Here is a 46,326-nt window from a genome sequence, read left to right as displayed (position 1 = left end):
CCAATACATCTTCGAAACCATTGAGGAGGCAAAAGAGCAAGCAACTGAATGGCTCTGGACTTACAACAACGAACGACCCACATGGGCATCGGCGGCATGACACCCGCCATGAAACTGAAAACAGCCGCATGAATTCTACGGCTGAGCCCCATTAAAAATGGGGGGATTACCACGGCAACCAACTGACCTTGTCTTACAGGCTTTGCTGATGGCCGTCTGGCGACGCAAGCCAAAGCAGACCGTGCTGATCCACACCGATCAAGGTTCGCAATACACCAGTCGAGATTGGGCTGCATTTCTACAGGCCCACAACCTTGAACATTCAATGAGCAGGCGCGGTAATTGTCATGACAATGCGGTCGCCGAAAGCTTTTTCAACCTGCTGAAACGTGAGCGCATACGGAGGCGCTCCTACAAAACTCGTGAGCAAGCCCGACAAGACATCTTCGACTACATCGAAATGTTCTATAACCCGAAACGCAAACATGTCAGAAACGCGATGCTGTCGCCCGTCGACTTCGAAAACAGACAGTCAAACGTCAAACAAGAAGGTGTCTAGGAAACTAGGGGCTATTCAGACGCCGTGCTTGCGGCACAGCTCCTTTGCACCAAGCCCCGCCTGATGCTTCTTCAATATCCCGATTATCTGCTCTTCGATAAAACGGATTCTCTTCATCACCTGCCCCCTTGTTGGAGAACTGGCTTACTATAAGCACCAGACCTTTCAGGGGATCAGGTCAACCGGGACAAACGAGTTGTCCCAATGGCCATCTTTGGCCCTCCATTTTCCTAACTATAAAGGAGGGTCAGCTTGTGAACGTCATGAAACTGGTCTCAGGCAGACGCTTGCAAAGAGCGGTTATTATATATGGCATGTCTTCTGCACGCATATCCTTGCAAATTTTTCACACCTATCGGGACATTGCTGCGCAATGCCCTCTGTGCCAGCGGATGATCGGTTTGCCTTAAAAGGCTACACGTGCTTCAACACTAACCGCGCAAGCGTTTGGACCAAATGCAATATGAACCTTCAAGCCTGAGCCGCTGTTATCCGAGCTTGTGCAAGTTAGCCCGCCCAGTTTGGCAAGAACAGCACAATCGAGGGAAATGCGATCAGCATTGCGACGATCAGCAAGTCGACGACAACGAACCAGAAAACACCGCGAAAGACTGTGGTGAGAGATGCGGTATTTCCGACCACGCCCTTGATAACGAAAACATTCATCCCCATCGGCGGTGTGATCATGCCGATCTCGAGCAACTTCACCAGCACGACACCAAACCACAACAGGCTATAGCCCGTCTCTTCGACCAACGGCATAACGATGGGCAGTGTCAGAAGCATCGCTCCTACGGGCTCCAGCATCATGCCAAGCACAAGATAGACCACGACGACCCCCAGCATAATCAGCACCGGCGACACGCCAAATGCTAGGATCGAAGAGGACAATGCATCCCCGATTCCGGACAGGGCCAGAAAGCGGGTGAGCAAGCTGGCACCAACTGCGATAATTAGCAACGCTGCGGTTGTTGTAATGGTTTCGACCAGCGCCATGCGGATCGCCTTTAGGGTTAGTGTCCGGTACAAAGCTGCGACCAACATGGACAACAGCGCACCGATTGCGCCGGCCTCTGTGGGGGTGAAGGCCCCGCCGAACAAACCTGCAAACACTCCGATAACGATCAACAGGACAGGCCAGGTTTGGCCCAAGGCTTTGATCTTTTCCGCCCGCGTTGCCTTGTTGCCGTTGATTGGCGGGGCAAGCGTCGGATTAAGCTTCACGCGGACGATGATGAGCAAAACATAGGCTGTCAGAGTGATAATCCCCACCACAAGACCGCCCAGGAACAGCTGGCTAACAGATTGGCGCGCAATGATGCCATAGAGGATCATCAGGATTGAGGGAGGTATCAGCGCGCCAATCGTGCCCGCAGCCGCAACCGTACCTGTCGCCAGTTCCGCGCTATAGCGGTTGCGCATCATTTCAGGCACCGCGATTTTGCCCATCGCCGCAGAGCAGGCAACGGATGATCCTGTCACCGCCGCAAACCCTGCGCAGCCAAAGACCGACGCAATCGCCAAGCCTCCGGGCAGGCCCGACAGCCAGACTTGCGCGGCGCTGAACAACCCTTGGGTCAGACGCGTGTGATAACAGATAAAACCCATCAACAAAAACGCGGGGATCGAGCTTAGAACCCAGCTGTTGGCAAAGTTATAGGGCACAATTCCGAGAGACCCCCATGCAATGTTCCAGTTGAACATCGACCACAGGCCTCCAAAAGACACCGCAATAAGTGAAACGCCAATCGGGATGCGCATCAAGATCAGAAAGAAGAGAGCGCCGACAAACAGGCCAGCAATTTGAAGTTCAGACATTTGGCTCTTCCTCTGACAGGTAGGGGTCCTCAACGACAAGGCCACTCAGGCCACTCTCCTTGCCGGTGATCATGGCGATTGCCTTCCAGATCGCGACAAGGGACATCATGCCAAAGCCAACGGGGAGGAAGAAATAGGTTGGCCATGTAATGACCTTGCCACCGGATTCGATTGAATAAGCCCCTGCCGCATATTTCCCGAGCGCCTCTTGGCCCGTGCGCACAGCCACTGCCGCAGTTACGATGGCGGTTATGACAGTCGCGACCAGCAACAAGGCAGTCTGGAGTTTGGACGGGAATGTCTCGACCAATAGCTCGACTGCGATGTGGCTGTCTTTTTGCTCAACCAAGCCCAGCGGCAGGAATGCGATTGCGACCATATAAAACGCCGAGACATACAGAATGGTCGAATCCAATGGCTTCTCGAAGACAAAGCGCATCGTCACGTCCGCCGAGACATGAGCCACCATGCACAAGACAAGGATGCCCGCGAGACCGGATGCAGCCGTATTGAGCCAAGATATTATCTTGCCGATGGTTTTCATGAAAAAGCCCTCATTCAACGCAAAAACAGGATTGGGGCACCCGCCTGTCGGGGTGCCCCAAGGCGTTACTTACTGGCCGTAAGTTGTAGCATCGACCTTCGAGATCACTTGATCCCAGTACAATTGCTGCAGCTGATCCTTGGTTTCGATGTCTGCAACCAGACCGTACCATTTTTCCAGCAGCGCAGGGAAAGCAGCGGCAATTTCATCTGCACGGTCTACGCCGTATGTTTCCTTGAAAAGAGCAGAAACTGTTTTGAGGTCCTGATTAACAAAGTCTTTGACCGCAGTCTTCAACCCGTCTTCGGGCTGGAAGATGTTGATGCCTTTGTCTTTGGCATTCTGGATCGCAGTTGCGTCATCTGAATAAAAGCCCCACGTCACGCCAGCGGTCATGTGGCTGCCAGCCCACAGAAGTGATTTGCGATCTTCGTCGCTCATCGCTTTCCAGCGATCTGCGTTGATGTTGGCTGATGCAACACCCGCAAATGCACCACCAGGCACGCCAAGCGTGATGTCCGTGACAACTTCGTGCAGGTTATAGTTCGTCAGTTCCGGCGCGCTGAGCATTGCGCAGTCAAGGATACCCTGATCCAACGCCTCATATACTTCGTTCACAGGCAGGCGCACACCCTGAGCACCGAAATGTTCGGCAAAACGTACAAAGCCTGCCCCGCCAGCCCGCAAACGCTTGCCTTTAAGGTCTTCGACAGAGGTAACTTTCACGTCTTTGCACAGCAGGTTATAAAGCGGAGTAACGCCGCCGCCTGTGTAAACCTGATTTTGTGCTTTGAATTCTTCCATGCACTCAGGACAGTCGTTGAATGTGTATTCCAACATCGCGCCAGTGAAGGCCAGCGGCTCTTTGCCATTGGGATTTTCTGCCAGATTGATCAGCAGGTTCATCTCGTGCAGGAACAGGTTTGTACTATACTCAGCAGCAAAATACGGTGTCAAAACAAAGCCGACGTCCGCCAGACCATCACGCACACCCGCGTTGGTTTCAGGCAGGCTTAGCAGTGTCATCGGAAATCCGGTAACGTCGATATCGCCTCCCGAACGCTCTGCGAGCGCCGCGACGTAGCCGTCAACGGCTTGGCCGATAGCCGAAGTGTTCGGATAGCCATAGGCAAAGTTCAATCTCTCTTTGGCGGCCAGCGGTCCGGCTGCTGCAACGGCCATCCCCATTGTTGCTACGGCCAGTAAATTGGATTTCTTCATGCGCGTCATATCTGCTCCTCCCGAGCGTTGATCGTTCTGAATGTCTGCCGGATCATGTCGGTGCTTTCGATGGACAGCGAAGCGTGCAGGTGTTCCCACATACGCCTGCCACGTCCCTCCCAAAGACATTCCGGCAAAAAACATTCCCATCAGTATGTTTATAAACCTACGAGACGAAGGAAGTGTCAAGGCACCTGACCAAAACCTGTCTTGATTTTTGAAGTCGGACGCTTGCACAGTGCGGCAGGAAACTGCCTGCTCGGGGCTGTTGTCACTTGAAACTATGTAGATCGAGCCTGCGAAACGGATGCCAAATGAATGTAAGCGACCCCGAACTTACCGCGCGTCAGAAAAACAATCGACAGCAGATCATTCAGGCTGCGGCCGTTTGCTTTATGAAATACGGGCTGGAAAAAGCCACGGTAGATCACATGGCAAGCGAGCTGGGCTCGACCAAGGGGCGGGTATATCACCACTTTGCATCCAAGGACGAGATTTTCTTCGCAGTCTACCGGCAGGCGATGCAGTATTGTTTTGATGCTGTGTTGCCGATTGTCAGCCGCCCCCTGCCCGCGCATACGAAATTGTTGGCGATGGCGCAGGCCCATAGCAGGGTCATGATGGACACGCTGCCGTTCCAGCGCAGTATTCGTCAGGGGGTGAACAGCTACCTGCACGGTCCCGAACTGGGCGCAGATCGCGAGGTCCTGAACCAGCTGATTGCCCGCCGCAATGAATACGAAGGCCTGTACCGCGCGGTCCTGCAAATGGGTCTGGAGGACGGCACACTGTCGGTTCCGGACGTCGCCATTGCAGGGCGGGCGATCATGGGCGCGCTCAATTCGCTGGTGGATTGGTACCGCGTCCGTCCCGAGCAAAGTCAAGCAGACAGGACGCAGATTGCCGATACACTTGCGAAAACAATCATCAACGGCATATTGCCCTAGATCATGTCGCGCAAAGCTTTCTTGATGATCTTGCCATTCGCGTTGCGCGGCAGCGGCTCGGCTTTGAAAGTTACAAAATCGGGCGTTTTGTAATCTGCAAGATGCGCTGCGCAATGCGCCTTGACCATTTCAGCGTCAAACAGCGGATCGGTGCTGTGAACGAAAACATGCAGCTTTTCACCCAGCACGGGATCGGGCTGCCCGATGGCTGCACATTCGATCACAGCGTCATGGGCCATCAGCGTGTTCTCGATCTCGGCGCTGTAGATGTTATAACCGCCGCGGATAATCATATCCTTGCTACGGTCGTGAAGACGCACGAAACCCTGCGCATCCCGCGAGCCGACATCGCCGCTTTTCCAGAAACCATCCTGAAATTCCTCTGCGGTCTTCTTGGCATTTTTCCAGTACCCAGGCACGACCATCGGGCCTTTGATCCAGATTTCGCCATGCTCATCAGGTTTGGCATCCTGTCCTTGCGCGTTGACAATGCGTATTTCGCCACAAGGCACCGTAATGCCGACACTGTCTGACCTTTCAGCGCCCAACCCCAGCGGCAAAATGGTCGCTGGTGAGGTAAGCTCGGTCGCGCCATAGGCGTTCACAAGGATCAGATCAGGTAGATTTTCGGCAAGCTGCTGTATGGTGGATTCAGCCATCGGAGCACCGCCATAGCCCCCGATCCGCCAATGGGACAGATCGTAGTCAGCAGTGTTGCACCGCAGCAAAAACAGGTTGTACATCGCTGGAACCATCAGCGTTTGCGTAACCTTTTCACGCGCAGCGAGCGCAAGGAAATCATCCGCTTTGAAGGCCCGCATGATGACACTGCACCCCCCTGTGCGCAGCATGGTAAACAGCGTTGCGACCAAACCCGTCACATGTGACGCGGGCACCGCCAGCAGCGACCTCTCATCGGATCCCAGCTCCATGCAAAGTTCGAAATGCATGGCTGAATGAATGATGTTGAGGTGGGTTAGCATCGCCCCCTTGGGCTGCCCCGTCGTGCCGGAAGTGTACAGGATGACAGCCGTGTCTTCTTCATCCAGCTCGACAGGCGCGACAGATGCGCCATTTACCGCCAGCGTCTCGTAGGTCTGCGACCCTGCTGCGGCACCGCCCACGCTGAACCGGTGCTTCAAAGCGGGAACGTCCGCAGCGGTGGGAAGCTTTTGCGCAATATCAGCATCATGAACAACAACAGCAGCGCCACAATCGTTCAGAATGTGTTTCAGCTCGGGCGTTTGTTCACGCACATTGATCGGGACAGCGATCGCACCAATGCGAATAGCAGCAAGCAATACAATCAGGAATTCCGGTCCATTCGCCAACAGCAATGCGACGCGGTCACCTTTGGCAAGACCAAGCCGCTCCAGACCACCTGCAACTGCGGCAATCTGGCTATCAAGCTGGCCGTAAGTGAAGCGTAGATCATCGCAGACCAATGCTTCGCTCTCGCGGTTGCCGGCCACTGTCTGGTGAACCATAAAATTGATGTCTGATGGTCGGTTGGAGAAGCATTTGATGCCAGCCCGACCAAAATGTGTCTCACCTGAAATCAGGTCCGTTATCGCCTTGGGCCAACTTTGCATGAACGATCCTCCGAGCTCATTTTGGACACACAGTTGCAATCTCGGAACCCGAGATTCAACCGATAATATGGACGGCCAGAATCTTATGTGGTCACACGTCGTTGAATTTACGTACAAAACTAGCGTTGCAACACCAGCGTTTGCGCAGTGCTAACGTTGGTGCGCGCCGCAGCAGATAACGTCCTTGCGCCCTGCCCGCCGCCGTAGCGATGGCAGGCGACCATAGCACACCGCCGCCTTTATCGCCCCTTCCCACCAGATTTCTTTCCATTCCTCATCTGGGCCATGGACGGCATCAAACCACATAATCCCAAATCTTTTTCGAAAACGGCTTCCTGCACAGGATCAAAGAAGCAATTAAGCGTGTGTTGGTTTTAATCAAACACCGCGACATGCGGTTTCGCCTTGGTGAAATCGTCTGTCACCCGTTTGGTCTTGAGGAAATCGACGTGATCAATGGCGATACCCCGATCCCGCGCCGGCAAGACATCGCGAACCGATTTCAGCACCATCTGAAGACAGATGGCGGTTTCGATATGTTGATCCCCGGCCCCAAGTACAGCAGGCACAGGGGTGCCCCTGACAGCCCCACCCCATGTCATCCACCTGTCCCGCTGGTGGAATCCTGCGGTCGAATAGCAGTGCAACGACCGCGTTCACCGCATTGGTCAATCGCGGCCCGTGTCCTTTTATATCCCCTTGGCAGTGCAATCGGAGCTGGGTGTTCAAAGCTTTGACAGCCCACTTCAAAGGCTGATGCAGCGCAAACAGCGGCTGGCAGAACAGGCGCTTTGGCCGATGGAGGACTCCCAAGCCGATGTGAGCAATCTCACGCAGGCAGTGGCACAGCCGAACCGCGCCAACATACGGCCATCGCAGGCAATATGGTCGAACCGATTAATCGGGACGGCTTGCCCCCTACCAACCCTAAATAAGAAGGAGCCTACGAACTGTAACCCACATCGGTATGAACACAGATATTGCGCGTCAATGTTCGTGCCGACGCTTGGGTTTGAGGTACGGTCAGCGCCCCTCAGCAACGACATCTTGTTGAGCGATAGCGCGACCTGCACCAAGGTGATGCCAAGCCAGAAGAAGAACAGTCGCGCCCGTGGCAAGAACGACAACAAGCGGGCTTTTCCACAAGATCAAGACAGCCAACAGAAGCCTCAGCGCGATTTCGGGCCGATTGATATGCGCTTTGTCGAAGCGCGCCAATGCCGAGGCCAGCAGGTAGAGCGACAGCGCCAGACGGAGCAGCAACAGAGCTAAATGCCCCCAATCCGTGTGGCGGGAATATCCTTCTAAAAGAACCCTTTGACCGGCATCGTTGGTGATGGTTACCGCCTCTTCGATCAACAGGATTTCGGGATACCAGGCAAAGACAAAGGGAATGGCGAACATGACAATCCCGACCCGCACAGCGGCAATGCCCGTGCGCATAGGCTCGCCGCCCGTGATGGACGCAGCGGCAAAGGCCGCCACGGCCACGGGGGGCGTAATGGCCGATGCAACGGCGAAGTAGAACACGAACATATGTGCGGTGAAGAAACTGACGCCAAGGTTTGCCAGCAACGGCCCCAAGAGAAGGGCAACGTTCACATAGGCAGGGACGGTCGGCATTCCCATGCCCAGCAAGATCGCGCAGAACATCGCACAGGTCAGCGCCAGCATCAGATAGACCCCGCCGACAATCGGAATTTCCAACCCGAACAGGCGCAGCATGTCTGCGTTTTCCAGCCAAGTGGTCACAGCGCGGGTCAATTCGCCCGTCAGGCCGCTTTCATTCAGAAACGCGGCGATGATGGAAACGGCAAATAGCAACAAGAACAGGCGCGAGATAAGGATGCCGCCTTCGCCAAGCGAAACAAGCACCTTGGACGGCTGCGCCCGCGTGTGTGGATCAAGGAACAGCAGCGGGATCAACACGGCAACTGCCCACCACCCCGCCGAGGTCGCATCACCTGTGGCATTCACAATCGTTTGCAACACGCCGCTGCGCTCTGTCACGACGCGCACACCGCCCCGCAGCTCGGTCTCTGCGCCCAGAATCCAGCCCATCGGCCCCGCGCCAACCGCGTCTTTGTTGCCCAGCAGCAAAAGCAGGATGGTCAGGATCGGCACGAAAATGATGATTAGGTTGATCCAGTCCTGACGGTGCATGACCAGATCGTCAGGCACCTTGCGCATGGCGTCTACCTTTTCGCGGCGGGCTTGAAACATCACGGCCAAGAAGATCGAGAAGAAGAAGCACATCGCAGGCAGGAAGGCCGCCGTGATGACTTTTGTGTAGGGAACGGCGGTCAGTGCCACAAGCACGAAGGCCGCAACCCCCATGACAGGCGGCATGATCTGCCCCCCGGACGAGGCCGCGGCCTCGACCCCACCTGCGAAGTATTTGTTGAACCCGTTGCGGCGCATCATCGGGATGGTCAACCGCCCTGTGGACAGCACGTTCGTCACCGGACCGCCTGTAATCGTGCCGAACATCGCAGATGATACGATTGCGGCGTGGGCTGGACCGCCGCGCAGGTTACGGGTCAACCGCACCGCCAGTTTGATAAGCGAGGTGCCCCCTGCGGAGGTTCCAAACAAGGCGCCCAAAATCACATAGGGGAAGACTTGGTTCACGACGATATCCATAAATCGCCCCATAAACCCGTCGGGCGAAATAAAGATATTCGTCGCCTTCTGCGTCGCGGCAGCAACCACATCCCCGCCGTCCGCGCCCAACTTTGTCAAAAGGAAGTTATTGTCCGACAGATCGAACACCCAGATCAGCGTGGTGGCGACCGTGTAGAGCACAACGATGCTGGCCACGACCACCAGCGGCAGCCCCCAGACCCGCACGTTATACAGGAAAAACAGCGTGATGATCGTGAACAGCAGCGGGATCGTCCAACTGCCAAACCGCGACTGGCAGGATGGGACCTCGGCATCGAAAGAGATGCCCGGGATCACATTGGACCGCTCTGCGGCTTCGGCAATAAGCCGTGCGCGTTCGCCTGTGATCTGGTCGATCAGACACACGCTGTCGATTTCAACAAGATAGCCAAACGCCCCAAGGGCCGCCCCAAGCAGCAGGCCCGCATCCAGCAACAGACCCAGCCAGGCTTTTTGCGGTTTCTCGATCTTCCACGCGCGGTAGATGCTGGCATCAAACACAACGATGGTCATCATCAGCATGAACATCGGCGGAAAGAAATACTCGGTCGGGAAGCCCGAAACACGAAAGAACGGCTGGCCTGTCAGCTCGCGCGCCCAATTTTGCAGGTCCGCGATCTCGGGCATGGTGTTCAGCATCCCGAAAAAGACCAGAACCAGCGCGAGTGCGATGGCTATGCGCTCGGAAGTCGTGCGTCGGGAAATCGTGGCATCGGTCACGGTAAGTCCTGTTCGGTATGTTCGGGGCGGGTGTGGGATGGTCCGGCGCGAAACGCCGGACCTGATCGTTTACGGGCGCAGGCAGTCGGCAACCGTATGGCCAGCGGCCTCATAGGCGCGAATGGCGCCGGGGTGCATTTTGATCTGCACCGCGCCACATGCGCCTTGGCTCACGCCGTCAATATCACCGAAGGTCAGCGCGAGGTTCGGCCCGACGGGGGATCCTTGCTCGAAACGGTCCTGCGCGCCAAGAAACGCGGTCACGATGTCAAACGCCAACTGTTCGTCCATGCCACCTGATGTGATCTCGGCGAATGCGGTGACATAGCTGTCAAAAGTATCGTCATCGGTAACGATTGTGATGTCATTGCCCGCATAGGCGGCGCGGTATTCGTCGACCGGCATCGAAAACGGCGCATGGCCCGGGGCCGCAACAATCTGCTGGCCAAGTTCGCTTGCAAGCAAATCGGAGGGCACGTCATAAAGCGTCGTACCTCCCGCTGCCGCGAGCTGAATTTGGCGACCGGACGGGATGCCATCGGGCGAGGTCCATGCATCGGCACCACCGCCTGTGATGGTTGCAACTGTATCGGGCCAAGGCGTCTGAATGCCTTCATAGCCCTTGCCGTCTTGCAAACCAGACAACAGCTGCGCCATCGCACGGCCGGATGTCAGGGCCGCACCGCGTGGCGGGCCGTTCCAAATGCGCAGCCCGTCAAGCTTGCGGATGTCTTCGATCGGCGCAGAGTTGTAATGGCCGAAAATCTGGTGTGATCCGGCGTGGAAAAACAGAGCCCGAATACCATCGGCCAGCTTGGCCCCCTCTTCGGCACCGACACCGCTGTAGGGGCCAATGCCACGCGACAGAAGGAACGGCAAAATCATCGGCGCAGAGGCCATATCAAGGCGACCTTCCGCGACAGCCTGAACCGAATTGGTCAGCGTCGCACCTTCGGTCACCTGCACTGTGGCCACGCCCGCGCTATCAAGGGCGGCGGCCAAAGTTGTGTCTACGTAATGCGGCGAAGACCCCACGCTGGAGGTCTCCGATGTCAGTGTGACCTGTGCGGCCACGGCAAGCGGCGCCAATGCGACAACCGCACCTGCGAGTGCAGATTTCATCATTATTTTCTCTCCCTATTATGCGCCCCTCCCGAGACGCAGCACCCTGTGTCCGAGGGTGCTGCGAAAAAACGTTGCAGAATGTATATGACTTGTCACCTATTATTTTTCTGTGTTTAAGTCCGAGCGGGAGATTTTGACGATGAACACACCAACCGAGCCTCAGGCAGAGCGGATCATGCAGCGCCGTGCGCGCGAGAAAAACAACGTGTTTTCGCGCCTTCCCGCGACCTATGCCGCGTCGCGGTTGCAGGGCCAGCGTCTTTTGCAACAGGCGAATGGTCTGTCGATTGTCGAATGGCGGGTGCTTTGGGATTTGTCCGAAGCGGGGCCGATGACGATCCGCGATTTGGCCGAAATCCAGCGCATCGACCACTCACAGCTCAGCCGTGCGCTGCCCGCGATGCGCGACAAGGGCTACGTGACGATGGCCCGCAACGGAAAGGACGGGCGCAAGGTTCTGGTGTCTTTGGCCCCCGCGGGCATCGCCGCTTATGAGCAGAGCGCCCCCGTGATGAAACAGCGGCGCGACGCGCTCAGGGCGACCTTCACCGATGAAGAGCTGACGACCTTTATCGGCCTTCTTGACCGTCTCGAAGACTTCTTTCGCCAACCGATTGACGCAATCCTTGAAAGTGACCCAACCCAGTGACCGATACACCGAATGTTTTGTGGATTATGGCCGACCAATTGCGGTTCGATTACCTAAGCTGTTACGGGCACCCGCATCTGCACACCCCGCACATTGATGCGCTGGCCAAGCGCGGCGTGCAGTTCAACAAGGCTTACGTTCAGTCGCCCGTCTGCGGCCCGTCGCGCATGTCGGCCTATACCGGTCGCTATGTACGCAGCCATGGATCAACGTGGAACGGAATGCCCCTGCGCGTAGGCGAGCCGACGCTTGGCGATCACCTGCGCCAGGCGGGCGCGCGCGCTGTTTTGGTGGGCAAAACCCACATGACCGCTGATCAGGAAGGCATGGCGTGGCTGGGAATTGACCCCGCCTCCGAGATCGGTGTGCGGGTGTCCGAATGCGGGTTCGAAGCATTCGAGCGCGACGATGGATTGCACCCCGACAGTGCGCGGCAGAGATGGTCGGCCTACGACGATTACTTGGTCAACTTGGGCTACACATCTGAAAACCCGTGGGAAGACTTTGCCAACTCTGGCGTGGATGCGGACGGAGAGATTTTGTCGGCGTGGCTTTTGAAGAACTCTCGTCTTGCAGCGAATGTGCCCGAAGAGCACTCTGAGACTGCCTATATGACCGATCGCGCGATGGATTTCATGACGCAGGCGCAGGAAGACGGCCAGCCGTGGATGTGCCACCTGAGCTATATCAAACCGCATTGGCCCTACATTGTGCCCGCACCCTACCATGATATGTACGGCCCCGAGCATATCGTCGACCCGATCCGCTCGGACGCGGAGCGTGATGTCGACCATCCGCTGTTGCGCGCCTATCAAAACGCGCGCGTCTGCAAAAGCTTCAGCCGCGATCATGTGCGCGAACATGTTATTCCCGCCTACATGGGGTTGATCAAACAACTGGACGACAACCTTGGCCGTTTGTTCGCATGGATGGATGAAGCAGGGATCAGCGAGAACACGATCATCGCCTTCACCTCCGATCACGGTGACTACATGGGCGACCACTGGATGGGGGACAAAGACTTCTATCACGAGGTTGCGGCCAAGGTGCCGTTGATTATCTGTGATCCACGCCCGGCGGCGGACGCGACCCGCGGCACAGCGACGGATGAGCTGGTCGAAATGATCGACCTTGCGCCGACATTCCTGAACGCCCTTGGCGGCGCGCCAAAACCACACATCCTTGAGGGGCGCGACCTGACGCCGCTGTTGCACGGCACGACAGGTTTCTCACGGCGCTATGCAATCAGCGAACACGACTATTCCAGCTTTGAAATGGCCCAAGAGCTTAACGTGCCGCAAGAGGACGCCCGCACTGTCATGATCCATGATGGACGTTGGAAATACATCCGCTGCGAAGGTTTCGCGCCAGTGATGTTCGACCTGGAGGCGGACCCGCAGGAGCTGACCGACATCGGCAGTTCGGATGCAGTAGACCATATCAAAGCCCGCGCCGAAATGGAGCAGGCGCTGACCGCATGGGCGTTGCAACATCACACGCGCATCACTGCGACGCAAAAGGTACTGGCCGGCCAGCGCAAGGCGTCAGAGAACGGTATTCTGATCGGTTTCTGGGACGAAGCGGAATTTGAAGCCGCTACAGGCAAACCGTTTGACGCCCTGACCCCCATCGGCAAGCCAGTCGAAACATAAGCCGCGACAGCGGTGAAGAGCGATAGAGGGGAGCAGCCGAGCCATTCGCATTTGCGTTTCTGCACAGGCCTGCAACGTACCGCTGCTGCTCCCCTGCTTATCAAAATGGCAACGGGACTGCGCGCTGACCAAAGGCCGAGAGACAGCCAGCCTTTGGCGAAACATTTACCCCTCGCCCCCCTGCCAAATCGGGTTCCGATGCTGCGGCTTATGAGCTGAGCGATACCGTATCTGCCACGCTTCCGTGCATCACGCTTCGCATCCACAGCATCACCGCCATCACCCCACAGATACAGGCCGCAAAAACGCCAAGCATGACAGGCAAAAGAAGATCCCAACCGGCGGTTTTCAAAACGCTGCTTGACCCCAGTGCTAGCGCCAGCATCCAGCATGACAGCGACACTCCCGCGCATAGGTTCATCGCGACGAGCCGACCCAGAGGGATGGATACGATGCGCGATCCCTTGATGCGCTCTAGCGTCGGGATGACGAAAATGCTCAGCACGGTCGCGTTGACAGTCAGGGTCGACACGACGGCCACCTTGCACCAAAGCTTGGGCGAAAACTCGGATAGATCGAATTGGGTCCGCACCCAGATCAACGCGGCTCCAGACAGCCACATCCCAACACACGCAACACTTACGATGTTATGAATGCGGCGCAGCTCGTCCAGATCGGTTTGCGATACAGGCTGGCGAATACGGTGCAACGATCTAAGGTCGTAATACAGCGCAGGACCCATTCCAAGCACCAGAGACAGAAGATGTGTATAGCGGATCAGATCAATAAAGATGGGGTCGTCCATATGGTCAGCTCGCCGTACAAATTTGGATGCATCGCCAGATGCGCATTTGAAGTAAGTTACGGCGCCATTGTCGGTGGTTAGCGCCCTGCCCGCCCCGTTCTGAAGAAGGCTGCTGTTAACATTTCGTCAAATGTGTTTGCATGACAGCCCCGCACGGCGCAAAGCCTGCTTGCGCTCTATATCCGAAAAGACACATCGCGCTTAGATATAGTTTCTCTTCACAGCGATACCGACTGCCTGCGCCCGTGTTTTCGCCCCAAGCTTGGTACAGGCGCTGATGGCGCGTTGTTTTACTGTCGATTCGGCGATGGACAGCCGCTGTGCAATATCGCGTTGCCCCAAACCGTCACGCAGGGCCAAAAGCACGTCCAGCTCACCTGCGGACAAGGCCACCCGCGGGCCCATCGTCGCGGTCCATTTTATCAGATTGGCATTCATCTGATCCATCTCTTCGTCGGTCAACTCACGGTCATTGCGCGAGATGCTCAAGAACGAGCGGTGGCCCTCAATCTCTTGCGCAAAGATCGCGCCATAAACCATGCCAAAGGGCTTGGCTTCGGTCAGGATCCCTTTCACATCGGGCAACGTAATCTCGGACCAGCGGATGCATCCGGTTCTAGAGATGGCCCACATGAACACCGGATCCACAGCGAAATAGCTCGATTGCTGATACCGCGTGGTCCAGCGTTCGTCGAATTCCGAATGGACCATCTCTGTCCCGCTCATGGAAAAGCCGAAAACCAGATAGAACCCTGCCGTCGAGACTTTGCGAATTTCCGCCAGTTCGGTTTCAAAATCTGGAATGGTCGATGTCATCTTCAGTCACAGTCTTTTACAGTTCATGCCGAAAACGGCGGGTACGCATACTCAGGACGCCGCGGGCGGCGTTGCAGCCTTTTATACTGTGACAGCTCAACTTGGTAGCCTCCAAGACAGGCGTTTGGAACACTGCGATTTCAGCAGTTGCGGGGACGATCTCCCTTTCGATGGGATCGCGATGGCATTGCGGCCACTGGATTCGAACTCGGAACTGCTTGTGATGACCACCGTACGCGATGGCGTAAACAAGGGGCTGGTTCTTCGGTGTCGATCCGAGTGTCGCGATTTTGGCGAAATCCGACCGTATGTTGGCAATATTGCCAGTATCGCCGTTTTTTCATTAGTGGCACGTATAGCTCATCAACTTGAAACAAAGGAAATGACCATGACACTCGAAACTGATCTGCTGGCCGCTGTTGAAACATATTTCGATGCGATCCACGAATGTGACGTGGCCAAGCTGAACGCGGTGTTCCACCCGCAGTCCAGCCTGTTTGACGCCGATAACGGCACCGTGTTCGTCGAACCGATCGACAGCTTCAGCAACGATGTGGCAGGTCGTGTATCACCTGCCAGCACCGGACAGCCGCGCGAGGCCCAAGTACTGATGATTGACCATCTGTCCCCGATCAGCGCGACCGTGAAAATCCGTATCCGTGCGCATCAAAGCGTTTTTGTCGACCACCTTGGCTTTGTCAAAGGCGCGGACGGCTGGCAGATCGTTTCCAAAATCTGGCATCTCGAAAGCACTGTCGAAGCGGCCGCCTGAAAAGGCGCTTCACGACGGGCGGACAAGGCGTTTGTCGCAAATGCTGTCAGGCGGAGCCTAGCAACACAGGCTGCCTGCGATACCGCCGCGCTTCGTCGCCCTACAGCCCTATGCCCGCTGTGCGTGGGCCGCCGCGGGTACGGGGTTGTCCGTTAGGTTCAAACCATGTGCCGCCTCGCCGCTCTGCCTCGTTGCGGCACGCGGAAGCGTGACCAGCAAAATGCTACATCCCGTGATGCCGTGCTGCGCGATGTCGCGGCCAAGGGTTTCAAGGCGCGTGTCCAACATCCTTTGCGACGGCTTCGAGATGTCCGCCGCGATTGTAACGGGGGTCGATGCAGGCAGCCCCTGCGCAATCAGTTGGGTTGCGATGGTATCCGAGGTGCCGACCGCCATGTAAAAGGCCAATGTCGTGCCAGCGGTGGCATGGAGGTGCCAGTCAGGCAGCTTTGCGCCCTGACGCATTTGCCCTGTGGTAAATACCACCGTGTCGGTTTGTCCGCGACTGGTCAGCGGGCGCTTCAGCGCCGAGGCTGCCGCGCTTGCCGCCGTGATGCCCGGCACAACCTCGATCGGGATGCCAGCCTCGCGGGCGGCGTTCAATTCTTCAGCGGCACGGCCAAACAGCATTGGGTCGCCTGATTTCAGGCGCACCACCCGCTTGCCTTGTTTGGCAGCGGCCACAACCACCGCGCAAATACGCTCTTGCGGCCACGCACTGGCGCCGACGACTTTGCCGACAAAGACGCGCTGGGCGTCGCGGCGGGCCAGTTCCAGCACCTCGGGGTCGACAAGGCGGTCGTAAAAGATGATGTCGGCCTCTTGCAGCCGCTCGACCGCCCGCAGGGTCAGCAGATCCCGCGCCCCCGGCCCTGCCCCCACAAGTGAGATCGCGCCCGTTGTCTTTGTCTTTGGCGCGCAGCCCTTCTGGATGGCTTCTTTTAACTGCGTTGCGGCCTCACGCTCTGCGCCGCGTTTGTGGGTCTGCCACGGCGCGCCGCGAAAGGCCCAGCCCCAGAAGGCCCGCCGCTGCGCACGCGGCACACGCATCGCAACCGCCCCCCGCATCCGCCCCGCGAGGGCGGCAAAGCTGCCCAATGACGGATCGAGCAATTGCTCCACCTGCGTCTTGATCCCTCGCGCCAGCACGGGCGCGGTCCCTTCGGTGCCGATGGCCACCACCACCGGATCGCGGTCCACCAAAGAGGGCGTTGTGATGTCACACAGATGGGGTTGGTCCACGACATTCACGGGCACCGATGCGGCCTTTGCAATCGCGTGCAGGCTGGCATCAACGCCGGGGCATCCGGTGCCGATAAACACCATCGCGGCCCCTGCGAAGCTGTGCGCACCAATGGGCCCCCTCACCTGTGTCGCACGGCACTGCGTGACAAGTTCACGCAGCTCGTCATCCAGGTTGTCCGCCAGCAGCACAATCTGCGCATCGGTTTTCAACATCAGCCGTGCTTTTTGCGCGGCCTGTTCGCCCCCGCCCGCGATAACCACGCGGCGGTTGGTTGTTTTGATGAACATCGGAAAGCTTTTCACGGGCAGTCTCCTATCAGGCGGTATTTGCGACGTTGCGGTTGGCCCATAGATCACGCGCACAGTGGTCTGGCCGGGCCAAGCCCAACGTGTCGAGGGCAAGCGCGGCGGTCCCCTCGACCACCGCTTGGGCAAACGGATCATCACGCCTGCCTGACCAAAGTGCCGCAAGATCGGATAGTTCAGGCGCAACGGCAGCCAAGCGACGGGTTTCGGTGCGCTGTGCGGCGGCGGTGCCTTGCCATGGCGTGCCTGCGCGCAGGCCAAAGGCTGCGATGTCCTTGCTCGGGTGGCGCTCGAACTCTCCCCCGCCGCCTTTGATCACACTCAGGTTTTGCTGGCCCAAAAGCTGGCAGGCGTCGGCCTGTATTTCGCGGTAGACGGGGTGGAACACCCCCTGCACCGACGCCTGTGCGTCGAACGGGTTCAGCAGCCGCACAACCGTATTGATACAAGACCGCAACCCGAAGGTGTCACGCAGTTGCAAAAGGGCGAACAGTGGCGCGGATAGTGTTTCAAGCGGCAGATAGACAATCCCTTTTGCGGACAAGACCGCGCCTGCCGCCAGCGGATCAGACGCCACATGGATGCCCAAAGCCGCGCACCCGCGCCGCACATCGGCCTGCGTGGCCTGATGCGAATTCCACCCGTGCAACACCACGGGGTATCCCGCCCGCGCCACCAGTTTTGCGCTTAGCAAAAACCAAGGCAGGCCCCGCGTGCGCCCCGCAGCATAGCTGGGCCAATCAAGCGCGGGGGAAAGCGGTGGCACGGTGATGTGGGCGCGTGCGGCTTGCACAAATCCAGCCAATTCCGCCGCTGTCTCCCCCTTCATCCGCAAGAGCATTAGCAACGCGCCTGTGGCCTCACGCTCTGCCTTGCCCGATAGGATGATTGCCATGGCCGCACGCGCTTCGTCTTGATCAAGGGCGCGGGCGCGGCCCGGACCACGCCCCAGAATGCGAACATAGGGCGCAAGGCTCATTCTGCGGCCTCGCGGACCACGGTTGTGTGCAGCAGCGCCTTCAGCTCGGGGCGGCACGAGCCACAGTTGGTCCCCGCCTGAAGGGCGTCGCCGATCTGTTCCACGCTGGTCAGCCCCTGCGCCTCGACCGCTTGCAGTATGGTGTTCACCCCGACTTTGAAGCACGCGCACAAGACCGGACCAGGATCAGGGCGGCCCACGGGGGCGCGGCCCGACAGCATATCGTCGGGCAAAAGGGCAAGGTAGTCACGCATCAGAGGTAGCGGACGGCGCGACACAAAGATCGCCGCCTCGACCCCGTCATCGCCGTGGAATACAGCGCGGAAACTACCGCCGGTCAGGTCCTCGATGGTTTGCGCAGACATGTCCCCGACGCCCAGCATGTCGCGGGCGAAGCTGTCCCAATCCTGCGGGGCCTCCGCGCCTGCCAACTCACACCGCCAGCCCGCATCTGTGCGCACCCGCGCCCAGTAGGTACCTTGCGGCATGATCGGCTTGCGCGACACCGCAAAGGCGTACCAGCCCGCATTGTACGGTGCCAATGCCACCGCCGCGCCTTTGCTTTCGGGCTGGCCCGATACGGGATCAACAGCGGCGGGGACCACAACATCAATGCGCCCGCTTGGGGCCGTTTCCCCCGTCCAGTGGATCGGCGCGAATGTCTCACCCCGCCGCACGCGGTCGGTGATCAAAGCGCGCAGGATCGCGGTACCTGTCGTGCTTGTGACCTGCACAAGGCTCGCATCGGTGATGCCGTGATGCGCGGCGTCTGAGGGGTGGACCTCGATAAACGGTTCGGCCAGATGTGCAGACAGGCGGGCGGATTTTGCGGTGCGTGTCATCGTATGCCACTGGTCGCGGGTCCGTCCCGTATTCAAGCGGAAGGGATAAGCCGCACTCGTTGACTGTGCCATCGGCGCAGGGGTCAGCGGCAGCATATTGGCGCGACCTGATTGGGTGAAAAACCCGCCATCTGCAAAGAACCGTCCGCCTTGTCGCGCGGCATAGGGCCAGCGGAACGGCGCGAGCGTTTCGTACTGCCTATCTGTCATCTTCGCATGGCCCGAGATGTCGAAATCACGCCCCAGCCCTCCTGCGATGCCCGACAGCGCGGCATGTTCGCGGAAAACCTCGGCTACACTTTCGAAATCGAAGGCGGCGTGCCAGCCCATGCGGCGGCCCACCTCTGCCAGCTGCGCCCAGTCGGGACGCGCCGCGCCAAAGGCGGGCAATACGGCCCGTTGGCGGCTGATAGTGCGGTCGGAATTGGTAACGGTGCCGTCTTTCTCGGCCCACGCCGCTGCGGGCAGCAGCACATCGGCAAGGCGCGCGGTATCGGTCTGGCCCGTCACATCGCTGACCACGGTGAAATCACAGCCTTTGATTGCCGCAGCCACGGCCTCCGCATCGGGCATGGAAACGGCGGGGTTGGTGTGGATAATCCAAAGCGCCTTGATCTGGCCCGAGCCGACAGCGCGGAACATATCGACAGCCTTCAGTCCAGCCACTTCGGACATCTGTGGCGCGTCCCAGAACTGGCGCACGGCATGGCGGTGGGCGGGGTTCTCCAGATCAAGATGGCAGGCCAGCATATTGGCCAAGCCGCCCACTTCGCGTCCGCCCATGGCGTTGGGCTGGCCCGTGACGGAAAACGGCCCGCTGCCCGGTTTGCCGATACGGCCCGTGGCAAGGTGGCAATTGAGGATCGCGTTGACCTTATTTGCGCCGCTGGTCGACTGGTTCACTCCTTGGCTAAAGACGGTGACTGTCTTTTCCGAGCGTAGCCAGATGTCGGTAAAGGCGCGCAACTGGTCCGTAGCAAGCTCGGTTTGTGCAGCGTCACTGGCGCGGGCCGCGGCCAGCGCCTGCGGGTAGCCATCGACATGCGCCGCGACATACTCCGCATCAAGCGCGCCTTTGGCGTCGATTTCGGTCAACAGGTGATTAAACAGCGCCACATCCGACCCCGGTGCCAAGGGCAGATGCAGATCGGCACCATCACAAGTGGCGGTGCGGCGCGGATCAATCACGATCAGCTTCATATGCGGCCGTTCCGCTTTGGCTGCCAGAATGCGCTGGTGCAGCACGGGGTGGCACCACGCAAGGTTCGACCCCACCAGCACGATGGTATCGGCAAGCTCCAGATCCTCATAGATGCCGGGCACCGTATCCGTGCCGAAGGCGCGTTTATGCCCCGCCACGGTTGAGGCCATACACAACCGCGAATTGGTGTCGATGTTGGCCGTCCCCATAAAGCCTTTGGCAAGCTTGTTGGCGACGTAGTAATCCTCGGTCAGCATCTGGCCTGACAGATAAAACGCGACACTGTCGGGACCGTGTTGCGCGATGGTATGCGCGAATTTATCCGCTACCAGTTGCAGCGCATCGTCCCACGCGGCCTCTTTGCCATATACCACCGGAGAGCCGAGCCGCCCCTCACCGCCCACAGTTTCCCCAAGCGCCAGCCCTTTGGAGCATAAGCGGCCAAAGTTTGCAGGGTGATCGGGGTCGCCTTTGACCTCCAGCCCCGTGTCTGTCGCCGTTAGCAACACACCGCAGCCAACACCGCAGTAAGGACAGGTTGACCGCGTCGTCACGCCGCAGACCGCGCGGCAAGTGCCGTACCGTCCAGCAAAACACGGCACCCTTCCAGCTTTACCTGATAGGTCGGGATTTGCCCTTCGTCCGCGCCTTGGGCCTCGCCTGTCTCAAGCGAGAAGACCCAGTTGTGCAACGGGCATGTGACTGCACGGCCATGCACGATCCCTTCGGACAATGGCCCGCCCTTGTGGGGACAGGTGTCGGAGGCGGCAAAGACCTCTGCCTCGCTGGTGCGAAACAGCGCGACACAGCCTACAGGCGTTTTAACCAGACGCGCCCCGCGCAGGGGAATGTCGTTGATATGTCCTACGTCAATCCAGCTCATTCTGCGGCCTCCAGTGAAAGATCGGCCAGCGGTTGGTACGTCTGCGCCTTTTCGACATGCTCGGCCCAAGGGTCGGTGCGGTAGATGGATTGCGACAGCTCGAACCGTGCGACCAAAGCGGCGCGGTTTTCAAGGTCGTCCACGACCTGTTCCTTGACCCAGTCCAACCCTACTTTGGCGACCCATTTATAGCCGCGATCAAGGTATTTGGCGTTCTCGCGGTAGATCTGGATATAGGCCGTGGTGACGGCAATCGCTTCCTCTTCGGTTGCGACTTTGGCCAGCAACTCTGTCTCGCGCACATCCATGCCCGCGGCCCCTGCGACAGAGACTTCATAGCCTGAATCGACGCAGATGATGCCCACGTCCTTGCAAGTTGCCTCCGCGCAGTTGCGCGGACAGCCCGACACGCCCAGCTTGACCTTATGTGGCGTCCAGGACCCCCACAGCAGCTTTTCCAGCTTGATCCCAAGGCCCGTTGAATCCTGCGTGCCAAAGCGGCAGTGATCCGTCCCGACACAGGTTTTCACCGTCCGCAGCCCTTTGGAGTAGGCATGTCCCGAAACCATGCCCGCTTGGTTCAGGTCGTACCACATGGAGGGCAAGTCTTCTTTCCTGACGCCCAACAGGTCGATGCGCTGCCCGCCCGTCACCTTGACCGTTGGCACGTTGTATTTGTCGGCTGCATCGGCAATGGCGCGCAGCTCGTCCGGAGTGGTGATGCCGCCCCACATGCGCGGCACGACGCTATAGGTGCCGTCTTTCTGGATGTTGGCGTGGTTACGCTCGTTCACGAAACGCGATTGCGGGTCGTCGCGGTATTCCAGCGGCCAATCGGCGATCAGGTAATAGTTGATCGCGGGGCGGCAGACATGGCAGCCGTTGGGCGTGGTCCATGCCAGCTGTTGCCAGACGGCGTCTTGGGATTTCAGCTCCTGACTTTTTATAAGGCGGCGCACGTCCTCATGGGTGAGGTCGGTACAGCCGCAGACAGATGCCGCCGCAGGGATCACAAAATCATCGCCCAAAGTAACGGCCAAGACCTGCTCGACCAGCCCTGTGCATGTCCCGCAAGAACCGCTTGCCTTGGTGCCTGCCCTGATGTCGGCCAGCGTGGTGGCGCCGCCCTCGATTGCCTCTACGATCTGACCTTTGCAAATGCCGTTGCAGCCGCAGATTTCTGCGTCAGCCGGTAAGGCTGCAACGGCCTGCAACGGGTCCACGGCACCGCCTTGCATGTTGGGGCCAAAGATCAGGGTTTCGCGCATGTCGGTGATGTCGGTCTTTTCGCGGATCAGGCCGAAGAACCAATTGCTGTCGGTAGTGTCGCCATAAAACACAGCTCCGACAACGACATTGTTTTCCAACACAAGCCGTTTGTAGACGCCGCGTGCAGGGTCGCGGAAAACGATATCCTCGCGGGTCTCGCCTTCGGCAAAATCGCCCGCGCTGAACAGATCACAGCCCGTGACCTTGAGCTTGGTCGACAGCTCCTTTTGCACAAATGCCGCGTCCTGGCCCATCAAGGTCTGCGCGGCGACCTTTGCCTGATCGTACAGCGGGGCAACAAGGCCAAAGATCGCGCCGCGATGCTCGACGCATTCGCCAACGGCGAGGATATCGGCGTCCGAGGTCAACATCTGGTCGTCTACATGGATGCCCTTGCCTACGGCGAGCCCCGCCTCGGCCGCCAGTTTAATGTTCGGGCGGATGCCCACGGCCATCACCAACAGATCACAAGGCAGCTCGGACCCGTCGTCCAGCAACAGCGCCTTGACCTTGCCCCCTTCCCCGAGAATTTCCTTGGAGTTGGCTGCACATTTCACGGTGATGCCCTTGTCGATCAGCGCACGGCGCAGCAGATAGCCTGCCGCCTCGTCCAATTGCCGCTCCATCAGGTGCCCCATGATATGCACCACGGTCACGTCCACGCCGCGCGCGGCCATGCCTGCGGCCGCCTCCAGACCCAGCAAGCCACCGCCGATCACGACGACTTTGTGGCCCCTGCCAAGGTCCATCATCCGCTGGGTGTCTTCCAGATCGCGGTAGGCAATGACGCCCTCCAGATCGTGCCCCGGCAGAGGGATCATGAAGGGGGTCGACCCTGTCCCAAAGACCAGCTTGTCATAGGCCAGTACATCGCCATTCTCGGCTGTGACGGTTTTGGCGGCGGTGTTGATCTGGGCCACCTTTTCGCCAAAGCGGCAGGTGATGCCCGACTGTGCGTACCAGTCATCGTCATGGGTGACGATCTCGGCATAGGTTTTCTCGCCCGACAGAACGGGCGACAACATAATGCGGTTATAATTGCCACGCGGCTCTGCGTTGAACAGCGTGATGTCGTAGCCTGCGTTTTGCTCCACCAGCGTCTCGAGCATTCGCCCTGTGGCCATACCGGCCCCGATAACGATCAGTTTTTGTGTCATGATCTACTCCGCAGCAATGGCTGTTTTGGTTTTAGGCGTCCCACCCGAAAGGGGCGGTTTTGGAGACGCGCCGTGTTCATACTCTTCAAGGAAATCAAGCACCTCTTGGCGATAAGTGTAGTAATCGGGATGCTCCAGAAGCGCCTTGCGGGTGCGCGGGCGGGGCAATTTCACATCCGTGATCTTGCCGATGGTCGCTTGCGGCCCGTTGGTCATCATCACCACGCGGTCGGCCAGCAAGATCGCCTCGTCCACATCATGGGTCACGCAAATGGCGGTGACTTTGGTCCGTGACCACACCTCCATCAGCACTTCCTGCAATTCCCAACGGGTGAGACTGTCGAGCATGCCAAACGGCTCATCGAGCAGCAGTAGCTTGGGCGACAGCGCAAAGGCGCGGGCAATGCCCACACGTTGCTTCATGCCGTTCGACAGATCAGCGGCGTTCTTGTCCATGCTGTCGGCAAGGCCGACGCGCTCAAGATAGTATTCCACCACATCCTGACGTTCGGCCCGCGAAGCCTTTGGATAGACCTTGTCCACCCCGATCGAGACATTCTCCTTGGCGGTCAGCCAAGGGAACAGGTTGGGCGACTGGAAAACAACGGCGCGTTCGGGGTCTGCCCCCTCGACGTGCCAACCATCCAGACGAATGGCCCCGCTTGAGATGGGGTTCAGCCCCGCGGCCATGGTCAGAACCGTGGATTTGCCACAGCCCGAATGCCCGATAAGCGAGATGAATTCGCCCTTGTTCACCTTCAGATCAAAGTCCTCAACCACCGTGAGCGGCCCCTTTGGCGTGGGGTAGACTTTGTTGAGTTGCGAAAACGTAAGATAGCGCTCATCCAGCGGGCTGGTCTGGGCGGCTTTCACAGCGGCAGGCACCGAATGCATCGGGGTCACGCTGGGCAAGGTGCGGGTTTCTTCGACCTTGGCCTCGATCCCCACATCCATGAGGTATTTCGTGATCTCGGCGCGCAGTTTCTTGAACCCCTCGTCGGTGTTCATAGCACCGCGGTCGCGCGGGCGCGGCAGTGTGATGGGAAAGGGATCGGCCAGCGTCCCGTCTGGGTTCAGCACAATCACGCGGTCGGCCATCAAGATCGCCTCGTCGACGTCATTGGTGATCAGCACACAGGTCTTTTTGTCCTGTTCCCAAATCTCCAGAATCTCGTCCGCCAGATTGGCACGGGTCAGCGCGTCCAGCGCCGACAGCGGCTCGTCCAGCAGCAGCAACTCGGGATCCATCGCAAGCGCCCGCGCCACCGAGACACGCTGCCGCATACCGCCCGACAGCTCGGCGGGACGGCGCGAGGATGCGTGCCCGAGGCCCACCATGTTGATGTAGTGGTCGGCCTTGTCGGACTTTTCACCCTTGGACATCTTGGGAAAGACCGCCTCGACGGCCAGCATGATATTGCCCTTCACCGTCAGCCACGGCATCAGCGAATAGGACTGAAACACAAGGCCGCGCTCGGGCCCGGGGCCAATGATCGGCTGGCCTTTAAAGGTCACGGTGCCGCTGTCGGGCGTATCAAGCCCCGCCACCATGTTGATCAGTGTGGTTTTGCCCGTGCCCGAGAAGCCGAGGACGGCGATAAACTCGCCCTCCTCCACGTCCATCGAGATATTGCGCAAAATCTCTGTTCGGTCGGTGCCATAGCCAAAGCCGCGGCAGAGGTTATCGAAGGAAAGAATTGCCATATCGCTCACCGGTTATTCGAGAATGTGAACAGGGATTGCAGCGCGTACATCACACGGTCGAGCAAGAACCCGATGATGCCGATGGTCAGCACCGCGACGATGATCTTGGCCAGTGATTGGGACGAGCCGTTCTGGAATTCATCCCAGACGAATTTGCCCAAGCCGGGGTTCTGCGCCAGCATTTCCGCCGCGATCAAAACCATCCAGCCCACGCCAAGGCTTAGCCGAAGGCCTGTAAAGATCAGGGGCAGCGCCGAAGGCAGCACCAGTTTGGTGATCTTGGTATAGGTGTTCATTTTCAGAACGCGGCTGACGCTGACAAGATCCTTGTCGATGCTTGCCACGCCAAGGGCCGTGTTGATCAACGTCGGCCACAGCGAACACAGCGTGACTGTGATGGCCGAGACAAGGAAGGATTTGGCAAACAGCCCGTCATTGGTCACATAAACGGCCGAGACAACCATGGTCACAATCGGCAACCACGCCAGCGGCGAGACAGGTTTGAAAATCTGGATCAGCGGGTTCAGCGCGGCATTTGCCGTGGGCGACAGGCCCGCCGCAATGCCCAGCGGAATGGCCACAGCAGAAGCAATCAGAAAGCCGAAAAACACAGTCCCGATCGAGGTCCATATCTGGTCGTAATAGGACGGCGGTCCGGTAAAGCCGATCTGCTTGACCTCATCCGCGCGGCCCGCGTCGATCAGACGCTGGTTGCGGGCCTCCACACGTTCCATGAACTTGGCTTCTTTGGCCTCTTTGCGCTTGGCATCTTCATGAAGATTGACCGCTTCTGTCCAAACCGCAGCGGGACCGGGGATCGCGCCAAGGGACGTGACAACGCGGGGGGCGAGCGTGGCCCAAAGGGTCAGAAATATCGCAATCGCCAAGAGAGGCACCACCAGCAGACGCCAGATTTCCTTGACCTGACCTTTGGGATTATCCCCCGCCGCCGCCCGCAACAATGGCGTAATCCATGTCAGGCCGATGACGCTGAACCATTTGTCGGCGGTGTTGATGCGCGAGAAAAGCCGCGCCTTGCTGGCAGCTTTGGCGGCCTCGGTTTCAAAACTTGGATCAACGGTTGTCATCGGGAATGCTCCGGCTGTCGTGTGCGAATTGGAAAGAGGAGTGGCCGCGCAAGCTCATGCCCTGCGCGGCCGGACGGGGTTAGTTGACGACTTCGTCCCCCTTGACCATCTCGCCCGATTTCAGGCCGATGGTCAGGCTGTCGATATAGGCGTTGGGCGTTGTGCCGTCGTAGACCACACCGTCGATGATATCGCCTTCGGGCGTTGCAGGGCGGTAGCCGTTGGTGTCCCAAGGGAAGTCCGCCTCGCTGGCCAAGCCTTCATCGACCAGGCTGCGCGCAGCGGTCAGGTAGATGTCGGGGCGGTAGACGGATTTGGCGACTTCGTCATACCATTCGTCTGTCTGGGTCTCTGCAATCTGGCCCCAGCGGCGCATCTGCGTCAGATACCACACCGCGTCCGAGTAGTAGGGATAGGTCGCATTGTAGCGAAAGAAGACGTTGAAATCGGGGATTTCGCGCACGTCGCCTTTTTCATATTCGAACGTGCCCGTCATCGAGGCTGCGATAACGTCTTTATCGGCGCCCACATACTCGGGCTGGCTCAGCAATTCGACGGCTTCGATGCGGTTCGCGTTGCTGTTTTCATCCAGCCACATGCCCGCACGGATCAGCGCGCGCACGATGGCTTTGGTGGTGTTGGGATTGGCCTCGGCAAACTCTTCTGTGATGCCAAAGACCTTCTCGGGGTTGTTTTTCCAGATCTCGTAGTCGGTGATCACCGGCACGCCGATGCCTTTGGCAACAGCCTGCTGGTTCCACGGCTCGCCCACGCAGTAGCCGTTGATTGTGCCCGCTTCCAGCGTGGCAGGCATTTGTGGCGGAGGGGTCACGGACAAAAACACATCGGCCGCAATCTGGCCCGTTACGTTTTCGGGGCTGTAATATCCGGGGTTCAGACCGCCCGAGGCCAGCCAATAGCGCAGCTCGTAATTGTGAGTGGAGACAGGAAACACCATGCCCATGTTGAACGGCTCACCGCGGGCGGCAAATTCCTCGACCACAGGCTTGAGCGCTGCGGCGCTGATCGGGTGCTGCGGGCGGCCGTCCTCCATGCTCGAGATATGCGGACGCATCATGTCCCAGACTTCGTTGGAGACGGTGATGCCGTTGCCGTTGAGGTCCATTGAAAAGGGCGTGACAATGTTGGCCTGCGTGCCATAGCCGATGGTCGCCGCAATCGGCTGACCCGCCAGCATATGCGCCCCTTCCAGCGTGCCGTCGATCACCCCGTCCAACAGAACCTTCCAGTTCGCCTGCGCCTCAAGGGTCACAAACAGACCTTCGTCGTCGAAATAGCCCTGCTCATAGGCGACGGCCAGCGGCGCCATGTCGGTCAGCTTGATAAAGCCGAACGTCAGTTCGTCGATCTCAAGGTCCTGCGCCCATGCGGGGCTGCAAAGCGCGGTTGTGGCTGCAAGTGACAGAAGGAGTTTTTGCATCGTATGATCCTTTTGGTGTGTATCCGGTCAAGCGCCGGACAACGAAAAAAGCCGCTTCGATCCTGTGCAGGGAGGATGCACAAGCTCGAGCGGCGTTGCTCATAGGGCCCAAACTTTGGGAGTATTCCGTGACGGACATCGTTGCCTGTCTGTCACCGAGTAATGTTCGATTCGGGCCCCAAGGCAAGTCACAGACACGGATCGGCGGGGATTTTCTGCACCGCAGCAAGCGCAGGCGGCAAACCCGCCTAATTTTTGGTCACTCAGGCGTGCTTGGATCAAAAACGCGGCCATCAAAGAACGGATCAGGCATCAGCGTAATCTGTCCCAACGCAGAGGCGACTGCGGTGGGATGGCTCACAGCCCCCTCAACGCGGCTGGAGGCGCCGGGCACATCCATGCCCGAGCCGTCCAGCGCGGCGCGGTAGATGTCGGGGCGAAACACTTTGGCGGCGGCAGCCATGGAGGCCGCACGCTCGAGCCCTGTGCGCCGCGCCAGTTGCAGCCCGATCCATTCGGCCTGCGACCGCCAAGGAAAGGTAGCCGCACCGCGATAAAAGCCCAAAAAATCGGGGACCTCCCGCCGCTCTACCCGCGCCGAGATCTGCAATTGGCCTGTCAGCCCCCGCTCAAGCACGTCCCACGGGATATTGAGGTAGTCGGGCCGCGACAGCATCTCCGCCGCAAGCGTGGGCGAGGTCGGCTTGGCCAGCCAGCGCGCTGATTTGACCAAAGCGCGGATCAGCTTGCCGCATAAAACGGGGTTTTCCTCGGCCCAGCCCGTGCGCATGGCCAGCACCTTTTCGGGAAAGCTGCGCCAGATTGCGCTGCTGGGCAGCAACAACTGTCCGATGTTTTGCTCAACCACCAGCGATCCCCAAGGCTCGCCCACGCAAAACGCGTCAATCTCGTCTGCGGCCAGCGCATCGGCCATCGAGGATGGTGGCACCGTGCGAATATCGACGTTCTGCGGCGCGGGCAGCCCCAGCGCCGAAAGCCAGTAGATCAGCAGTTCGGCATGCATCGAAAACGGGAACGGCACGCCAATCCGCAAAGGCGCCTCCGCTGCCGCAATCAAGGCCGTGCCAGCCGCAATGGCATTATCAAAGCCAAAGTCATGCCCTGCCCCGCGCAGCTTTTCCGCCAGCGCATTGGACACACCGATCACCGTCCCGTTCATCGACAATACCGACACAGCGCACAAGGGCGCAGTCCCCGCCCCAAGCCCAAGCGCTGATGCAATAGGCAGCGGCGCCAGCATATGTGCGGCGTCCACCGCTCCAAAGCTGAGCATATCGCGCACCGACGACCACGAGGGCGCCGGGCGCAAGGCAAGCTCTAACCCTTCTTCGCGGGCGAACCCCATTTCCTGTGCGATAATCAGCGGTGCGGCGTCCAGCAGCGGCACATACCCGATGGATATTGTCGTCATGACAAAAGCCCCGCCGCGGTCACCAACCCTTGGGCCACATCAGCCACTTTGCGGCCCTGATCCATCGCCGTGCGGCGCAGCAGCGCATAGGCTTCTTCCTCGTCCACACCGCGCGCCTTCATCAAGATGCCTTTGGCGCGGTCGATGACTTTGCGTTCCTCCAGCGCACGTTTGGATTGCTCAAGCTCTTTGCGCAAACGCCCGAACATATTGAACCGCGTGATCGCCGCATCAAGGATGGGCCGCAGGCGTTTCGCGCTGAGCCCGTCGACGACATAGGCCGAAACGCCCGCCTCGATCGCTGATTGCGCAAGCCCTGCGTCGTCATGGTCCACAAACATCGCCACGGGCCGCGTCATCGGATCCGCCGCCAGCGTCAATTCCTCCAGCGTGTCGCGGGACGGGTCGCTCACATCAATCAGCACCACATCGGGGTTGATCGCCTTGATCCGTGCGGCCAAGGCGCCGCGCTGGGTCAGAACCTCGATCGTGCCCAGCCCAGCAGAGGCCAGCGCGTCCACAATCTGCTCGGCCCGTTCCGCATCCTGTTCGATAATAACAATAGAGAGCGCGTCTTTCATACAGTCGGGGGTCCCATTGGCACTGGCGAAAGGCAATAGAAAGCGCGGCTTGCAGGCATAGGTATAATGCCGATGCCCAAATTATCGGCAAACGGGCCGCGCATTGGCCACTCAAGAGCCTGATGCAGCGCGGTTGGGCCGATATATCAGAGCCGCTCGGCCCCTTACAACCTGCATCTGTCTGCGCTACCCTCTGGCCCGAACAACTATCGGAGCTGCCATGAAAGCCGTCGTCGTCCATGCCGCAAAAGACCTCCGCCTTGAGGAGCGTGACATGCCCAAGCCCGCCGCAGGTCAGGTTCTGATCCGCATGGAGGCAGGCGGCATTTGCGGCTCGGACCTGCATTACTTTAACCACGGCGGCATCGGAACAATCCAGCTGAAGCAACCCATGATCCTCGGGCACGAGGTCTCGGGCCGTATCGAGAGCCTTGGCGAAGGGGTCAGCGGGCTTGAGGCCGGCCAACGGGTTGCCGTCTCGCCCTCGCGGCCCTGCCACGCGTGCAAATACTGTCATGAAGGGGCGCCGAACCATTGTCTCGATATGCGGTTTTACGGATCGGCCATGCCTTTCCCCCATATTCAAGGCGCGTTCCAGCAGTGGTTGGTGGCCGATCCGGACCAATGCGCGGTGGCCGACGGTTTGACCGCAGGCGAGGCTGCGATGGCCGAACCCCTGTCTGTTGTCCTTCATGCGGCAAAGATGGCGGGTGCGCTGACGGGCAAGCGGGTTCTGGTGACGGGGTGCGGCCCGATTGGCCTTTTGGCAGTGCTGGTGGCGCGGGCCTCTGGGGCGGGTGAAATTGTGGCGACCGACATCACCGACCTGCCCCTGGATATGGCGCGTCAGATGGGGGCCGACACGGTGCATAATGTTACCGAAACGCCCGACGCACTCGAGCAATATGGCGCGGACAAAGGCCATTTCGATGTGCTGTTTGAATGTACGGGCGTCGCCCCTGTTGTGGCCTCGACCATCCCTGCCCTGCGGCCCCGTGCGACGATGGTGCAGCTGGGCCTTGGCGGCGATATGACCCTACCTGTTCAGGCGATGACGGCCAAGGAAATCACGCTCAAAGGCTCGTTCCGCTTTCACGCGGAGTTCTTCGAGGCCGTGCATATGATGCGCCACGGGCGGCTGGACGTGAAACCGCTGATCTCGGCGACGCTGCCTCTGGACCAGATGCTGGACGCGTTCGAGCTGGCCTCGGACCGGACAAAGGCGCTCAAGGTGCATCTGGACTTTGCCTGAGGGGGATTAGGTGCAACAAGCCGCGGGTCACGCTGAAGATTGACGCGAAGGCTGCATGAAAAAGCTGCGCTTTGGCGTTGAAATTATTGCAGATCCCCCGAAGGCAACGATTTTTAAACACTACGCGGGGCCGAAACCTCTTGGCCCCGCGCAGGTCTGTGTTGCCTTATCAGCAGCCTCTATGCGGTCACCCACACATCCGTCTCAAGTGCCACAAGGTCGGTCACGCCTTGCAGGGTAAGCGAGCCTTCGGCACCGAAATCAAGCACCGCATTGCTGCCGACCACTGACCCGAAGGTCTGAACCACCTGGGCGCCGGTCATGTTTGCAACGGCGGTTATGCCATTCAGGTCGATGTCGATCGTGTCACCATGCGCGAAATTGAAATCCTCGATCACGTCATTGCCGCTCGAAAAGACGAAGTGATCCGCACTTTGTCCGCCGCGCAGCGTGTCATCGCCTGCTCCGCCGTCAAGACGGTCGCTGTTGGCCCCGCCATTCAGGTAGTCATCGCCTTCGCGGCCATAGAGGGAATCCAGACCAGCACGCCCGAACAGGCGGTTGTCATTGGCGTCGCCATAAATCATGTCCTCACTGGAACCGCCTGCCAGATCTTCGATACTGTCGTAGGTATCGCCTGCGGCCTCGCCTGTGTTGTTGGACGCATCCGCCAGATCAAGGATCAGGCCCGAGGCTGCCTCGGAGTATTGTGCGCGGTCACGGTTTGCCCCGCCGATCAGCATATCGATGCCCACACCGCCAAACAGCACGTCATCGCCGATCCCGCCTTCCAGCGTGTCATCGCCCGAGCGGCCAAAGATATAGTCGACGTTGCGGCCCCCCATGATGTGGTTCGCCTCGTTGATTGTGCCGCGAATGTTGTCCGCCCCCTGAGAGCCGATCACATTTTCGATGCTGTCATAGGTGTCGCCCGCAGCGGCAAAAGTATTGACCTGCGAGAACGCCAGATCGATCCGCAAAGAGCCGAACGAGCCTTCATAGCTGACCCAGTCATCGCCATCGCCGCCCTCAAATACATCCGCACCGTCAGCATTGGACAGCGATGTGTCAGAGCCGCCGTTGAGCGTGTCGTTCCCCTCACCGCCCTGCAGGGTGTCGTTCCCCAGCCCGCCGATCAGCAGATCGTTGCCGCCGTTACCGTCCAGCTGATTGGCAAGGCCATTGCCTGTCAGGTAGTCGCCGGCATCGCGCGACCCTTCAACATATTCGATGTTGTCTACAAGGTGCACAAACTGTTCATTGTTCCAGACACCCGTGGCGCGGCCCTGCTCCAGATTGACAGTGACCGCATCGACGCCGCTGCGGTCATAGCGCAGGCGGTCAAACCCGCCGCCACCATCCAACGTGTCATTGCCTGCTTGCAGGATAAAGGATTCATCGCGGGCGCTGCCGGTGACATCGTCGCTGCCGTAGGTGGTTTGCAGCTCCAGCAGAACATCGCCAGACACACTCACCGTGTCTTCGTAAAAATCATTCTGCGTGATGATGCCGCGGTCCAGATCAACGACAAGGCTGAACGGATTGAAATACTGCAAGCGTACGATGCTGTCGCCGCCTGAAAGGTTGATCGTATCATCCCCGATATCGCTCATGATGCCGACCCATTGCCCGTCACCAAGGGTATAGTCGAAACTATCGTCCGCGCCTGTCCCCTCGATGATCATGCCCCAACCGTCGATGGCATTGTTGACGTCCGTGATCGTTGTTGTGCCCTCACTGCCCTTGTCGATTGTCGCAGTATTGGTCACGCCGTTGACTGTGGCCGAGATGCTGTTGGTCAGGTCCCAATGCGCGATGCTCAGGCCGCTATAGTCGATCTCGGACAGGACAATCTGGTCGTTGCCCGATCCGGCAGCGACATATTCCCATGCTTCATAAGGGGCTGCCCCCATATGCAGGAAATCGTTGCCATCGCCGCCTCTCAGGTTGTCATCGCCGGTGCCGCCCAACATGCTGTCATCGCCAAAGCCGCCCTCCAGAATGTCGTCGCCGTTGCCGCCATCCAGCGTGTCATTGCCTGCGTCCCCGACGAGAGAGTCGTCGCCGTTCAGGCCGAACAGGCTGTCATTGCCGCCTTCGCCATAGATTGTGTTGCCCAGTGAATCGCCCGCAACAATGTCATCCCCGTTAAGCGCAAAGACGGCTTCAAACCCTGTGATCCGACCGATGTCGGCCCCTTGGGTGAAATCCGTAATCAATTGGTCAATATCGGGGGTCTGGGTGCCAGGGTTTGGGTTGGCCACGGCGTTTTGCACGGCGGTGAAGTTTCCTGAATCGTCTTGTTGCACTAGCATTTGCTCCAATTGGTCCGATGTCGCCTGTTGAAACAAGGCTGGATCGGGGGTCTGTGTTGTGTCTGTTGAAGGGTCTTGTCCAATCGCGGCCAGCGCGTCCTGGATTTCTGTTTGGTCGATCGTGTTCACACGGATGCCGATGCCGGAATAATCCAGCCCGTCATAGGAAGTGGTGGGCGTGAACCCGTCAAATGTTGTCACTGAATACTGCCCCGCGACCGAGACATAGGCCGTGCCGAATGCACTGCGCCCCAGCTGCATACTGGCGTCGTCAAAAGTGTTGATCAGTTGATCATCCTGCCAATACCGCACGGTCCAGAACTGATCGATCATTTCGCCGATCAGCGCGGCCTGCTGTTCGATATAGCTGTACCCCAGCACGCTATAGGGGACGGAATCGATCGCCGCTGTCAGCGCTTGACGGGCGGTATAGGCCTCGCCAACGTCATTGAATTGCCCCGTCAAAAGATCGGTCTGCACATCAAGCACCGCGAGCATCGCAACCGTAGCATCAAGTTGCTGGCTGGGCGTGCCTGACACGATAGACTCGAAAAACGCGTCGCTGTTCTCCGCTGCTTCTTCTTGCGTGCCGATGACGGACCCCGTGCCCAATGTTTGCCGCAGATTGACAGGCGCACCGCTGAGTGCGCCATCGATGTTGATATTGATCTGCAAGGTGACGTTTGACTGGCCCTGTTGCAATCCGTAGGGCGCAGTGTCTGTCTGTTCGATGGATAAAAAGAACAGGTCAAGTTCGACCCCGACGGCGCCTGCACTTACCCCGAGCGAGAACCAGTCGATGGCATCGGGGTCCTGCGTTGAGCCCGTGGCCATTGGGACAGGTGTGCCGACAGTTCCTGTTGGCCCCTCGCCCGCAAACCCCGCAGAGGTGGCCACATACCATCCCGTCACAAACGGATCGATCATCCGTGTCAGCCCGATCACCCCCAATCCCGAGGCATCCTCGCGGCTGTTGTTGGGTTCAAAGTCCGACATCGGTTCCTTCCTTGCGCGGGTCGCGGGCGCAGCAATCTCTTTCCACAATAGCGGCGAGCGTCGCCATATTAAATTAATCTCTTTACATTACAAATACGACAGCCTGTTTCAAGACTTCAACACGTGACTAATTCGCGCATGGCGATTATTCTGAATTGCCCACAGCGCAGTGGGCCAGATTTCAGGACCTGCGGGCCGCGATTCCGAACACCTTGAGCAAGCAGGACATGCTGGAGGTCTCTTTCCGCTCTGACAGGATCAAGACGACATGGACGGGACAGAGGCCCAGGAAGGACAAAAACAATAAATGGCAGAACGGAGCACCGCACGCGCAGGCTTCCGTTTCCATTCAATATCTTGTCGTGAAAATGTGGCGGACCATAGAGGATTCGAACCTCTGGCCTCTGCCTTCGGAGGGCAGCGCTCTATCCAGCTGAGCTAATGGTCCACAAGGGGCGGTATAGTCGCCCCGCCCTGCCCCTGCAATTCAAAAATCAGGCAAAAAGATCATGGGCAAGTTCAAGCGCTTCAATCCAGACGTCAATCTCGGATGTGGTGTTGTACATGGCAAAGGAGGCGCGGCATGTGGCGTTCAGGCCCATATGCTCCATCAACGGACCGGTGCAGTGTTGTCCTGCCCGAACCGCGACGCCCTTTTTATCCAAAATGGTCGAGATATCATGCGCATGTGCCGCCCCGTCCATCGTGAAGCTGAAAATCGCGCCCTTGTTCGGGGTGGTGCCTTGCACGGTGATCCAGTTCAGCCCCGCCAGCTTGGCCACGGCATAATCGCGCAATGTCGCCTCATGTGCGGCGATATTGGCCAGTCCGACATCTGTCATATAATCAAGTGCGACACCCAGACCGATGGTCTGCACGATGCCCGGCGTGCCTGCCTCGAACTTCATCGGGGCGTCATTGTAGATCACGGCGTCTTTGCGGACCTCGCGGATCATATCGCCGCCCCCGATAAAGGGGCGCATCTCGGCCATCCGTGCCGCTTTGACATAGATCGCGCCGGAGCCTGACGGGCCATACAGCTTGTGACCCGTCACGCAGTAGAAATCACAGCCGATATCTTGCACGTCCACGGGCATATGCACCGCCGCTTGCGAGCCATCGACCAGAACGGCCACGCCTTTTGCTTGCGCGGCGGCCGTTATGGTTTTCACATCAACAACAGTGCCCAAGACATTGGACATATGGGTAATTGCAACCAGCTTGGTCTTCGGGCCGATCGCATCAATCACCGCTTGCGGGTCCAACGCGCCTGCGGCATCTGTATCGACCCATTTGATCACCACACCCATCCGCTCACGCAGGAAATGCCATGGCACGATGTTGGCGTGATGCTCCATCACGCTCAGGATGATCTCGTCGCCCGCCTGCATCCGCGGCATGGCCCAGCTGTAGGCGACCATATTGATCGCCTCTGTCGTGCCCGAGTTAAAGATGATCTCATCCTCGGAGGCGGCGTTGAGGAAGCTGGCCACCTTGCCGCGCACGGCCTCGTATTTGTCTGTCGCGAGGTTGGACAGGTAGTGTAGCCCGCGATGCACATTGGCGTATTCATGGCTATACGCCGTGGTAATCGCATCAATCACCACCTGCGGTTTTTGCGCGGATGCCCCGTTATCAAGGTATACCAGCGGTTTGCCGTTCACTTCGCGTGACAGGATCGGGAAATCGCGGCGAATTGCGTTTACGTCATACATTTACGGGAACTCCCATTGCGCCCATGCCGATCAGCCCGATCAGAATAGCCAAACCAAAAGCGATGCCGACAATGCCCAGCACCATCACCCCCACCGCATGCAGCAACGTCGGCAGGCGCAGCGCCTCTGCGATGAAATTTACCGTGATCCAAAGGGCCAGAACGCTTGCCACCATCGAGAAAATATCGGCCAGCGGCGGGAGGACCAAGGCCAGCACAAAGGTCATCATCTGTGCCGCTGCTTGCAGAACCTGAACCCAGACGAGCAGGCTTAGCAGCTCGCCCATATCGCCATGCCCGCCGATTATTTTGCCCGCCCAGTAAAAGCCATGCACGCTGAGGACTTGCAGGCCACCAACCATAAAGAACAGGATCAGCGGGCTGCGCATAAAGGGGGGGATGTCAGAAGTGTCGCTCATCAGCAGGCCGATGCTCATGATGATGGCGTTGATCGCGGCCAGCGCGACAAGCGCGGTCCACAGGATATCGCGGCTCAGCCACATATCCATGATCCGTCTCGCGGCGGTGCGCGGCGATTGGATCGTCTCGACCACCAGCGATTTCAACGCGTTATTCCCCGTCATGCCGCGTCATCCGCGCTGAGCAGTCCGGCAACCCAGAACCAGCCAAAGACGGCCAGCCATAAAAACCCGACCGCCTTTGCCGCAGCACCAATGCCCAGCAATCCGGCCGTCAACCCCATCAGCAAAAACACAGGCGCAGAGGCCAGCAGCGCCCAGATGAGCGAAAAGCGCACCTGATAGCCGCTGATCCGCCGCATCGCGACCCGCGACAACAGCCAGACCAATCCGGCAAAGATATAGACCAACAGAGGCATGATCATAATGTAGAAAAACGCGCTCCAATACAGCCGAACGGCCAAGGGGCCATCGGGGTCAAGCTGTGCCTCGCGGGCCTCGAACGGGGCTGAGGCCACAAACATCAACACGCCTGCGATCAGGATGAACAACAGGCCGCGCACCTCGTTGCGGCCCTGCGCCAAAAAGCGGCTTACCACTTTTGCAGGGCCGCGATAGGTCGCGAGGATGTCAGCGGTCAGCGCCACGCTCTCAGCTCCGGTGCCGCATCAACCACGCGCCAAGGCGGGCGGTCATATCGTCGCGCAGCTCCTCATGGTGGATTTCGTCCACCGCTTCGGCCAGAAACGCGAGGGTGAGCAGGTCGGTCGCTTCATTCTCCGGTACACCGCGTGAACGCAAGTAAAACAGCGCGTCCTCGTCAATGGCACCCGAGGTCGAGCCGTGGCTGCACGCCACATCATCGGCGTAGATTTCAAGCTCGGGCTTGACCAGAAACTGGCTGTCGCCATCCAAAAGCAGCGATTGGCTGATCTGGTAGCCGTCGGTTTTCTGCGCGCCTGCCTTAACCAGAATTTTCCCTTGGAAAACGCCTGTCGCACCGTTGCGCAGCACTTTCTTGAACACTTGGCGGCTTTCGCAATTGACCGCATCGTGGGTGATGAACACCGTGTCGTCATGGTGGAAATCACCGTCCCCGACACAGGCCCCCGCCACGTGGGCAATGGCATCATCGCCCGTCAGCTCGATCACGCAATCATTGCGCGTCAGCACGCCGTTTACGGTCATCGTAAAGGAGCGGAACGCCGATTCCGTACCAAGGCGCGCAAAGATATGCGTGCCCGCCCGGCGCTCGTGATCGCGGCCCTGGCTGCGGATGTGGTGGAACGAGGCGGTATCGGCCACCTCAACCTCCATCACCTTGTTAAACCGCGCCGCGGCGGACCCGTTTTCCAGCAGCGTCATCTCGGCACCTGTGTCCAGCTTGATGCAGTGGTGCAAGATCGCGTCGGAAGTCTCTGATACATGGCGGTAAATCAGGTTGACAGGTTTGGTCGGTTTGCCTGTCACATGGATCAGCACACCGTCTGTCGCAAAGGCTGTGTTCAGGGTCGCCAAGGGGCGCGGCACAGGATTCTGGCCCTGTGCTTCCAGCACACCGTACAAGGATTTGGCCCAATGCAGGTCACTGTCTGCTGCTGCCAAACGCTCGATCGTGATGCCCTCCAGGCTCAGATCGTCCGAGGCTTCGGCGTCAAACGCACCGTCCACAAAGACGATCTTGAGACGGTCAACATCGCCAAACATCGGCGCTTCGTCGGCCTCGAACACCGCAGCTTTCGGCGCGTCCACTTGGGTCAGCGTGTCGGGGCGGGTGTATTTCCAGTATTCGTCGCGGCGTTGGGGCAAGCCCGCGCTGCGCAACCGTGCCAATGCGTCCTCACGGGCGGATTTGGCCCACGTGCCCGCAGGCATCGTGAGCGCGGCAATCATCGCCTCGGTCGCGTCTGTTTTTGGAGCGACTTCAGCCATTACACCACCTCTGCAAGGATGTCGGCATAGCCGTTGTTTTCAACTTCCAAGGCCAGCTCGGGACCGCCGGTTTTCACGATGCGACCGTTGGCCATGATGTGTACCACGTCGGGTTTGATGTGATCCAGCAGACGTTGGTAGTGCGTGATGACCAAGAACCCGCGCCCTTCGGACCGCAGCGCATTCACGCCTTCGGCCACCAGCTTCATCGCGTCCACGTCCAGACCCGAGTCCGTCTCGTCCAGAATACACATCTTTGGCTCAAGCATGGCCATCTGCAAGATTTCGTTGCGCTTTTTCTCACCACCCGAAAAGCCCATGTTCACAGGACGTTTGAGCATATCGGCGTCGATCTTCAACTCTTTGGCGCGTGCGCGAACGACCTTGAGGAACTCTGCCGCCGACATTTCTTCTTCGCCGCGTGCTTTGCGCTGTGCATTCACAGCCGTGCGCAGGAAGGTCATGTTGCCCACGCCCGGGATTTCCACGGGGTATTGGAACGCAAGGAACAGGCCCGCCGCCGCACGCTCTTCCGGTTCCATGTCCAGCAGATCGGTGCCTTCCAGCGTGGCTTCGCCGCCCGTCACTTCATAGCCGTCTTTGCCCGACAGCACATAGGACAGCGTGGATTTGCCAGAGCCGTTCGGCCCCATGATCGCATGTACCTTGCCTGCCTCGACCTCCAGATCGACGCCTTTGAGGATTTGCTTGTCTTCGTCTTCCAGTTTGACCTGAAGGTTTTTGATGCTCAGCATGTGGATGCTCCTTTTGTTCAATATCTTGGCGTCAGGGACGCTGTTCATGTCGGGGGCCGTTAGGCCGTTGATTTCAGTCGTTCGGGAAAGCTGGAGGTCAGCGCATCCCGCGCCGCGGCAATCCCGTCGTGATAGTCGATGGGCGTGGATTTGACCGCCCCCGCCGCCGCATAATCCAGCGGCGCCAGCATGTCACGCCGCCCCACCGAGGCGGCATAGTCGTGGTATTTGAGCCAGCTCTGGCCCTGTGGCTCGATCCATGTGTTTGGCACACCGTAGGCATCGGCCATGATCAACCCGTGCAGGGATGAGGCGAAGACATGGGCGCAGCTTGCGATTTGCAAACAAACCTCTGCCGCATCGCCACGCGGATCGATCAGCAGATAGGAGGGGTCGGAGGCCACAAACGCCAGCAGCGCCGCATCCTCCATCAGGGTATAATGCGGCACAATGCCTATACGGTCCGTGCGCGTCCCATCAAAGGGCAGCACCTCGTTAATCAGCAGCCCCGGATCCCCAAAGCGCTTGTGCTGGAGCTTTAACAACGCCGCCGTGATCGGCCCGCGCAGCAGCGCCACCTCGACGTTGTCCAGAAAGTCATGGCCAAACACTGGGTTGAGCAATCCGGTCCCCCAAACCGCCAACCGCTCGCCGCTGGTCCGCGCTTCTTTCTGCGTGCGTTTGACCACCTGCATCATAGATCCGATGGCAAAAAGATCAGCCTTGCGCGGGCCGCAATGCTCGACCACGCGGCCAGCCAGATGGCCCACGATCAACGGATTGATCGCGTCGCCAAAGTTCGGCTCGGCCTTCCACCAATGCAAACGCAGGGGGCTGGTGTTGGGGGTATCGCTCACCCCAATGTCACCGCCGTGCCAGAGACAGAGACCATCATCATGCTGTCGCCGATGACTTCGTAATCAAGGTCCACGCCCACAACCGCATCGGCGCCTTTGGCTTGGGCTTCCGCCTCCAGCTCGGCCATCGCCGCCGCCCGCGCATCGCGCAGCTTGTTCTCGTATTGCCCGGAACGGCCACCAACGATATCCGTCACCCGCGCGAACAGATCGCGCACGACATTGGCACCCATAATCGCCTCGCCCACGACGATGCCGTAATAGGCGGTGATGGTGCGACCTTCGATGGAGTTTGTGGTGGTAACGATCATGAGTTGCGCCCCTTGAACCAGTTTATGGCCAGTCCGATCAGAAAATAGAGCACGCCAAAGGTCACGCCCGCAATCAATGCGCCCGATATCGTCTTTTCGTCATTCCCGCCCAGCCCGAAGGCAAAGCTCAGCAGCGCGAAGATCGCCATGGCGACGCCAGTTTCTTTTAGCAGCTTTTGCATGGTCTCAATCATTATCCATTCGGATGTAAAACGCCTGTCGATCGTGCAGCGTTCAACGGTTTCTCTTTGGGGCGAACCCCTTTTGCTCTTGGATAAAGGCATCCATTTTTCTATCACGCTCGGCCTGTGCTATTTCTCTGATCTCTTTCTCATAGGCTTCACGCTGTTTGCGGGTTTGGGCTTTGAGGGCCAGCACCAGCAACACAGCCAACACAAGCGCGGTCAGTTGAAGCACCACCATCAGCTTCCCGTAATGCTCCACGATCCCGAACGCGCTGGCAATCTCCCCACAGAACATTCCGGCCAAAAGCGCCATCAGCAGCCACGCAAAGACGCCGACACGCACGGGGGCGTCCTTGTCGTTCTGGCCCAGCCTTGCGGTTCCTATCGCCTGTTCGCCATGTGTGGAGATGTTATCCATCAGCTTAGCCCACAGACCCTTCCAGCGAGATCGCCACAAGCGCCTGCGCTTCCATCGCAAACTCCATCGGCAGTGCCTGCAACACGTCCTTGCAGAACCCGTTTACCACCAGTGCCACGGCTTCTTCCTCGTCCATCCCGCGCGAGCGGCAATAGAAGAGCTGGTCGTCGTCCACCTTCGATGTGGTCGCCTCATGCTCCACACGAGAGGAGTTATTCTTGACCTCGATATAAGGCACCGTATGCGCACCGCATTTGTCGCCAATGAGCAAGCTGTCGCACTGGGTATAGTTGCGCGAATTCTTCGCCTTGGGGTGCATGGAGACCAAACCGCGATAGGTGTTCTGTGCCTTGCCCGCCGAAATCCCTTTGGAGACGATCCGCGACTTGGTGTTCTTGCCCAGATGCACCATCTTTGTGCCGGTATCGGCCTGCTGCATGTTGTTGGCAATGGCGATAGAGTAGAACTCGCCTTGGCTGTCATCGCCGCGCAGGATGCACGACGGGTATTTCCACGTCACGGCGCTGCCTGTCTCCACCTGCGTCCACATCACCTTGGCACGGTCGCCACGGCAATCGGCGCGCTTGGTCACAAAGTTATAGATGCCGCCCTTGCCGTTCTCGTCACCGGGGTACCAGTTCTGCACGGTGGAGTATTTCACCTCAGCGTCTTCCTCGATCACGATCTCGACCACGGCTGCGTGCAGCTGGCTCTCGTCGCGCTGGGGTGCTGTACAGCCTTCAAGGTAGCTCACATAAGAACCCTTGTCGGCGATGATCAGCGTGCGTTCAAACTGGCCCGTATTCTCGGCGTTGATCCGGAAATAGGTCGACAGCTCCATCGGGCAGCGCACACCGGGGGGCACGTAAACAAACGAGCCGTCCGAGAACACGGCCGAGTTCAGCGTGGCATAGAAGTTATCCTGCACGGGCACGACGGACCCGAGGTATTTCTTCACCAGATCAGGGTGATCCTTGATCGCCTCCGAGATCGAGCAAAAGATAACGCCCGCCTTCTTCAGCTCGTCCTGAAAGGTCGTACCGACCGAGACGGAATCAAACACCGCATCCACCGCGACCTTGCGCGGCTCGTCGGACATGTTCTCGGCGCCCTCAACACCTGCAAGGATGGCCTGTTCCTTCAACGGAATGCCCAGCTTTTTGTAGGTTTCCAACAGCTTCGGGTCGACCTCGTCCAGCGACTTGGGCTTGACCGCCATCGAGGTGGGGCGGGCATAATAATACTGGTTCTGGAAGTCGATCTCGGGGTAGTCGACCATGGCCCAATCAGGCTCGCGCATTTGCTGCCAGCGGGCGTAGGCCCCCAGACGCCACTCCAGCATCCACTCAGGCTCTTCGTTCTTGGAGGAGATCAGCTTGACGATGTCTTCATCCAGACCCAAGGGCGCATATTCCATCTCGATGTCGGTGGACCAGCCGTGCTTGTAGGCCCCGCCAACTTCACGCACCGCATCCACGGTTTCCTGATCCACACCGTCTTTTACAATCGTCGTATCCATCGCTCAATTCCCCTCGGGTTCAAGCCTTGCGGCTTTGGTGTTTCGCAAAGGCTTTGGTCCATGCATCCGCAAAGGCCATCACCTCGTCTTGTGTTGTTTCAAGGCCCAGCGACACGCGTATCGCCGATCCGGCCTCAGTTTCATCATATCCCATCGCCAGCAAGACCTTACTGGCCTTCACCTTCCCGCTAGAGCACGCAGACCCGGCCGAGACAGCAAATCCAGCCAGATCCATCTGCATCACCTGCGTCTCGCCCTTCCAGCCGGGGGTCAGGATGCAGGATGTGTTCGGCAGGCGATCGACATCTTTCCCGACAAAAATAGTATGTTTAGAGGCGGACGCAATAGCGTTTTCTAGAATACTTCTAAGTTGCGCCACTTCGTCCCATAGTCCTGCCGTAACGTCCATTCCAGCAGCCTGCGCCGCCGCGCCAAATCCGGCGATCCCGATGATGTTTTCCGTGCCGGAGCGGCGGTTCATCTCCTGGCCCCCACCGCGCAACATCGGTGCGGGGTCATCAGCGGTGAAATTGATCAACGCGCCGACCCCTTTCGGCCCGCCGATCTTATGCGCGGATAAAATGGCATAGGACGGGGTCACGTCATCGTAGATTACAGGCATCTTCCCTGCCAACTGGGTGATGTCACAAATAGTAGAGTAAGGCACAGTCCCCGCACGGGACGCATTTACATGCCCACTTCCGATCACACGGCCTTTCTGGCCCAACACACCCGTTTCGCTGTTTGCCGCTGACATCGCCAAAAGCGCCACTGGCCCACGATCCGCGTGCCATTGCGGCTCTGCGAGGCTTGAGACAAGGTTCAACATCTCGGCACCGCCCTGCGGTGACAGTGCGCCGTCTTTTGCAAAGACCGATGCCATGTCCCGCTCTGACCACACGCCCAGACAGTCATGCTCGGTCGGCAAGGCTGCAAACACACCGCCATGCCGCCCCTTCTGCGCCACGGCCAGCGCCGCCGCCTCGGTCGCGCTGGAGGTAAAGACAACCTGCTGCGGCTTGCACCCCACCAGATCGGCCACCTGCACCCGCGCCCGCTCTACCAGCATCTTGGCGGCGCGTCCTTCGGCATGTACCGACGACGGATTGCCCACGACATCCATCGCGGCCACCATCGCGTCACGCGCCTGCGCCCGCAATGGCGTGGTCGCATTATGATCCAGATACACCCGCCGCACGCGCAATCCTCTAATTTTTCTGGCCAAAAATACTTAGGAGCATCAGATCACTCATCCACAACGGCAAAGATTTCCGGAACCGCAGGACAAGGCGTCATCTGGTTGCCCACAACATCCGACAGCCGCGTCTGGTGCAAAAACACATAGACATGCGCCGACAGCCCCTGCCACAAGCGGTTCGTCAGCGATTGCGCACGGCTGCCCGATGCCCCGCCCGAGGCACCTGCCCCTTTGTGCATCGCATCAACCTTCTCGTCCACCGCGCTCAGAATATCGACCACACGGATTTCCGATGCCGGCCGCGCCAGACGGTAGCCGCCACCAGGTCCACGCACGGATGCCACCAGTTCAGCCCGCCGCAGCTTTACAAACAACTGCTCGAGATACGGCAGCGACACTTGCTGGCGCTCGGCAATATCGCCAAGCGAGATCAGCGTGCCCTCGGGTTGCAAGGCAATATCGGCGAGCGCGACCATCGCGTAACGCCCTTTTGTTGACAGCTTCATCGCATTCCCTCCAAAGGCGCATGTGCCTTTTGTTTGACCTTAGCGGCCTAAATGCCTACATCCCAAAGATGAGCATCCGCCCCGTGCGGGTCGATATATTAGAATTGTTCTAAGGTGGTCTTGCGACTTCGTCAAGAATGTCGCCCACCTCATGTAACACAGCAGAAAGTACATGCATGCCCGAGGTCATTTTTCCCGGACCCGAAGGTCGCCTAGAGGGCCGCTATCACCCGCAAAAAGAACGTGACGCACCGATTGCGATCGTACTGCACCCGCACCCGCAGTTCGGCGGCACGATGAACCACAAGGTTGTCTATAACCTGCACTATGCCTTTTATAAAATGGGCTTTACCGTACTGCGGTTCAACTTCCGTGGCGTGGGCCGCAGCCAGGGCGAATACGATCAGGGCATTGGTGAGCTGTCGGATGCGGCCTCGGCCCTCGATTACCTGCAATCAATGAACAACAACTCCAAACACTGCTGGGTTGCGGGGTTCTCGTTCGGGGCATGGATCGGGATGCAACTGCTGATGCGCCGCCCCGAGATTACGGGCTTCATCTCGGTCGCACCGCCTGCGAATATGTATGACTTCAGCTTCCTTGCACCCTGCCCTGCATCGGGTTTGATCATCAATGGCACCGGCGACCGCGTGGCCCCGCCGCCTGATACGGTGAACCTTGTGAACAAGCTGCACGAGCAGAAAGGCATCACGATCACCCACCAAGAGGTTGAGGGCGCGGGCCACTTCTTTGAAGAGCCGCATATGGACACGCTGATCGACAGCACCACCGATTATGTCCGCCGCCGCCTGACCGAGAACACCCGCTAATGGCGGACGACTCGGTCATCAAAATGGCCAACCAACTGGCCGAAGAATGCCTCGCCGTTCAAAAACAGACCGGCGAGGACCGCTTGTTCATGGAAGTGGGTAACGTGCTGGGCGCGTCTAGCCAAACGCTGGAGGAAGCCTTCCTCACTGCGATCCGCACGCGCATGGCCGAACAAAAGGGGCGCCAGTTTCTGGCGGCACGTTTGAAAAAGCACCGCGCAGAACAAGGCGGCTAGGATACAGACCGCATGGGCCAGCCCTCAAGGATAGAATTGTCGCGGATGATGGCCGATCACATCGCCCCCGCGCTTCATGCCCGCGGGTTCTACGAAATTGGCGATGTGATGGAAAATGAACACCTTCTGGGGCAGGATCGCACGTTTTTCTACCGTGTGGCGCGCGCTTGCGTGGTGCGCGTGAACATCTGGGTCACCGACCTTGATGCCCCGGCATTGGCTGCCGATTGCACCACCCACAGCATACCTGCCCCTGCCAGTAATGCGGATGCGGCGGCTTATGCCAATGATGATGCCTCAGACCTCAATATGCAGGTGACGCGGGTGATCGACCTGCCGCTGACAGCGACACATGACACCATGCCCGGCGGGTGGTTCATTTTCGCGCTGGCATCGCAGTTCCTGTTTATCCTCTGGGCCGTGATCGCGCCGCTGATGACCGCCTTCAAGAACAAATCAAGCAGGCGGCCTTCGGCCCTGACCCGTCGTTTCATGAATGAAATCCCCAAGATCGACGACTATTTACGGAGCGCCGCATGACCCAGAGACTTGAGCAACAGATCGCTTTTCTAAACGAGGCTGACAAGCTCAAGCAAATCATGCGCGGCACAACATTGTGTGACGGCAGCCGCGCCGAGAACTCGGCCGAGCATAGCTGGCATCTGACACTTTATGCGCTGGTGCTGGCCGATCAGGCGGGACCAGAGGTGGACATCACCCGCGTGATCAAAATGCTGATCCTGCATGATCTGGTCGAGATCGACGCCGGCGATAACCCGATCTTTGGCGACTACGACGCAAAGGCGATGGAAGCCGCCGAACAGATCGCCGCAGACCGCATATTCGGACTTCTTCCCAATGATTTACGCGA

Annotated in this window: 41 protein-coding genes, 1 tRNA gene and 3 pseudogenes (1 of these 45 cut by a window edge); 11 read left to right on the top strand and 34 right to left on the bottom strand. The window is 58.8% G+C overall.

Translation table 11 applies throughout. The features are described from left to right. Positions 1 to 132, top strand: a pseudogene (locus ABMC88_RS13075) (integrase core domain-containing protein); the annotation flags it as partial. A 40-nt stretch (positions 133 to 172) separates the two neighbouring features. Further along, positions 173 to 559: pseudogene (locus tag ABMC88_RS13070) on the top strand (DDE-type integrase/transposase/recombinase); the annotation flags it as partial. 18 nt (positions 560 to 577) lie between these two features. Here the strand turns inward: ABMC88_RS13070 and ABMC88_RS13065 are convergent. The 4 genes and pseudogenes from ABMC88_RS13065 to ABMC88_RS13050 form a co-directional block, all read right to left on the bottom strand. Then, positions 578 to 676 (bottom strand): annotated as a pseudogene (locus ABMC88_RS13065) (transposase); the annotation flags it as partial. A 390-nt stretch (positions 677 to 1,066) separates the two neighbouring features. Beyond that, positions 1,067 to 2,377, bottom strand: coding sequence for a TRAP transporter large permease (locus ABMC88_RS13060; RefSeq protein WP_349577337.1), 1,311 nt, complete (start codon positions 2,375 to 2,377; stop codon positions 1,067 to 1,069). After that, positions 2,370 to 2,921, bottom strand: coding sequence for a TRAP transporter small permease (locus ABMC88_RS13055; protein WP_349577336.1), 552 nt, complete (start codon positions 2,919 to 2,921; stop codon positions 2,370 to 2,372). Before ABMC88_RS13055 ends, ABMC88_RS13060 begins: the two co-directional genes overlap by 8 nt. 69 nt (positions 2,922 to 2,990) lie before the next feature. After that, on the bottom strand, positions 2,991 to 4,331 hold the full coding sequence (locus ABMC88_RS13050; RefSeq protein ID WP_349577335.1) for a C4-dicarboxylate TRAP transporter substrate-binding protein: 1,341 nt from the start codon (positions 4,329 to 4,331) through the stop codon (positions 2,991 to 2,993). Positions 4,332 to 4,456: 125 nt separating this feature from the next. Here ABMC88_RS13050 and ABMC88_RS13045 point away from each other — a divergent pair, with 125 nt between their 5' ends. Then, positions 4,457 to 5,089, top strand: coding sequence for a TetR/AcrR family transcriptional regulator (locus ABMC88_RS13045; protein WP_349577334.1), 633 nt, complete (start codon positions 4,457 to 4,459; stop codon positions 5,087 to 5,089). Here ABMC88_RS13045 and ABMC88_RS13040 read toward each other — a convergent pair. From ABMC88_RS13040 to ABMC88_RS13025, 4 genes are all read right to left on the bottom strand, one after another. After that, entirely contained in the window at positions 5,086 to 6,576 is a 1,491-nt protein-coding gene (locus tag ABMC88_RS13040; protein ID WP_349577333.1) for a class I adenylate-forming enzyme family protein, read from the bottom strand. The two genes, ABMC88_RS13045 and ABMC88_RS13040, sit on opposite strands and share 4 nt — an antisense overlap. A gap of 479 nt (positions 6,577 to 7,055) precedes the next feature. Further along, positions 7,056 to 7,250 carry a hypothetical protein gene (locus ABMC88_RS13035; RefSeq protein ID WP_349577332.1) on the bottom strand — a complete coding sequence of 65 codons (195 nt, stop codon included), beginning with the start codon at positions 7,248 to 7,250 and terminating at the stop codon, positions 7,056 to 7,058. A 454-nt stretch (positions 7,251 to 7,704) separates the two neighbouring features. Next, a complete protein-coding gene (locus tag ABMC88_RS13030) occupies positions 7,705 to 10,065 on the bottom strand; it encodes a TRAP transporter fused permease subunit (protein ID WP_349577331.1) in 2,361 nt (786 codons plus the stop codon). Positions 10,066 to 10,134: 69 nt separating this feature from the next. Then, on the bottom strand, positions 10,135 to 11,190 hold the full coding sequence (locus tag ABMC88_RS13025; protein ID WP_349577330.1) for a TAXI family TRAP transporter solute-binding subunit: 1,056 nt from the start codon (positions 11,188 to 11,190) through the stop codon (positions 10,135 to 10,137). A 139-nt stretch (positions 11,191 to 11,329) separates the two neighbouring features. On the opposite strand from ABMC88_RS13025, the gene ABMC88_RS13020 reads away from it, so the two are divergent. Then, positions 11,330 to 11,839: a MarR family winged helix-turn-helix transcriptional regulator gene (locus ABMC88_RS13020; RefSeq protein ID WP_349577329.1), complete on the top strand. Its 510-nt coding sequence runs from the start codon at positions 11,330 to 11,332 to the stop codon at positions 11,837 to 11,839. Next, on the top strand, positions 11,836 to 13,491 hold the full coding sequence (locus ABMC88_RS13015; RefSeq protein ID WP_349577328.1) for a sulfatase-like hydrolase/transferase: 1,656 nt from the start codon (positions 11,836 to 11,838) through the stop codon (positions 13,489 to 13,491). The genes ABMC88_RS13020 and ABMC88_RS13015 overlap by 4 nt, the downstream gene beginning before the upstream one ends. Positions 13,492 to 13,699: 208 nt before the next feature. Here ABMC88_RS13015 and ABMC88_RS13010 read toward each other — a convergent pair whose 3' ends face one another. Beyond that, positions 13,700 to 14,296, bottom strand: coding sequence for a hypothetical protein (locus tag ABMC88_RS13010; protein ID WP_349577327.1), 597 nt, complete (start codon positions 14,294 to 14,296; stop codon positions 13,700 to 13,702). Between the two features lie 201 nt (positions 14,297 to 14,497). After that, positions 14,498 to 15,112 (bottom strand): helix-turn-helix transcriptional regulator, encoded by a 615-nt coding sequence (locus ABMC88_RS13005; RefSeq protein WP_349577326.1) that lies wholly within the window; start codon positions 15,110 to 15,112, stop codon positions 14,498 to 14,500. A 388-nt stretch (positions 15,113 to 15,500) separates the two neighbouring features. On the opposite strand from ABMC88_RS13005, the gene ABMC88_RS13000 reads away from it, so the two are divergent. Further along, entirely contained in the window at positions 15,501 to 15,884 is a 384-nt protein-coding gene (locus ABMC88_RS13000; RefSeq protein WP_349577325.1) for a nuclear transport factor 2 family protein, read from the top strand. Positions 15,885 to 15,992: 108 nt separating this feature from the next. Here ABMC88_RS13000 and cysG read toward each other — a convergent pair whose 3' ends face one another. From cysG to ABMC88_RS12950, 10 genes are all read right to left on the bottom strand, one after another. Then, on the bottom strand, positions 15,993 to 17,432 hold the full coding sequence (gene cysG / locus ABMC88_RS12995; RefSeq protein ID WP_349577324.1) for a siroheme synthase CysG: 1,440 nt from the start codon (positions 17,430 to 17,432) through the stop codon (positions 15,993 to 15,995). 13 nt (positions 17,433 to 17,445) lie between these two features. Beyond that, positions 17,446 to 18,414, bottom strand: a complete 969-nt coding sequence (locus tag ABMC88_RS12990) for a glycosyl transferase family protein (protein WP_349577323.1) — start codon at positions 18,412 to 18,414, stop codon at positions 17,446 to 17,448. Next, entirely contained in the window at positions 18,411 to 21,011 is a 2,601-nt protein-coding gene (locus ABMC88_RS12985) for a molybdopterin-dependent oxidoreductase (protein WP_349577322.1), read from the bottom strand. The genes ABMC88_RS12990 and ABMC88_RS12985 overlap by 4 nt, the downstream gene beginning before the upstream one ends. Next, positions 21,008 to 21,340 carry a nitrite reductase small subunit NirD gene (nirD, locus tag ABMC88_RS12980; RefSeq protein WP_349577321.1) on the bottom strand — a complete coding sequence of 111 codons (333 nt, stop codon included), beginning with the start codon at positions 21,338 to 21,340 and terminating at the stop codon, positions 21,008 to 21,010. The genes ABMC88_RS12985 and nirD overlap by 4 nt, the downstream gene beginning before the upstream one ends. Next, a complete protein-coding gene (gene nirB, locus ABMC88_RS12975; RefSeq protein ID WP_349577320.1) occupies positions 21,337 to 23,766 on the bottom strand; it encodes a nitrite reductase large subunit NirB in 2,430 nt (809 codons plus the stop codon). The genes nirD and nirB overlap by 4 nt, the downstream gene beginning before the upstream one ends. 3 nt (positions 23,767 to 23,769) lie before the next feature. Continuing rightward, positions 23,770 to 25,470: an ABC transporter ATP-binding protein gene (locus ABMC88_RS12970; protein ID WP_349577319.1), complete on the bottom strand. Its 1,701-nt coding sequence runs from the start codon at positions 25,468 to 25,470 to the stop codon at positions 23,770 to 23,772. Between the two features lie 5 nt (positions 25,471 to 25,475). Further along, positions 25,476 to 26,558 (bottom strand): ABC transporter permease, encoded by a 1,083-nt coding sequence (locus ABMC88_RS12965; protein WP_349577318.1) that lies wholly within the window; start codon positions 26,556 to 26,558, stop codon positions 25,476 to 25,478. Positions 26,559 to 26,637: 79 nt separating this feature from the next. After that, positions 26,638 to 27,999: a CmpA/NrtA family ABC transporter substrate-binding protein gene (locus ABMC88_RS12960; RefSeq protein ID WP_349577317.1), complete on the bottom strand. Its 1,362-nt coding sequence runs from the start codon at positions 27,997 to 27,999 to the stop codon at positions 26,638 to 26,640. A 259-nt stretch (positions 28,000 to 28,258) separates the two neighbouring features. Then, the gene (locus tag ABMC88_RS12955) at positions 28,259 to 29,431 is read right to left on the bottom strand and encodes an ABC transporter substrate-binding protein (protein ID WP_349577316.1); all 1,173 of its coding nucleotides are present in this window, start codon (positions 29,429 to 29,431) and stop codon (positions 28,259 to 28,261) included. Continuing rightward, complete coding sequence (locus ABMC88_RS12950; protein ID WP_349577315.1) at positions 29,428 to 30,012, bottom strand: ANTAR domain-containing response regulator; 585 nt, start codon at positions 30,010 to 30,012, stop codon at positions 29,428 to 29,430. The genes ABMC88_RS12955 and ABMC88_RS12950 overlap by 4 nt, the downstream gene beginning before the upstream one ends. A gap of 220 nt (positions 30,013 to 30,232) precedes the next feature. Here ABMC88_RS12950 and ABMC88_RS12945 point away from each other — a divergent pair, with 220 nt between their 5' ends. Next, positions 30,233 to 31,264: an L-idonate 5-dehydrogenase gene (locus tag ABMC88_RS12945; protein WP_349577314.1), complete on the top strand. Its 1,032-nt coding sequence runs from the start codon at positions 30,233 to 30,235 to the stop codon at positions 31,262 to 31,264. A gap of 179 nt (positions 31,265 to 31,443) precedes the next feature. On the opposite strand, the gene ABMC88_RS12940 is transcribed toward ABMC88_RS12945, so the two are convergent. The 14 genes from ABMC88_RS12940 to iscR all read right to left on the bottom strand — a co-directional run bounded on the left by ABMC88_RS12940 (position 31,444) and on the right by iscR (position 44,389). After that, positions 31,444 to 34,575, bottom strand: a complete 3,132-nt coding sequence (locus tag ABMC88_RS12940; protein WP_349577313.1) for a calcium-binding protein — start codon at positions 34,573 to 34,575, stop codon at positions 31,444 to 31,446. Between the two features lie 371 nt (positions 34,576 to 34,946). Then, positions 34,947 to 35,023, bottom strand: a tRNA-Arg gene (locus tag ABMC88_RS12935). Positions 35,024 to 35,069: 46 nt separating this feature from the next. Beyond that, positions 35,070 to 36,290 (bottom strand): cysteine desulfurase, encoded by a 1,221-nt coding sequence (locus ABMC88_RS12930; RefSeq protein ID WP_349577312.1) that lies wholly within the window; start codon positions 36,288 to 36,290, stop codon positions 35,070 to 35,072. Beyond that, positions 36,283 to 36,873, bottom strand: a complete 591-nt coding sequence (locus tag ABMC88_RS12925) for a YIP1 family protein (protein ID WP_349577311.1) — start codon at positions 36,871 to 36,873, stop codon at positions 36,283 to 36,285. The genes ABMC88_RS12930 and ABMC88_RS12925 overlap by 8 nt, the downstream gene beginning before the upstream one ends. Beyond that, a complete protein-coding gene (locus ABMC88_RS12920) occupies positions 36,870 to 37,355 on the bottom strand; it encodes a YIP1 family protein (protein WP_349577310.1) in 486 nt (161 codons plus the stop codon). Before ABMC88_RS12920 ends, ABMC88_RS12925 begins: the two co-directional genes overlap by 4 nt. A 4-nt stretch (positions 37,356 to 37,359) precedes the next feature. Next, positions 37,360 to 38,640: a SufB/SufD family protein gene (locus tag ABMC88_RS12915; protein ID WP_349577309.1), complete on the bottom strand. Its 1,281-nt coding sequence runs from the start codon at positions 38,638 to 38,640 to the stop codon at positions 37,360 to 37,362. Further along, the gene (sufC, locus tag ABMC88_RS12910) at positions 38,640 to 39,395 is read right to left on the bottom strand and encodes a Fe-S cluster assembly ATPase SufC (RefSeq protein ID WP_349577308.1); all 756 of its coding nucleotides are present in this window, start codon (positions 39,393 to 39,395) and stop codon (positions 38,640 to 38,642) included. Before sufC ends, ABMC88_RS12915 begins: the two co-directional genes overlap by 1 nt. 59 nt (positions 39,396 to 39,454) lie before the next feature. Further along, positions 39,455 to 40,252 (bottom strand): polysaccharide pyruvyl transferase family protein, encoded by a 798-nt coding sequence (locus tag ABMC88_RS12905; protein ID WP_349577307.1) that lies wholly within the window; start codon positions 40,250 to 40,252, stop codon positions 39,455 to 39,457. Beyond that, the gene (locus ABMC88_RS12900) at positions 40,249 to 40,563 is read right to left on the bottom strand and encodes a heavy metal-binding domain-containing protein (protein ID WP_349577306.1); all 315 of its coding nucleotides are present in this window, start codon (positions 40,561 to 40,563) and stop codon (positions 40,249 to 40,251) included. Before ABMC88_RS12900 ends, ABMC88_RS12905 begins: the two co-directional genes overlap by 4 nt. Next, positions 40,560 to 40,745 (bottom strand): hypothetical protein, encoded by a 186-nt coding sequence (locus ABMC88_RS12895; RefSeq protein WP_349577305.1) that lies wholly within the window; start codon positions 40,743 to 40,745, stop codon positions 40,560 to 40,562. Before ABMC88_RS12895 ends, ABMC88_RS12900 begins: the two co-directional genes overlap by 4 nt. Positions 40,746 to 40,797: 52 nt before the next feature. Continuing rightward, positions 40,798 to 41,166 carry a hypothetical protein gene (locus ABMC88_RS12890; RefSeq protein WP_349577304.1) on the bottom strand — a complete coding sequence of 123 codons (369 nt, stop codon included), beginning with the start codon at positions 41,164 to 41,166 and terminating at the stop codon, positions 40,798 to 40,800. Positions 41,167 to 41,170: 4 nt separating this feature from the next. Next, positions 41,171 to 42,685: a Fe-S cluster assembly protein SufB gene (sufB, locus tag ABMC88_RS12885; protein WP_349577303.1), complete on the bottom strand. Its 1,515-nt coding sequence runs from the start codon at positions 42,683 to 42,685 to the stop codon at positions 41,171 to 41,173. 19 nt (positions 42,686 to 42,704) lie between these two features. Next, entirely contained in the window at positions 42,705 to 43,883 is a 1,179-nt protein-coding gene (locus tag ABMC88_RS12880; protein WP_349577302.1) for a cysteine desulfurase family protein, read from the bottom strand. A gap of 47 nt (positions 43,884 to 43,930) precedes the next feature. Then, on the bottom strand, positions 43,931 to 44,389 hold the full coding sequence (gene iscR, locus ABMC88_RS12875; RefSeq protein ID WP_349577301.1) for a Fe-S cluster assembly transcriptional regulator IscR: 459 nt from the start codon (positions 44,387 to 44,389) through the stop codon (positions 43,931 to 43,933). A gap of 176 nt (positions 44,390 to 44,565) precedes the next feature. On the opposite strand from iscR, the gene ABMC88_RS12870 reads away from it, so the two are divergent. The 4 genes in view from ABMC88_RS12870 to ABMC88_RS12855 are tightly spaced (at most 12 nt apart) and all read left to right on the top strand, a layout consistent with a single transcriptional unit that may run on beyond the window. Continuing rightward, positions 44,566 to 45,219, top strand: coding sequence for an alpha/beta hydrolase (locus tag ABMC88_RS12870; RefSeq protein WP_349577300.1), 654 nt, complete (start codon positions 44,566 to 44,568; stop codon positions 45,217 to 45,219). Then, positions 45,219 to 45,455, top strand: coding sequence for a hypothetical protein (locus tag ABMC88_RS12865; RefSeq protein WP_349577299.1), 237 nt, complete (start codon positions 45,219 to 45,221; stop codon positions 45,453 to 45,455). Before ABMC88_RS12870 ends, ABMC88_RS12865 begins: the two co-directional genes overlap by 1 nt. 12 nt (positions 45,456 to 45,467) lie before the next feature. Continuing rightward, the gene (locus ABMC88_RS12860) at positions 45,468 to 45,995 is read left to right on the top strand and encodes a hypothetical protein (RefSeq protein WP_349577298.1); all 528 of its coding nucleotides are present in this window, start codon (positions 45,468 to 45,470) and stop codon (positions 45,993 to 45,995) included. Beyond that, positions 45,992 to 46,326 carry the 5' portion of an HD domain-containing protein gene (locus ABMC88_RS12855; RefSeq protein ID WP_349577297.1) on the top strand. It continues 253 nt past the right edge of the window, so the window shows 335 of its 588 coding nt (coding positions 1-335); it begins with the start codon at positions 45,992 to 45,994; its stop codon lies beyond the right edge, outside the window. The genes ABMC88_RS12860 and ABMC88_RS12855 overlap by 4 nt, the downstream gene beginning before the upstream one ends.

It is taken from the genome of Sulfitobacter aquimarinus, from assembly GCF_040149565.1.
Taxonomy (GTDB): domain Bacteria; phylum Pseudomonadota; class Alphaproteobacteria; order Rhodobacterales; family Rhodobacteraceae; genus Sulfitobacter; species Sulfitobacter aquimarinus.
This window is presented reverse-complemented; position numbering and strand designations above follow the sequence as displayed.

Excerpts from the sequence above, each read along its gene's own strand:
- ABMC88_RS13055 (WP_349577336.1), bottom strand. The coding sequence starts at position 2,921 with ATGAAAACCATCGGCAAGATAATATCTTGGCTCAATACGGCTGCATCC.
- ABMC88_RS12890 (WP_349577304.1), bottom strand. The coding sequence starts at position 41,166 with ATGGATAACATCTCCACACATGGCGAACAGGCGATAGGAACCGCAAGG.
- ABMC88_RS12870 (WP_349577300.1), top strand. The coding sequence starts at position 44,566 with ATGCCCGAGGTCATTTTTCCCGGACCCGAAGGTCGCCTAGAGGGCCGC.
- ABMC88_RS12860 (WP_349577298.1), top strand. The coding sequence starts at position 45,468 with ATGGGCCAGCCCTCAAGGATAGAATTGTCGCGGATGATGGCCGATCAC.
- ABMC88_RS13045 (WP_349577334.1), top strand. The coding sequence starts at position 4,457 with ATGAATGTAAGCGACCCCGAACTTACCGCGCGTCAGAAAAACAATCGA.
- ABMC88_RS12865 (WP_349577299.1), top strand. The coding sequence starts at position 45,219 with ATGGCGGACGACTCGGTCATCAAAATGGCCAACCAACTGGCCGAAGAA.
- ABMC88_RS12915 (WP_349577309.1), bottom strand. The coding sequence starts at position 38,640 with ATGGCTGAAGTCGCTCCAAAAACAGACGCGACCGAGGCGATGATTGCC.
- ABMC88_RS12895 (WP_349577305.1), bottom strand. The coding sequence starts at position 40,745 with ATGCAAAAGCTGCTAAAAGAAACTGGCGTCGCCATGGCGATCTTCGCG.
- ABMC88_RS13060 (WP_349577337.1), bottom strand. The coding sequence starts at position 2,377 with ATGTCTGAACTTCAAATTGCTGGCCTGTTTGTCGGCGCTCTCTTCTTT.
- ABMC88_RS12900 (WP_349577306.1), bottom strand. The coding sequence starts at position 40,563 with ATGATCGTTACCACCACAAACTCCATCGAAGGTCGCACCATCACCGCC.
- ABMC88_RS13010 (WP_349577327.1), bottom strand. The coding sequence starts at position 14,296 with ATGGACGACCCCATCTTTATTGATCTGATCCGCTATACACATCTTCTG.
- ABMC88_RS12960 (WP_349577317.1), bottom strand. The coding sequence starts at position 27,999 with ATGCAAAAACTCCTTCTGTCACTTGCAGCCACAACCGCGCTTTGCAGC.
- ABMC88_RS13005 (WP_349577326.1), bottom strand. The coding sequence starts at position 15,112 with ATGACATCGACCATTCCAGATTTTGAAACCGAACTGGCGGAAATTCGC.
- ABMC88_RS12950 (WP_349577315.1), bottom strand. The coding sequence starts at position 30,012 with ATGAAAGACGCGCTCTCTATTGTTATTATCGAACAGGATGCGGAACGG.
- ABMC88_RS12925 (WP_349577311.1), bottom strand. The coding sequence starts at position 36,873 with ATGACGGGGAATAACGCGTTGAAATCGCTGGTGGTCGAGACGATCCAA.
- ABMC88_RS13025 (WP_349577330.1), bottom strand. The coding sequence starts at position 11,190 with ATGATGAAATCTGCACTCGCAGGTGCGGTTGTCGCATTGGCGCCGCTT.
- nirB (WP_349577320.1), bottom strand. The coding sequence starts at position 23,766 with ATGACACAAAAACTGATCGTTATCGGGGCCGGTATGGCCACAGGGCGA.
- ABMC88_RS13000 (WP_349577325.1), top strand. The coding sequence starts at position 15,501 with ATGACACTCGAAACTGATCTGCTGGCCGCTGTTGAAACATATTTCGAT.
- ABMC88_RS12940 (WP_349577313.1), bottom strand. The coding sequence starts at position 34,575 with ATGTCGGACTTTGAACCCAACAACAGCCGCGAGGATGCCTCGGGATTG.
- sufC (WP_349577308.1), bottom strand. The coding sequence starts at position 39,395 with ATGCTGAGCATCAAAAACCTTCAGGTCAAACTGGAAGACGAAGACAAG.
- ABMC88_RS12990 (WP_349577323.1), bottom strand. The coding sequence starts at position 18,414 with ATGAGCCTTGCGCCCTATGTTCGCATTCTGGGGCGTGGTCCGGGCCGC.
- ABMC88_RS12945 (WP_349577314.1), top strand. The coding sequence starts at position 30,233 with ATGAAAGCCGTCGTCGTCCATGCCGCAAAAGACCTCCGCCTTGAGGAG.
- iscR (WP_349577301.1), bottom strand. The coding sequence starts at position 44,389 with ATGAAGCTGTCAACAAAAGGGCGTTACGCGATGGTCGCGCTCGCCGAT.
- ABMC88_RS12970 (WP_349577319.1), bottom strand. The coding sequence starts at position 25,470 with ATGGCAATTCTTTCCTTCGATAACCTCTGCCGCGGCTTTGGCTATGGC.
- ABMC88_RS13040 (WP_349577333.1), bottom strand. The coding sequence starts at position 6,576 with ATGGTTCACCAGACAGTGGCCGGCAACCGCGAGAGCGAAGCATTGGTC.
- ABMC88_RS12930 (WP_349577312.1), bottom strand. The coding sequence starts at position 36,290 with ATGTATGACGTAAACGCAATTCGCCGCGATTTCCCGATCCTGTCACGC.
- sufB (WP_349577303.1), bottom strand. The coding sequence starts at position 42,685 with ATGGATACGACGATTGTAAAAGACGGTGTGGATCAGGAAACCGTGGAT.
- ABMC88_RS13020 (WP_349577329.1), top strand. The coding sequence starts at position 11,330 with ATGAACACACCAACCGAGCCTCAGGCAGAGCGGATCATGCAGCGCCGT.
- ABMC88_RS12965 (WP_349577318.1), bottom strand. The coding sequence starts at position 26,558 with ATGACAACCGTTGATCCAAGTTTTGAAACCGAGGCCGCCAAAGCTGCC.
- nirD (WP_349577321.1), bottom strand. The coding sequence starts at position 21,340 with ATGAGCTGGATTGACGTAGGACATATCAACGACATTCCCCTGCGCGGG.
- ABMC88_RS12955 (WP_349577316.1), bottom strand. The coding sequence starts at position 29,431 with ATGACGACAATATCCATCGGGTATGTGCCGCTGCTGGACGCCGCACCG.